The sequence below is a fragment of the Variovorax sp. J31P207 genome, assembly GCF_030316965.1.
Taxonomy (GTDB): Bacteria; Pseudomonadota; Gammaproteobacteria; order Burkholderiales; family Burkholderiaceae_C; genus Variovorax; species Variovorax ginsengisoli_B.
Genome location: NZ_JASZYN010000003.1, coordinates 436,682 through 489,706, shown reverse-complemented (window position 1 = coordinate 489,706; position 53,025 = coordinate 436,682). Strand labels below are relative to the sequence as shown.

The following is a 53,025-nucleotide window of genomic DNA, read 5'->3' as shown; positions in this document are numbered from 1 at the left end:
GCGGCTCTCCTGGAGCAGCTCGCGGCTCACGTTGAGCGGCAGGTCGGCCGAGTCGATCACGCCCTTGACGAAGCGCAGGTAGCTCGGCAGCAGCGCCTCGGCGTCGTCCATGATGAACACGCGCTTGACGTACAGCTTGACACCAGCGCCCTTGTCGCGGTTCCACAGGTCCATCGGCGCCTTGGCCGGGATGTAGAGCAGCTGGGTGTACTCGGTGTTGCCCTCGACCCGGTTGTGGCTCCAGGCCAGCGGCGCCTCGAAGTCGTGGCTGATGTTCTTGTAGAAGTCGACGTACTGCTCTTCGCTGATGTCCTTCTTGGCCCGGCTCCAGAGCGCGTTGGCCTTGTTGACCGGCTCCCATTCGCCGGTCTTGACCATCGCGCCGCCCTTGTTGTCCTCGCCTTCCTTCCACTCCTCCTTCTCCATGAGGATCGGCAGCGAGATGTGGTCGGAGTACTTGCCGATGATCGACTTGAGCTTCCAGGCGTTGAGGTATTCCTCGGCGTCGTCGCGCAGGTGCAGGGTGACGCTGGTGCCGCGTTCGGCGCGGCTGATGCTGTCGACCTCGAAGTCGCCGGCGCCGCTGCTGACCCAGCGCACGCCCTCTTCGGCCGGCAGTCCGGCGCGGCGCGATTCGACCGTGATCTTGTCGGCCACGATGAAGCCGGAGTAGAAGCCGACGCCGAACTGGCCGATCAGCTGCGCGTCGGCCTTCTGGTCGCCCGACAACCGGCTCATGAATTCCTTGGTACCGCTCTTGGCGATGGTGCCGAGGTTGTCGATGGCTTCCTGCTGGCTCAGGCCGATGCCGGTGTCGGTGATGGTCAGGGTCTTGGCTTCGGCATCGAAGGCGACCCGCACGTCGAGCCGGGGCTGGTCTTCGAACAGCGCAGGCTGGTCGATGGCTTCGAAACGCAGCTTGTCGCAGGCGTCGGACGCATTCGAGATCAGTTCGCGCAGGAAGATTTCCTTGTTCGAGTAGAGCGAATGCGTGACCAGGTGCAGCAGCTGGGCGACTTCGGCCTGGAACGGGAGTTTGGTCTTGGAGAGGGTCATGGCGCGAGAACAATCAAAGGAAAAAACGGTTCGCCGACGGCGAACGTTCAACTTTACAAGACCTGGGGCTGGCCGGCCCGATCGCAAGGGCCGGCGGTTTCAAAGCCTTACGAGGCTCAGCGCGGCTGCGACTCGACCTCGCGCGTCCAGCGGTCGATCAGCCGCTTGCGCTCCGCCGCCTGGCCGTACTTCTCGAAGTCGTACTTGATGAGCTTGACGCCGTCCATCGACGGGATGCGCGGATCGGGCTTGAAGGTCCGGTTGGCCGGCGACTGCAGGCTGCCGGCCTGGGCGCCGATGGCCTGGCCGGCCGGGCTCATGAGCCAGTCGTAGTAGCGCTGGGCGTTGGCCTTGTTGCGCGCGCCCTTGACCAGCGCGATGCCGCCGATCTCGTAGCCGGTGCCTTCGCAGGGCGCCGCGCTCTTGACCGGGTACTTGTCCTGGCGCCATTTGTCGAAGCCGAAAATGAAGCTGATGCCGACCGCCACCTCGCCCTTGGCCACATTGGGCGCCTGGGCCTGGCCGCTGCGGGTGTAGGTGGTGGTGTTGCGGTGCAGCTTCTTCAGGTAGTCGAAGGCGGCGTCCTCGCCCATCAGCTGCACCAGCCCGGCGACGATGGTGTAGCCGGTGCCGCTGGTGGCGGGGTGCGACATCTCGATCTCGCCCTTGTATTCGGGCTTGACCAGGTCGGCCCAGCAGCGCGGCTCCGGCAGGTGCTTCTTCTTGAGCACCTCGGTGTTGAAGCCGAAGCCCATGGCACTGGTGTAGAAGCCGCCGACCCGGTTCCCCGACATCGCGTACTGCCGCACCGACCAGTCGTACAGGTCGTTGATGTAGGCCGGGCGGTAGGGCTCGAGCAGGCCTTCCTCGGCCGCCTGCAGGAAGGGGTCGCCGGTGCCGCCCCACCAGATGTCGGTCTTCGGATTGGCGGCCTCGGCCCGCAGCTGGGCACCGATCTCGCCGGTGCCCTTGTGCGCCTGCAGCACGCGGATGCCGGTGGCCCGGCTGAACTCGGCCGCCGCCGCCTCGCACCAGCCGGCGTCGGTGCTGCACAGGGCATTGACCGTGCCCTGGGCCTGCGCCGCCAGGGCGGTGGCGGTCAGGACGAGGGCGGCGAGGGCTGGGGCAACGAAACGGCGCATGAAGTCTCCCGGGTTCACGAACGAGACGCGCAGGATAGCGCCCCCGGGAGCGGCGGCTTCAGGAAGCGATCGGCGGCAGATGGACCCGCGCCACCAGGCCGCTGCGGTCGCTCCGGTTGGCCAGCACGATGCGCAGCCCGTTGCGCAGCGCCGCCGCCTGCGCGATCGCCAGCCCCAGCCCGCTGCCGCCGGCCGGCGCGCCGGCGACGCGGTAGAAGCGGTCGAAGACGCGCTCGAGCTGGTCGCCCGGGATGCCGGGGCCGTCGTCCACCACCTCGACCACCGGCTGGCCGTCGACCGCATGCAGCCGGACGTCGACCACGCCGCCCTCGGCCGCATAGCGCACCGCGTTGTCGATCAGGTTGTCGAACACGCTGCGCAGATCGGCCGCTGGCGCACTGACCCACGGCGTGACGAGGCCTTCGAAGCCGACATCGACCCGGCGCTGGTCGGCCAGCACCATCAGCTGGCCGACGCTGTCGCGCAACAGCATCGCGAGGTCCACCGGGCCGCGGGCGCCCGCGGCCGGCGCGTCCTGGCGCGACAGGCGCAGCAGCTGCTCGATCAGGTGCTGGGCGCGCCGGACGCCGCCCTCGAGCTGGGCGAAGCGCTCGGCCGCGTCGCCGTGCGGCACATGGCCGCGCAAGTTCTCGATCTGCAGGCCGATCGCCGCCATCGGCGTGCGCAGCTCGTGCGCTGCGTCCTGCATGAAGCGGCGCTGGGTCGACAGCGCGCCCCGCAGCCGGCCCAGCAGGCTGTTGAAGGCCGCCACCAGCGGCGCGATCTCCTCCGGCACCCGGGCCACCGGCACGCCGTCGGGGCTGGCCTCGTCCTGCGCCGCCAGGTCGCGGGCGACGATGCGCAGCGAGCGCGAGGCGGCCGAGACGATGGCCCACAGCAGGCCGAGCGTGATCGGCAGCAGGAGCAGGATCGGCAGGCTCTCGAGCAGCGCCCGGCGCACGATCCGGTGGCGCCGGAAGCCGTCGTTCTGCACCACCTGCACCCGCGGCGAGCCGTCGGGCGGCTCGGCGGCCAGCGTGTAGACCCGCCATCCGCCCGTGTCGCCAGGGCCGAGGCGGACATCGCCGAAGCCCGGCTGCGACTGCAGCGGCAGCGCCAGGCCGGCCCACGAGGTGGCCTGCAAGGTGCTGCCGTCGGCGCTCCACACCTGGACCACGAAGGCGCCGCGCTGGACGACGTCGTCGCTGCTCACCGGCTGCAGCGTGGGCAACCGGTGGTGGGTCGCATGCGACTCGGCCACCAGCCGCATCTGGTCGTCCATGAAGTTGTTCACCAGCCGGCCGTAGGCGACGTAGGAAAGCCACACGGTGGCCGCGATCGCCAGCAGGTGCAGCGCCACCAGCCAGGCCAGCAGCCGGGCGCGCAGCGAGCGCGGGCGCCAGCCCCAGCCCGCGTTCACGCCGGTGCGACCCGCCAGCCGAGCCCGCGCACGTTGCGGATCGCCTCGGCACCGAGCTTGCGCCGCATGCCGTGGATCAGCACGTCGATCGCGTTGCTCGTGACCTCGTCGCCCCAGCCGTAGATGCGGTCTTCGAGCTGCTCGCGCGACAGGATGGCACCAGGCCGCTCCAGCAGCGCATGCAGCAGCGCGAATTCGCGCGCGGTGAGCGCCTCCCGCACGCCGTTGGCGAGCACGTCGCGGGTCGTGAGGTCGAGTTGCAGCGCCGCGGTGCCGATGACCGAATGCGCGGCGCCGTCGCGGCGCCGCACCACGGCGCGCATCCGCGCCAGCAGTTCACGCAGGGCGAAGGGCTTCAGCAGGTAGTCGTCGGCGCCCAGGTCGAGCGTCTGGATCCGGTCGTCGAGCCCGTCGCGGGCGGTCAGCACCAGCACCGGGGTGGCGTCGCCGCGGGTGCGGGCGCGCCGCAGCACCTCGGTGCCGTCCTGCTTCGGCAGCCCGAGATCGAGCAGCACGCAGGTGTAGCCGCCATCGGCGAGCGCGCTGTTCGCCAGCAGGCCGTCGCGGACCCAGTCGACCGACCAGCCGGCGCGGTCGAGCGCATGCATCAGGCTCGCGCCGATCATTTCGTCGTCTTCGACCAGCAATGCGCGCACGGAATCTCCTTGGAACAGGTTCGACGGCGAGGCTACGCCCGGATTATTAGCGCCGCATGAGCGGACGATGCTCCGATCGGTCAGCTGGCGTTCAGACCGCAGGCGGACGATGGTTGTTCCCCATTTCACCGCCCGAGGAGGCGTCCGGATGAATTTTTCCCCCAAGACCTTGCTGGCCGCAGCGGGCCTGCTGGCCGTGCTCGGCGCCCAGGCCCAGCAACTGCCGGCCGGCGCGCCTGCCGGCACCACGGTGCAATGCAAGGACGGCAGCTTTGCGTCGCCCGACACCAAGTCGGGCGCCTGCCGCGGACACAAGGGCATCCAGACCTGGTACGGCAAGGCCGACGCGAAACCTGCAGCGGCACCTGCGGTGGCAGCCGCACCGGCCGCCGCCGCACCGGCCGCGGCCGCGGCGGCCGCCAAGCCGGCGCGACCCGATCCGGCGACGATGGCCGCCGCACCCGGCGGCGGGGCCGGCAAGGTCTGGGCCAACGACGAGACCAAGGTCTACCACTGCATGGGCGACCGCTACTACGGCAAGACCAAGAAGGGCGAGTACCTGAGCGAAGCCGAGGCCAAGGCCAAGGGGATGCACGCCTCGCACAACAAGGCCTGTACGGGCTGAGGCTGCTCGCGCCTGCCCCCCGTGGCTCAGAACCGTTCGTCGGCGCCCAGGTAGCGCCACTGGCCGACCGGCAGGTTGCCCAGCACCACCCGGCCGATGCGAATGCGCTTGAGCCCCACGACCTTGAGCCCAACCAGCTCGCACATGCGGCGGATCTGGCGCTTCTTGCCCTCGGTCAGCACGAAGCGCAGCTGCTCGGGGTTCTGCCAGTCGACCTTGGCCGGCTTCAGCGGCTGGCCGTCGAGGCTCAGGCCGTGGCGCAGCTTCGCGAGCAGTTCGCGCGGAAAGGCGGCCTGCGAGTTCTGCGCCACCGGGCCGTAGGCCACCCGCACCAGGTATTCCTTTTCGATGCCGGAATCCTCGCCGATCAACTGCCGCGCCACGCGGCCATCCTGCGTCAGCACCAGCAAGCCGACCGAGTCGATGTCGAGCCGGCCGGCCGGCGCCAGGCCGCGCAGCTGCGGCGGCGAAAAGCGGTTGCGGCTGGGATCCTCGCGCCAGTGGGTGCGCGGATTGATCAGCACCACCGCGGGCTCGTGACCGTCCTCGGCCTGCCCGCTGACATAGCCCATCGGCTTGTGCAGCAGGATCGTCACCTGCTGCTGCTGCTGGTTCTGCGCCTTGCGGTCGACCTCGATGCGGTCGGAGGGCATCACCTTGACGCCCATCTCGGCCACCTGGCCGTTGACCTTGACCCAGCCCTGCGCGATCCAGTCGTCGGCCTCGCGGCGCGAGCACAGGCCCAGCTCGGCCATGCGCTTGTTGAGGCGGGAGGGGGCGGGCGTCTCGGACATCGCGCCCATTGTCCGCGATCCGCGGCGTGCGTTTTTCACGCAAGCGCCGCCTGTTGCAATCGCGTGGGCCGCCGCGTGATTTCGTTGCTTTGCGGGCGTGCGGGGCATGCGTACAACCGATCCATGGGCTGAACAAGGAACTGCACATGGACATCCATGCGATCTCGCTGATCGTCGACGAACCGATCGCCGGTCACTTCTACTGGGTGCTGCAGAAGCAGGAGGGCAGCGACTGCCGCCCGATCGACGCCGCTGCCGGGCCGATGCCGACCTACGGCGCGGCGATGATGGCCGGCATCGAGGCACTGCAGCGGCGCACCGAGGCGCACGGCGACGCCGGGCCGCCCACGATGCATTGACGCCGGCGACCGCAGTCGCGATCCGAGACCTCGGCCATCGCCAATCGCGAGCGCTGTGGCCGGCGGGTTGGGGCACACTTCCGGCGCATGGCGCCGCATCTTCGCGGCGCCCCAACGACGAGACACCCCATGATCCGAAAGCTGCTCACCCTCGCCGCCCTGGCGCTGGCATTCACCGCCGCGCAGGCCCAGCCCTATCCCGCCAAGCCGATCCGCATGATCGTGCCGTTCCCGCCCGGCGGCGGCACCGACATCCTGTCGCGGCTGGTCGCCAACAAGCTGACCGAGGTCAGCAAGTGGACCGTGGTGCCCGACAACCGCGCCGGTGCCGGCGGCACCATCGGCATCGCCGAGGCGGTGCGGGCGGCGCCCTCGGGCTACGAGATGGTGATGGGCCAGAAGGACAACATGGTCGTCGCGCCCTGGCTCTACAAGAACCTGAGCTACGACCCGACCAAGGACCTGGTGGCGGTGGCGCATGTCGCCTACACGCCGGTGGTGATCGTCACCCGCAGCGATTCCAAGTTCAAGACGCTGGCCGATGTCGTCGCGGCGGCGCGCGCGACGCCCGACTCGATCACCTACGGCTCGCCCGGCAACGGCACCACCATCCACCTGGCCGGCGAGATCTTCAAGAGCGCCGCCAACATCAAGATGCGCCACGTGCCCTACAAGGGCTCGAACGCCGCGATGATGGACGTGCTGGCCGGCAACGTCGACCTCATGGTGTCGTCGCTGCCCTCGGCCATGAGCCAGATCCAGGGCGGCAAGCTGCGCCCCCTGGCCGTGACCTCGGCGCGCCGCAGCAGCTCGCTGCCGGACGTCCCCACGGTGGCCGAACTGGGCTACAAGGGCTTCGACGTCAGCACCTGGTATGGCCTCTTCATGCCGGCCGGCACGCCCAAGGACGTGGTCGTGACTGTCAACGCCGAAGTCAACAAGCTGCTGGCCACGCCCGAGATGAAGGCCGCGATCATCGCCCAGGGCGCCGAGCCGCAGGCCATGACGCCGCAGGAACTCGAGACCCTGCTGAAGACCGACTACCAGAAGTGGAAGTCGATCGTGCAGGCCTCCGGCGCAACGATCGAGTAACCCTTCAGGTCAGTCGCGGATATCGGCGACCGGGTTGGCGCCGAAATCCGGACGCGCCAGGTACTTCAGGATCTTGGCGGCGGCCGACGCCGGGCTGTCGAGCAGGCCGTCGGCCTTGAACTTCTCGAAGCGCACACGGTCCGGGAACATGTCGGCTTCGGCGCCCCGCAGCGCCACCTGCATGTCGGTGTCGATGATGCCGGGGGCCAGCGAGACGATCCGCGCGCCGTTGGCGGCCGCCTTTTCTTCCAGCGCCACGGCGCGCGAGAAATGGTCCATGCCGGCCTTGGCGGCACAGTAAGGCGCCTGGCTGCCCATCGCATTGCGCCCCAGGCCGGAGGAGATGTTGAGCACCTTGCGCTCGGCGCGCCAGCCCTTGGTGGCCCCGAGAAAGGCCGAGGCCAGCAGCATCGGCGCCTCGAGTCCGACCCGCAGCGCCTGCGCCAGCTCGCTCGCCACCGCTTCGGACAAGGGGCGCGGACGGCCGACCATGCCGGCGTTGTTGATCAGGGTCGCGCTGTCGAAGGCGTCGGCGTCGAGCCCCTGCAGCCACGCCGCAAGCCGCGCTGCGCCCGGCACCGGATCGGACAGGTCCAGCTGCCACTGTTCCAGCTCGGCACCGGCCTCGCGGGCACGGGCGGCGAGCTGCTCGTCGGCCTGGCGGGAGATGCACAGCAGGCGTTGGCCGGGTTGCAGCAACTGCTCGGCCATGGCGCGGCCCAGGCCGCGGGAAGCGCCGGTGATGATGGTGAGGCGGGAAGAAGTCATGGAGTTTTGGGGAGTTTTCGTGAGCTATGGCGCGCCGGCGCCGCTTGCGCGCAGGCCGACCCTTCCTATGGTATCGGCGGCTGACTAGAATCCGCCAGCTTTCACATCGTCCTGGCCATGCCCACCCACTACCAAGCAGCGAGCGAGCCCCTTCACTTCGCCCAGCGCTTCGGTCTGGCCTTCCGCCCGGAGGCGTCGATCGTGCGGCCGGGCGAGCAAGGCCTGTTCGTGCGGCGACCCCGCGCCGACGACACGGCCCAGGATTCACTGGCCCGCTTCCAGATCGCCCCCGGGCGCTGGGGCCTGATCCCGCTGTTCAGCAAGGACGGCCAGGACCTCCACACTCACGAGGCGCGCGGCGAGACCGCCTTTGCCGAGCGCAACTTCTACCAGCCCTGGAAGCGCGGCCATCGCTGCGTGATCCTCGCCGATGCCGTGTTCCAGGACGCCGACAGCGAGGGCCAGACCGTGCGCGTCTCGCGCACCGACGGCCAGCCGCTCGCCCTGGCCGGCCTCTGGAACGGCTGGCGATCGCCCGCCGGCGAATGCGTCGAGAGCTTCGCGCTGCTGACTTTCGGCGCCCCGGGCCAGCCGGAGCAGCGCCGCACCGCGATCCTGCGCGACGCCTGGATCGACGACTGGCTGCATTGCCCGGTGGAGGAAACCGCGGCCTACCTGCGGCCCTATGCCGACGACAAGCTGGCACGGCACACGCTGCCGACCGCGTCGGTAAGCGCGGCCTAGCGTGGCCTAGTCGGCCAGTCGCAGGGCCTCGATCAACCCGGCGATGTTGCCGACCCCGAGCTTCTCGTAGATCACCTGGATCTGGTTGCGCACGGTGGCCGGCGAGCGGGTCAGCGTCTGCGCGATCTCCTTGTGGGTGTCGCCCTTGGCGATCAGCTTGGCGATCGTGAACTCGCGCGCCGTCAGGCCGTCGGCGCGGCAGCGCGGCCGGGCCTTGAGGAACAGCAGCTGCTGCTCGACGCGGGCGTCGACCACCACGGCGCGGCCGCGAAAGCGCTCGCCGTCGCCCTGGAAGTGGCTCGCGAGCGCAGCCGGCAGCCGGCGCTCCTGCCAGTCGTCCCACTCCTCGCCGGCCAGCGCGGCGAAGCGCGCATCCGAGTGGTAGACCACGCCGCGCATGTCGGCGATGGCACTGCCGCGGGGCACCGCGTCCTGCTCGGCCGGCCCGAGCCGCTCCAGGTGCATCTTGCGGTTGATCGCCAGCGCCTCCATCACGTGCGGTGCAAGCAGCGCCAGCAGGCCGGTCTCCTCGGGCGTGTAGCCGGCATCGCGCTCGGCGCGGTAGAGCAGGATCCAGTGGGCGAAGCGGGTCGCGGGATCGATCACGGTGGTGGCCAGCATGTTCTCGATCTCGAAGCGTCGCATCATGTCGCGGATCTCCTGCTGGCGCGGGTCGGAGAACCAGCTCTCGAGGTGGAAGCCGCGCGTCGCCCGGGGCTCGGCGAACATGCCCGCCACCGCCGTGTCCAGGTGCTTGACCGACTCGTAGGCCGGCAGCATCTCGGGCGACTTGTTGTGCAGGTGGACGGTGTGGATGTCGGCGCCGCCGGCCGAGGGCGCGGCCGTGCCCCACAGCGACGAGTCGAACGGGAGCACCCCCTTGACCAGCCCGAGCGCGGCGTCCTGGAATTCGGTGATCGGCAGGTCCTGGGCCATGCGGTAGAGCCGCAGGAGCAGTTGGCTGTAGCGTTGCAGTTCGTCGAGTGGGTGCATCGGGGAATGTCGTTGTCGTGGCCGGAGATGCCGCGCCAGCATTCTGCATGCCCGAGCGCGGCCCGCCCCCGCCCTTGCCCCCGCTACGCAGCGCCCTTGCCCGCCGTCACGCTGGCGCGCAGCGCTGCCAGGTCGATCACGCGCAGGCCGCCGTACTCGACCCGGATCGCGCCCTGCGCCTGCAGCGCGCGCAGGGCCTCGTTGACCCGCTGGCGCGACAGCCCGATCAGGTAGGCCAGCTCCTGCTGCGTGATCCGCAGCAGCTCGCCGACTCCCGGGAACAGCACCGGGTTGAACAGCGCCGCGAGATTGCGCGCCACGCGCACGTCGGGGTCGTTGAGCCGGTCGGTCTCGCGCGCCGCGATGAACTGCGCCAGGCGCTCGTTCAGCTGGTTCATCACGAAGCGGTTGAAGCCGATCGAGTGATCGAGCAGCCAATGGAAGTCGTCCGCCGGCAATCCCCCCACCACGCTGTGGCGCAAGGCCTGGACGTTGTAGCGGTAGGGCTCGCGCTTGAGCACCGTGCCCTCGCCGAACCAGCCACCCGGCGGCAGACCGCTGTAGGTCATCGAGGTGCCGTCGGCGTTGTCGTTGCTCATCTTGAGCAGGCCGGCGACGACGCCGAACCAGTAGGTCGGCGGCCGGCCGATGCGGCAGACCAAGTCGCCCGGCTCGGCCTCGCCGACCACCACCGCGGCCTCGGCGCGGCGCCGTTCGGCGGGCGTCAGCGCGTCCAGCCATGGAATGCTGGCGAGCTCTTCGGCACTGGCCGGTCGCACGCGGTCGCGGATCGTGGAGGTGCCAAGGTCGGTGCCGAGCATCGGGAAACTCCGGGGAGTGTTGTCCCTAGGATTGTCGTTCAAACGACAAGTTGGCGTCAAAGTTGGTCCTACAGTCCGCCCATCGTGCAGACCATCCCTCCTACTTTTCCTCGCCTGTTGCTGGGCCATGCGCAGCATCAGCCCGATGCCCCCGCGGTGCGCGAGAAGGATCTCGGCATCTGGCAGAGCTGGTCCTGGGCGGACGTCGCGCGCGAAGTGCGTGATTTCGCCTGCGGCCTGGCGAGCCTGGGCTTCAAGGCCGGCGACAACCTGGCCATCGTCGGCGCCAACCGGCCGCACCTCTACATGGCGGTGATCGCGGCGCAGTGCCTGCGCGGCGTGCCGGTGCCGCTCTACCAGGACGCGGTGGCGGGCGAGATGGTCTTCATGCTCGAGGACGCCGCGGTCGAGTTCGTGGTCGCCGAGGACCAGGAGCAGGTCGACAAGCTGCTCGAATGCCGCGAGATGCGGCCTGCGATCCGCCATATCGTCTACGACGACCCGCGCGGACTGCGCCACTACGACCAGCCCGGCCTGCTCGGCTACGACAAGCTGTGCGAACTCGGCCGCGCCTGGGACGCCGCCCACCCCGGATTTTTCGACCAGAGCGTCGCCGCCGGCGAAGCCTCCGACGTGGCCGTGATCCTCTACACCTCGGGCACCACCGGGCGCCCCAAGGGCGTCTGCCAGACGCACGCGAGTTTCATCGCGGCCGGCCGCGGCGGCGTCGAGACCGACCGGCTCGGCCCCGGCGACAACATCATGAGCTACCTGCCGATGGCCTGGGTCGGCGACCATCTGTTCTCGGTCGCGCAGTGGCTGGTGGGCGGCTTCACGCTCAACTGCCCCGAGTCGGCCGAGACCGTGATGAACGACATGCGCGAGATCGGCCCGAGCTATTACTTCGGCCCGCCGCGCACCTTCGAGGGCCTGCTCACCGCCGTGTCGATCCGCATGGAGGACGCGGCCGCGCCCAAGCGCTGGCTGTATGCGAAATTCATGGCACTGGCGCGGCGCGTAGGCGCCGACATCCTCAACGGCGCCCCGGTCGGCGCCAGGGACCGCCTGCTGTACGCCCTCGGCGACTTGGCTGTCTACGGGCCGCTGCGCAACGTGCTGGGCATGAGCCGCATCCGCGTGGCCTACACGGCAGGTGCGGCGATCGGGCCCGACCTGTTCCGCTTCTACCGCTCGATCGGCGTCAACCTCAAGCAGTTCTACGGCCAGACCGAGACCTGCGCCTATGTCTGCCTGCAGCAGGACGGCAAGGTCAAGCTGCAAACCGTGGGCAGCGCGGCGCCCGGCATCGAGCTCAAGATCGCCGACGACGGCGAGGTGCTGGTGCGCGGCGTGTCGGTGCTGCAGGGCTACTACAAGCGGCCCGACGCCACCGCCGAGGTGCTCGACGCCGACGGCTACTTCCACACCGGCGATGCCGGCGTGCTCGATGCCGAAGGCCACCTGCGCATCATCGACCGGGCCAAGGACGTCGGCCGCATGCAGGGCGGCGCGATGTTCGCGCCCAACTACATCGAGAACAAGCTCAAGTTCTTTCCCCAGATCAAGGAAGCCGTGTGCTTCGGCGACGGCCGCGACGAGGTCTGCGCCTTCGTCAACATCGATTTCGAGGCCGTCGGCAACTGGGCCGAACGGCGCGGCCTGGCCTATGGCGGCTATGTCGACCTGGCGGCCAAGCCCGAGGTGCTGGGACTGGTGGCCGATTGCATCGCCCAGGTCAACGCCGACCTGGCCACCGAGGAAGGCATGGGCGACACCCAGATCGCGCGCTTCCTGGTGCTGCACAAGGAGCTCGACCCCGACGACGACGAACTCACGCGCACGCGCAAGGTGCGGCGCGGCTTCATCGCCGGCAAGTACGCGGTGCTGATCGAGGCGCTGTACGGCGGCAAGACGGAGCAGTTCATCGAGACCCAGGTCAAGTTCGAGGACGGCCGCACGGGCGCGGTCAGCGCGACACTGAAGATCGTCGATGCCAAACGTTTCCCAGCGCTGAAAGCAGCCGCATGAGCAGCAGGAAGACCGGCGACGTCATCCTGGACGTGCAGAACATCTCCCTCAGCTTCGGCGGCGTCAAGGCGCTGACCGACATCAGCTTCGATGTCCGCGAGCACGAGGTGCGCGCGATCATCGGCCCCAACGGCGCCGGCAAGAGCTCGATGCTCAACTGCATCAACGGCGTCTACCAGCCGCAGCAGGGCCAGATCACTTTCCGCGGCCAGCACTTCAGGCACATGAACTCGCGCCAGGTGGCCGAGATGGGCGTGGCGCGCACCTTCCAGAACCTGGCGCTGTTCAAGGGCATGAGCGTGCTCGACAACATCATGACCGGGCGCAACCTCAAGATGAAGAGCGGCATCCTCGCGCAGGCGCTGCGCTGGGGGCCGGCCGCGCGCGAGGAAATCGCGCAGCGCGAATTCGTCGAGCGCATCATCGACTTCCTCGAGATCCAGCTGCACCGCAAGACGCCCGTGGGCCGCCTGCCCTACGGCCTGCAGAAGCGGGTCGACCTCGGCCGGGCGCTGGCGATGGAGCCGCAGGTGCTTCTGCTCGACGAGCCGATGGCCGGCATGAACGTCGAAGAGAAGCAGGACATGAGCCGCTTCATCCTCGACGTCAACGACGAGTTCGGCACCACGATCGTGCTGATCGAGCACGACATGGGCGTGGTGATGGACATCTCCGACCGCGTGGTGGTGCTCGACTACGGCAAGAAGATCGGCGACGGCACGCCCGACGAGGTACGCAACAACGAGGACGTGATCCGGGCTTACCTGGGGACGGAACACTGATGGGCTTTTTCCTCGAAACCCTGTTCGGCGGCCTGATGGCCGGCATGCTCTACGCGCTGGTCGCGATCGGCTTCGTGCTGATCTTCAAGGCCTCGGGCGTCTTCAACTTCGCGCAGGGCGCGATGGTGCTGTTCGCGGCGCTGACGATGGCGCGCTTCGCCGAATGGATCCCGCGCTGGACCGGCCTCGACAACATGCTGCTGGTCAACCTGCTGGCGGCCTGCGTGGCGGCCGCGGCGATGGTGGTCGTCGCCTGGCTGGTCGAGCGGCTGGTGCTGCGCCACCTGGTCAACCAGGAAGGCATCACGCTGCTGATGGCGACCCTGGGCATCAGCTACTTCCTCGACGGCGCCGGCCAGCTGCTGTTCGGCAGCAGCACCTACAAGATCGACGTCGGCATGCCGAAGGACCCGATGATCGTGCTGGAGAACACCTTCCAGGGCGGCCTGCTGCTGAGCAAGGAAGACCTCTACGCCGCGGCGATGGCCGCCCTGCTGGTGGTGCTGCTGTCGCTGTTCTTCCAGAAGACCAAGACCGGCCGGGCGCTGCGCGCGGTGGCCGACGACCACCAGGCGGCACAGTCGATCGGCATTCCGCTGGCCCGCATCTGGGTCATCGTCTGGTCGGTCGGCGGCCTGGTCGCGCTGGTGGCCGGGGTCATCTGGGGCTCCAAGCTCGGCGTGCAGTACTCGATCTCGCTGGTGGCGCTCAAGGCCTTCCCGGTGGTGATCCTCGGCGGCCTGACCTCGGTGCCCGGTGCGATCCTCGGCGGCCTGATCATCGGCGTCGGCGAGAAGCTGTCGGAAATCTACCTCGGGCCGATGGTCGGCGGCGGCATCGAGAACTGGTTCGCCTACGTGCTGGCGCTCGCCTTCCTGCTGGTCCGCCCGCAGGGCTTGTTCGGCGACAAGATCATCGACCGCGTCTAGGGCTTCGACAACACCATGTTCTACCGCGAAAACGGCCAGTTCAAGACCAGCTACCAGAGCGACCTGCAGATCTTCCCGATCGCGCAGGACCGCATCGCACTCGCGCTGTTCGCGCTGGTGGCCTTCGTCGCCGTGCCGATGCTGGCCAGCGACTACCTCTTCCGCGCCGTGCTGGTGCCCTTCCTGATCCTGTCGCTGGCGGCCATCGGGCTCAACGTGCTGGTCGGCTACTGCGGCCAGATCTCGCTCGGCACCGGCGCCTTCATGGCGGTCGGGGCCTATGCGGCCTACAACCTGAACGCGCGCATCGAGGGCATGCCGCTGCTGCTGTCGCTGATCGGCGGCGGATTCTGCGCGATGGTCTTCGGCATCCTGTTCGGCATTCCGAGCCTGCGCATCCGCGGCCTCTACCTGGCGGTGGCGACGCTGGCGGCGCAGTTCTTCACCGACTGGTTCACCAACCGGGTGGCCTGGGTCACGAACGGCTCCTCGTCGGGCTCGGTCAGCGTGTCGGCGCTGCAGTTCTTCGGCCTCGCGCTGGACACCCCGGCGCGCAAGTACCTGCTGTGCCTGTCCCTGCTGGTGCTGCTGGGGCTGGCGGCCAAGAACCTGGTGCGCGGCGCGATCGGCCGCGAATGGATGGCGATGCGCGACATGGACGTGGCGGCCGCGGTGATCGGCATCCGGCCGGTCTACGCCAAGCTCAGCGCCTTCGCGGTCAGCTCCTTCATCGTCGGCGTCGCCGGCGCGCTGTGGGGCTTCGTGCACCTGGGGGCCTGGGAGCCGGCCGCCTTCGGCATCGACAAGTCCTTCCAGCTGCTGTTCATGGTGATCATCGGCGGCCTCGGCTCGATCGTCGGCGCGGTGTTCGGCGCCGCCTTCATCGTGCTGCTGCCGCTGTTCCTGAACCTGGTGCCGCACTGGCTCGGGCTGGCGATCTCGACCGGCACCGCGAGCTTCCTCGAACACATGATCTTCGGCGCGCTGATCGTGTTCTTCCTGATCGTCGAGCCGCACGGCCTCGCCGCCCTGTGGGCCACGGCCCGGCAGAAGCTGCGGCTGTGGCCCTTCCCTCACTGACCCGTCCATTCAACAACAGGAGACACAGCATGAAGTTCCAGTCCATCGCTCTCGCGGCGGCCATCGCGGCGGCCGGGCTTTCGTCGGCGATGCTGCCGGTGCCGGCCCGGGCGCAGGCCGCCGGCGAGCAGTTCATCCCGCTCTTGGTCTACCGCACCGGACAGTTCGCGCCGCTCGGCATCCCATGGGCCGATGGCAAGCAGGACTACCTCAAGCTGGTGAACGCGCGCGACGGTGGCGTCAACGGCGTCAAGCTGGCGTACGAGGAATGCGAGACCGCCTACGACGCCGCCAAGGGCGTCGAATGCTACGACCGCCTGAAGGCCAAGGGCAGCGGCGCCTCGGGCTTCGACCCGCAGTCGACCGGCATCACCTTCGCGGTGACCGACAAGGCCTTCAACGACAAGGTCTCGATCGAGACCATGGGCTACGGCCTGTCGCAGTCGGTCGACGGCACGGTGTTCGAATGGAACTTCCCGCTGCTGGGCACCTACTGGACCGCCACCGACGTGATCCTGCAGGACATCGCCAAGAAGGAGAAGGGCAGCCTCAAGGGCAAGAAGATCGCGCTGGTCTACCACGACTCGCCCTACGGCAAGGAGCCGATCCTGCTGCTGCAGAAGCTGGCGGCGCAGGACGGCTTCGAGCTGGCGCTGTTCCCGGTCACGCCGCCCGGCGTCGAGCAGAAGTCGACCTGGCTGCAGATCCGCCAGCAGAAGCCCGACTACGTGCTGTTCTGGAGCGCCGGCGTGATGACGCCGGCCGGCATCCGCGAAGCCCAGGCCAGCGGCTTCCCGCGCGAGAAGATGTACTCGGTCTGGTGGGCCGGATCGGACCACGACGTGAAGGACATCGGCGCCGGCGCCAAGGGCTACAACACGGTCACGATCCACAACAGCGCCTCGCGCGACAAGGTGCACGACGACCTGAAGAAGCTCGTCTACGACAAGGGCCAGGGCACGGCCGCCAACGCCGACGAGATCGGCGTCATGGCGCACACCCGCGGCATGATGATCGCGATGCTGCAGGTGGAAGCCATCCGCGCCGCGCAGGAGAAGTTCGGCAAGGGCAAGACGCTGACGCCCGAGCAGGTGCGCTGGGGCTACGAGAACCTCGACCTCTCGGCCGACAAGCTCAAGGCGCTGGGCTTCGGCGAGATCATGCGGCCGATCAAGACCTCGTGCAGCAACCACATGGGCACCGACTGGGCGCGCATCGCGCAGTGGGACGGAGCCAAGTGGCAGGTGCAGCCCGACTGGTACCAGGCGCGCAAGGCCAACCTCGACCCGCTGGTCGCGGAGTACTCGGCCAAGTACGCGAAAGACAAGAACATCAAGCCGCGCTCCTGCAGCTGAACGGCCCGACGCAGCACGCCATGGTCAACGTATCCGCGCCCGCGCCGGCAGCCCCGCTGCTGGAAGTCAACGGCATCGAGGTCATCTACAACCACGTGATCCTGGTGCTGAAGGGCGTCTCGCTCACGGTGCCGGAGGGCGGCATCGTGGCGCTGCTGGGCGGCAACGGCGCCGGCAAGACGACCACGCTGCGCGCCGTGTCGAACCTGCTGGCGGGCGAGCGCGGCGCGGTGACCAAGGGCACGATCGAGCTGCGCGGCGAGCGCATCGAGGCCCTGTCGCCCGCGGCGCTGGTGAAGCGCGGCCTGATCCAGGTGATGGAGGGCCGCCACTGCTTCGCCCACCTGTCGATCGAGGACAACCTCATGACCGGCGCCTACACCCGCACCGACGGCAAGGCCGCGATCGCGCAGACGCTCGAGAAGGTCTACGCCTACTTCCCGCGCCTGAAGACCCGGCGCGGCTCGCAAGCCGCCTACACGTCAGGCGGCGAGCAGCAGATGTGCGCCATCGGCCGGGCGTTGATGGCCAACCCCAACATGGTGCTGCTCGACGAGCCCTCGATGGGGCTGGCGCCGCAGATCGTCGACGAGGTGTTCGGCATCGTGCGCGACCTGAACGAGAAGGAAGGCGTGACCTTCCTGCTGGCCGAGCAGAACACCAACATGGCGCTGCGCTACGCCGACTACGGCTACATCCTGGAGAACGGCCGCATCGTGATGGACGGCGAGGCGAAGAGCCTGCGCGAGAACGAGGACGTCAAGGAGTTCTACCTCGGCGTCGGCGGCGCCGACCGCAAGAGCTTCCGCGACGTGAAGAGCTACAAGCGACGCAAACGGTGGTTGGCATGACGGATTTCTACGATGCGCTCGAGGTCCGCGACCCGGCCGAGCGCGAGCGCGACCTGCTGGCGGCGCTGCCGAGGCAGGTCCTGCAGGCCCAGTCCGCGACCGCGGCCTTCGACCACATCCTCGACGGCGTGAAGCCGGCCGAGATCACGAGCCGCCCGGCGCTGGCGAAGCTGCCCGTCACGCGCAAGTCCGAACTGCTGGCGCTGCAGAAGGCGCGCCGCGCCAGCGACCCCTTCGGCGGCTTCTCGGCGCTGCGCTTCGGGCCCCGCATGCCGCGCGTCTTCGCGAGTCCCGGCACGATCTACGAGCCCGAAGGCGAGGCGAGCGACTATTGGCGCACGGCGCGCGCGCTGTTCGCGGCGGGCTTCCGCGGCGGCGAACTGGTGCACAACTGCTTCAGCTACCACATGACGCCGGCCGGATCGATCATGGACAGCGGCGCCCGCGCGCTCGGCTGCACCGTGTTCGCCGGCGGCACCGGCCAGACCGAGCAGCAGGTCGAGGCCATCGCCGAATTGCGGCCGGCGGGCTACATCGGCACGCCGAGCTTCCTCCGAATCCTGATCGAGAAGGCGGCCGAGAAGAACATTGCGCTCGCCTCGTTGACCAAGGCGCTGGTGTCGGGCGAAGCCTTTCCGCCCAGTCTGCGCGACTGGATGACCGAGCGCGGCGTGGCCGGCATGCAGTGCTACGCCACCGCGGACCTCGGGCTGATCGCCTACGAGACCTCGGCCCGCGAAGGCCTGGTGCTCGACGAGGGCGTGATCGTCGAGATCGTGCGCCCGGGCACCGGCGATCCGGTGCCCGAAGGCGAGGTCGGCGAGGTCGTCGTCACCACCTTCAATCCCGACTATCCGCTGGTCCGCTTCGGCACCGGCGACCTGTCGGCCGTGCTGCCCGGGCACTGTCCCACGGGCCGCACCAACACGCGCATCAGGGGCTGGCTCGGCCGCGCCGACCAGACCACCAAGGTGCGCGGCATGTTCGTGCATCCAAGCCAGGTGGCGGAGATAGCGCGGCGCTTTCCCGAGGTGCAGCGGGCGCGGCTGGTGGTCGAGGGCGAGATGGCCGACGACCGCATGACGCTCCGGCTCGAATGCCCGGCGGCGCCCGAGGGCCTGGCCGAGCGCGTCGCCGAGGCGATCCGCGACGTCACCAAGCTGCGCGGCGCGGTGGAGCTGGTGGCGCTCGGCAGCCTGCCCAACGATGGCAAGGTCATAGAAGACGCACGCAGCTATAAATAAGATGGAAGATGGCGGCCGCGAACAGGAGCTTTAGAGATGACCATCCATGACCTCTACCAACAGAAGCTGCAGCCGGCCGCCGAGGCCGTGCGCCAGGTGCGCGACGGTGACCTGATCATCGTGCCGACCGGGGTCGGCGAGCCGCCCGCGCTGCTCACCGCGCTGTCGGTGCAGCGGCGCGATTTCAGGGACGTGAAGGTGTCGCAGATCCTGGCGATGCGCAAGTACGCCTACATCGACCCCGAGACCACGCAGCACGTGCGCCACGTCGCCCTGTTCTTCGGCGGCGCGACCCGAGCCGGCGGACAAGAGGGCTGGATCGACTTCATCCCCAACTACTTCTCCGAGATCCCGGCGCAGATCGAGCGCGGCCAGATCCCGGCCGACGTGGTGTTCAGCATGGCCTCGCCGATGGACGCCCACGGCTATTTCGCGCTCAGCCTGGGGGCCGACTACACGATGGCGGCGGTGGCCCGGGCCCGCGCGGTGGTTCTCGAGGTGAACCCCAACGTGCCCTTCGCCAACGGCAACTGCCACGTGCATGTCTCGCAGGTCGCGGCCCTGGTCGAAAGCAGCGACCCGGTGCTCGAGGTCGGACTGCCGAAGATCGGCCCGGTGCAGCAGGCCATCGGCAAGCATGTCGCCGAGCTGATCGAGGACGGCTCGACCTTGCAGATCGGCTATGGCGGCATTCCCGACGCTGTCGTGATGCAGCTCACGGACAAGCGCGACCTGGGCATCCACACCGAGATGCTCGGCGACGGCATCCTGACCTTGATCGAGGCCGGCGTGGTCACCAACCGGCGCAAGAACTACCTGCCCGGCAAGACGGTCGCGACCTTCGCACTCGGCTCGAACAAGCTGTACCGCTTCATGGACCGCAACCCGGCGGTGGAGATCCACCCCGTCAACTTCACCAACGACCCGGCGCTGGCGGGCCTGAACGACAACCTGGTCGCGATCAACGCGACCCTGCAGATCGATCTGCTGGGCCAGTGCGGCTCGGAGAGCCTGGGCCATGCGCCCTTCTCGGGCACCGGCGGCCAGTCCGACTTCGTGCGCGCCGCCAACCGCTCGCGCGGCGGCAAGGCCTTCATCGTGCTGCCCTCCACCGCCAAGGGCGACACGATCTCGCGGATCGTGCCCTCGCTGTCGCCGGGCACGCATGTCAGCACCAGCAAGAACGACATCAACTACGTGGTCACCGAACACGGCGTGGCCCAGCTGCGCGGCAAGTCGGCCAAACAGCGGGCACAGGAACTGATCGCGATCGCGCACCCGGATTTCCGTGCCGAGCTGACCGAGCAGGCGAAGCGCGCGAAGCTGCTCTGACGACAGCGCGCCGGGTTCCGATCAGCCCTGGGCGGTCCGCCGGTCGCGCGCATCGAGCCCGCGCTCCCAGGCGCGCAGACCCCGGTTCCAGGCCCGCAGGCGCTCGTCCGGCGCCGTGGCGCCATGGCCGGATGACGATGCGATGAGCTGGTCGAGCAAGATCTCCTGGTCGGCGCTGAGCTGCTCGGGAAACACCGGCTGCACCGTGACCACCTGGTCGCCGCGCGCACCGCCGCGCCCCGTCGGATAGCCCTCGCCCTGCAGGCGATAGGTCAGCCGGTCGCGGCGCAAGGCCAGGGAGCGCAGGCCCGCGAGGGTGGGCAGCTGGACCGTCCGGTTGGCGATCCAGGCGAAGCCGTCGACCGGCATCTCGCAGCGCAGCGTGCCGTCCTCGTCGAGTTCGAAGAAGGGGTGGGCCAGCAGCTCGACGCGAAGCTCCAAGTCGGCCGGCGGCGGATTGGCACGCGCGCGCCGGCCGTCGACGTGCAGCAGGTCGCCATGACGCACCCCGGGCGGGATGCGGACCTTGACCTGGTAGGCGCGTGTCTGCGTGCCGGCGCCCTCGCAGTCCGGACAGCTTCGCTGGGCGATGCCGCCGCCGTGGCAGGCGACGCACTCGCTCATGCCGCCGGGCCAGCCGAAGAAGGAGCGCTTCGCCACCGCGCCCGAGCCGCCGCACTGGGCGCAGTTGCCGCCGAGCACCTGGTGGCCGGCCCCGTCGCAGGTGGCGCAGGCGTGTGTCATCTTGCCGCGCAGCGACTTGATGCTGCCGGCCGCCGCCTCCTCCAGCGTGAGCTTGACCTTGCGATGGATGGGCCGGCGCCGGGGTTCGGCGGCGTCCTCGGCAGGGGCCGGAGCGGGCTCGGCATCGTCGGCCGGCGCCGGGCGTGCGGGGAAGCCGGCATTGCGGATTTCCTCGAAGGCCTGGTTGATCCGCTGCATCCTGGCGACGGCGTCGGCGCTGCTGTTGCGGTCGGGGTGCCACTGCGACGCCAGGCGGCGCCAGGCGGCCTTGACCTCGCGCTCGGTGGCGTCGGAGGCCAGTCCCAGTTCGGCGAAAGCGTTGTCGGTGCCCATCGGCGCGAATTATCCACGAGCATGCGCGTGGACGGGCATGCTCCTTGCGGAAGCCAGAGCGAAAGAACCGATCCCATTCCCGCCGATGACCCATTCCTTCTTCCAGCCGCCCCGCGCTTCGCGCCATGCCCTGCGCAACCTGCGCGCCCCCCGCTGCCTGGTGCAGCCCGCGCTGCCGGGAGATATCGCCGATGACCTGGTCGCCATCGACCTGCTCATCGACGACGGCCGCATCGCCGCCATCGACCTGGCCGGCCGCATGCCCGCCGAATGGGGCCCCGACCTCGACGCCTCGATGGTGCTGCCGGGCCTGGTCGACTGCCACACGCACCTCGACAAGGGCCACATCTGGCCGCGCCAGGCCAATCCGACCGGCGACGGCGCGGGCGCCTCGGCGGCGACGCTGCGCGACCGGCAGGCGAACTGGAACGCCGAGGACGTGCGGCGGCGGATGGAGTTCGGCCTCGCCACCGCCTATGCCAAGGGCGTGGTGGCGATCAGCACGCACCTCGACTCGCTCGCGCCGCAAGCGTCGATCTCGTTTCCGGTGCTGCGCGAGGTGCGCGAGCGCTGGGCCGGGCGCATCGACCTCCAGGTGTCGTCGATCGCGCCGCTCGACATCTTCCTCACCGACGAGGGCCGCCGGCTGGCCGACATCGTGGCCGAGAGCGGCGGCAAGCTGGGCTGCGTGACCCGATCGGCGGCCTTTCCAGCCGAAACGATGCCGCCGGACCTCGACGAGGCGCTGGTGCGCGTGTTCACGCTGGCCGGCGAGCGGGGACTCGACCTCGACCTGCATGTCGACGAATCGACCGACCCGCGCGCACGGGCGCTGATCCGGGTCGCCCGCCATGCCGTGGCCCAGGGCTTCAAGGGCCGCATCCTGTGCGGCCACGTGACCTCGCTGGCCCTGCAGACCGACGAGTTCATCGAGGAGACCATCGCCGCCTGCCGCGACGCCGGCATCGACATCGTGAGCCTGCCGACCGTCAACATGTACCTGCAGGACCGCAGCCCAGGGGCGCGCACGCCGCGCTGGCGCGGTGTGACCGTGCTGCACGAGATGAAGGCGCGCGGGCTGCGCGTGGCGGTGGCCGGCGACAACTGCCGCGATCCCTTCCATGCCTACGGCGACCACGACATGCTCGACACCTTCACCCAGGCGGTGAAGATCCTGCACCTGGACCATCCGCTCAGCGACTGGATCCGCGCCGCGACCGAGACGCCGGCGGCCATCATGGGCATCGACCGCGGCGTGCTGAAGCCAGGGGCGCCCGCCGACCTTCTGGTGCTCAAGGCCCGCAACTATTCGGAGATGCTCTCGCGCACGCAGTTCGACCGCACCGTGCTGCGCGGCGGGCGGGCGATCGACACCACGCTGCCGGACTACCGGCTGCTGGATGATCTGATGCAGGTCTGAAGGACCGTCGAAAACGTGGGGTCAGGCCGGCGCCGGGCCGCCCCAAGTGCGCCTGCGGCCCCCTCGGGGGGCAGCGACCCACACGCAGTGGGGGAGCGTGGGGGCCACACTCAGCCAGCGATGTAGTGCTGCAGCTGCTCGATGATGAAGGTCTGCTCGGACATGATGCCCTTGACCAGGTCGCCGATCGAGATCAGGCCGACCAGCTTGCCGTCCTGCATCACCGGCAGGTGGCGGATCCGGCTCTGGGTCATCAGCGCCATGCAGTCCTCGGTGGTCTGGTCCGGCCGCACGTAGATCACGGCCGGCGTCATGACATCGCGCAGGGGCGTGTCCTTCGACGATCGCGCCAGCAGCACGACTTTGCGCGCGTAGTCTCGCTCGGTCATCATGCCGACGATCTTCTCGCCCTCCATGACGAGCAGCGCGCCGACGTTCTTCTCGGCCATCAGCGCAAGCGCTTCGTACACCGTTGCCGAAGGCTCGATCGAATACACGACCGAATCGCCCTTCGCCTTGAGGATTTCTGCCACAGTTTTCATGCGTTCTATTCTGCGCGGCGCGTGGGCCCTCCACAAGCGCAAGCCAACGGTGGCGACGAAGGGTTTCAGTGCCGTGCGAGCGCCGCTGCTGCGCCGCCGTGGTGCGCGACGCGCGCCGCTGAGTCGACGTCGCGACCTTTTCCAGCTTCGAGACCGGCGATTTGCACACTTTCGTGTCAATCAACGCGCCAGGTCGTTTTGGTGCGCGCCGAAGACTGGATTTGTCGCCCCTGTAACCGATCGACACAACAACATGAGAATTCGCTCGCAGCTTCAGCTTCGCGCAGCCGCGCCGCCGATGCCGTCGACCAGGAGCGGCAGCAGTTCCTCGGCCTTGCCGCGCAGCACCGCGGTCGCCGAATGGTCGAGCGCCAGCGGTTCGGCATTGAGGGTGATGAGCTGCCCGCCATTGGCGAGCGCCAACTGGGGCAGGTCCGCGGCCGGATAGACGACCGCGGTGCTGCCGACCAGCACGAAGACGTCGGACTCCTCCGCCGCCACCTGGGCATCGAGCAGCACGCCCTTGTTGAGCATCTCGCCGAACATCACGACGTCCGGCCGCGCCCGCCGGCCGCAGCGGATGCAGCGCTGAAACAGCCAGGGCCCGCGGCGGTTGCCGCAGTGGTCGCAGCGCCAGCGCTGCAGGGCGCCGTGAAGTTCGAGCACGTCGACGGCGCCGGCGCGGGTCAGCAGGCCGTCGACGTTCTGCGTCACCAGCCGCGTCGCCGGACGCAGCCGCTGCAACCGGGCCAGCGCGAGATGCGCCGGATTTGGCGCGGCCGCCTCGACCACGCGCAGGCGCTCGGCCCAGAATTTCGTGAACCCGGCCGGGTCGCGCGCCAGGTCCTCGGCGTGCGAGAAGCGCAGCGCGGCCTGGTTCATCCACAGGCCGTCGGCATCGCGGTAGGTCGGAATGCCCGAGGCCCTGGACAACCCCGCCCCGGAAAAGACCACGATGCGCCGGGCCGCGCGCAGCAGCTCGACGGCGAGATCGAGAGCGATGCCTTCGCTCATCCGGCCAGGATTCCGTTCATTGGCCGAGCCCCGCCAGGCAGACATACTTGATCTCCAGGAATTCGTCGAGCCCGTATCTGGAACCCTCGCGCCCCAGGCCCGACTGCTTGACGCCGCCGAACGGCGCCTCGGCGGTCGAGATCAGGCCGGTGTTGACGCCGACGATGCCGTATTCGAGCGCCTCGGCGACGCGCATGACGCGGCCGATGTCGCGGCTGTAGAAGTACGAGGCCAGTCCGAACTCGGTGGCGTTGGCCTGCGCGATCGCCTCGTCCTCGGCGTCGAAGGCGAAGATCGGCGCCAGCGGCCCGAAGGTTTCCTCGCGCGCCACCAGCATGTCGGCCGTGGCGCCGCCGATCACGGTCGGCTCGTAGAAGCGCCCGCCCAGCGCGTGGCGCTTGCCCCCGGCCAGCACCCGGCCACCCTTGGCCAGCGCGTCGGCGACATGCTCCTCGATCTTCGCCACCGCCTTGTCGTCGATCAGCGGCCCCTGCGTGACGCCCGCCTCGGTGCCCTCGCCGACCTTGAGCGCATTCACCTTCGCGACCAGCTTCTGCGTAAAGGCCTCGAGCACGCCGCGCTGGACGTAGATGCGGTTGGCGCAGACGCAGGTCTGGCCGGTGTTGCGGTACTTGGAGACCATGGCGCCCTCGACCGCCGCATCGATGTCGGCGTCGTCGAAGACGATGAAGGGCGCGTTGCCGCCGAGTTCGAGCGACAGCTTCTTGATCGTGTCGGCCGACTGCTTCATCAGCGTGCGGCCGACCTCGGTGGAGCCGGTGAAGGTGAGCTTGCGCACGATCGGGCTGCGCGTCATCTCGCCGCCGATCTTCGAGGCCGAGCCGGTCAGCACCGACAAGAGCCCCTTGGGCAGGCCCGCGCGATCGGCCAGCTCGGCGAAGGCCAGCGCCGAGAACGGCGTCTGGCTCGCCGGCTTGACCACCATCGCGCAGCCGGCCGCCAGCGCCGGGCCGGCCTTGCGGGTCAGCATGGCGGTCGGGAAGTTCCAGGGCGTGATCGCCGCCGTGACCCCGACCGGCTGCTTGAGCGCCAGGATGCGGCGGTCGGACTGCGGCGCCGGGATGGTGTCGCCGTAGACCCGGCGCGCCTCCTCGGCGAACCACTCGATGAACGAGGCCGCATAGGCGATCTCGCCCTTGCTCTCCGCCAGCGGCTTGCCCTGCTCGGTGGTCATGATGAGCGCCAGGTCGTCCTGGTTGGCGAGCATCAAGTCGTTGAGCTTGCGCAGGATGGCCGAGCGCTCCTTGGCCGGCCGCCTGGCCCAGGCGCGCTGGGCGACTTCGGCGGCCGCGATGGCGCGCACGGTCTCGGCGCTGCCGCACAGGGGCACGCTGCCGATCGGCTGGCCGCTGGCCGGATTGGCGACCGGGAGGGTCTCGCGGTCGTCCGCATCGGCCCATTCGCCGGCAATGAAGGCCTGCTGGCGCAGCAGGGTCGGGTCCTTGAGTTTCAGCATTGCGTCTCGCTCCATGGGTCTCGAAATACAGGAAGGCACGATACCCGCGACAGCGTCCCGGCGCCGGTCCGGGTCCGCAATTCCGGCCTTCGCTCCCAAACCTTGACCTGAACCAAGGACTTGGGGGAAAACAGCGATGGTCAGCTGCTGGTCAGACTATAAGATCGCTGCCTTTTCTACTCGGAGACCGCATGAAGACACTGCTCGCAATCACCGCGCTGGCCGCCCTCGCGGCAGGCGCGCACGCCCAGGACTTCCCGGGCAGCAAGCCCATCAGCATCGTGGTGCCTTTCGCCGCCGGTGGCCCGACCGACCGGGTCGCGCGCGACCTCGCGGAGGCCTTGCGCAAGCCCCTGGGCGGCGGCAGCATCGTGATCGACAACGTCCCCGGCGCCGGCAGCTCGATCGGCGCCGCCAAGGTGGCGCGCGCCAACCCGGACGGCTACACCCTGCTGCTCAACCACATCGGCATGTCGACGATTCCGACCCTGGTGCGCAACGTGCCGTTCAAGGTCGAGACCGATTTCGAATACCTCGGCATCGTCAACGACGTGCCGATGACCTTGATCGCCAAGCCCCAGATGGCGGCCAACAACTACAAGGAACTGAGCGCCTGGATCGCCGCCAACAAGGGCAAGATCAACCTCGGCAATGCCGGCATCGGCTCGGCCTCGCACCTGTGCGGCCTGCTCTACCAGACCGCCACGAAGACCGAGATGACCCCGGTGCCCTACAAGGGCACCGCACCCGCCATCACCGACCTGATCGGCGGCCAGATCGACCTGCTGTGCGACCAGACCACCAACACCTCGCCGCAGATCGAGGCCAAGAAGGTCAAGGCCTATGCCGTGACCACGTCCCAGCGCCTGACGACGCCGCTGCTGAAGAACCTGCCGACACTCCAGGAAGAGGGCCTGAAGGGCTTCGAGGTCACGATCTGGCACGGCTTCTACGCCCCGAAGGGCACGCCGCCGGCCATCACCAAGAAGCTCAACGACGCGCTCAAGGTGGCCCTGAAGGACCCCGAGTTCATCAAGAAGCAGGAAGGCCTGGGCGCGGTGGTCGCGACCGACGGCCGCATCGAGCCCGAAGGCCACAAGAAATTCGTGGCGGCCGAGATCGCCAAGTGGAGCCCGATCATCAAGGCGGCGGGCGTCTACGCGGACTGATCCCCGCCCCTGAAAGAAAGAGAAAGCCGCCGGAGCGAAAGCCCGGCGGCTTTTGTCATTGCGCGATCACTTCGGCCGGATGGCGGCGCTGGCGCGAAGGCACAATCGATCCATGAGCGTCCAGGCCCTGCGATCCACCTTCGGTCACAACTGCCATTGGTGCGGCCTGCCCATGGTTTTCGGCGAGCCCCGCAGCGACCCCGATTCCGCCACCATCGAGCACCTCAACGACGCCACCCTCGGCGGCGTCCGCAAGCAGCAGCACCGGCGACTCTCGCATGCGATCTGCAACCAGACCCGCAACGAATTCAAGCTCCAGGCCGAACGGCAGTTCCAGCGCTGGATCGAGGCGCGCCGGGCGGCCGCGGCCGGCGGCGACTGAGGCGCGCCGACGTCTCGCGTCAACCCTGGGCCGGCAGGCGCCGCGCCTCCGAGCTCGGATGCAGCGGACGCAGATACTCGTGCAGCGCCAGCGCGGCGGCCCCCACGGCGGGGGCCCACTGGCCGTAGCGCGCGGGCCGCACCACCGGCGCAGGCAGGCCGGCGCTGTCGGCGTAGCGTTGCACGGTCGCGATGGCGCCGCGCAGGAAGTCCGGATGCGCATCGCATGACTTGCCGCCGACCACGATCGCCCGCGGCTCGAAAGTGACCCACAGGTTCTGCAGCAGCACGCCCAGGTAGCCCGCGGCCCTGGCCGGCCCGTCCGCACTGCGGTCGAGCACCCGCGCCCCCAGGAAGACTTCGGCGCAGCCGTTGCGGCCGCAGGAGCAGCGCGGCCCGTCGATCTGCAGCACGGTGTGGCCGATCTCGCCGGCCATGCCGCCGGCGCCGGTGAACAGGCGGTCGTTGAGCACCACGCCGGCACCGACCCCGACGTCGCAGCTCACGAAGATCAGCGGGTCTTCGCCCTCGCCGTCCGAGAACTCGAACTCGCCGAGCACCCCGGCATCGGCGTCGTTCTGCAGCTGCACCGCGATGCCCGCCAGCCCTTCGCGCGCCAGGGCCTCGCCGAGCAGCGGCAGGAAGTCGAGGTTGCGCCAGCCGAGATTGGGCGCGAAGCGCACCATGCCCGTGGCGTCGTCGAGCGCCCCCGGCACGCCGACGCCGATGCCCGACAGCCGCAGGCCGGCGGCGACCAGGTGGGCGTGCGCCGCCGCCGCCATCCGCGCCACCTGCGCACACGCCACCCGCGGCGCGCGTTCGGCCAGCGGCTGCGAATCGGAATACAGCACCTCGCCCCGGAGCGAGACGCAGACCACGCGCACCGTCTCGACCGCGATCTCGACCCCGACCAGCGCGCGCACGCCGACGTTGATGGACAGCGGCGTCGACGGCCGCCCCAGTCCGTCGGCGACCGGCGTGCCGGCCTCGTCGAGCCAGCCGTCGTCGAGCAGCTCGCGCACCAGCAGGCTCACGGTCGACTTGGTGAGGCCGCTCTCGACCGCCAGGCGCGCGCGCGACAGGCCGGGCTGCGCCCGCAGCAGCCGCAGCAGCACGCTGCGGTTGATGCGCTTGACGAGCTGCTGGTCGCCCGTGGTCTTCATCCGGCGTGTTCGGCCTGCGGCTTTCCCTCGGGCCGCTTGCCCGCGATGATCATCCCGAGCACCTCGTCCTCGGTGACGTCGGCGGTGCGGTAGGTGCCGACCAGCCGGCCGTTCTTCATCACCGCCAGGCGGTCGCTGAGGCCGAACACGTCGGGCATGTCGTGGGTGATCAGGAAGATGCCCACGCCGTCGGCCTTGAGCTGCTTCACCAGCGCGCCGACCATCGCGGTCTCCTCGGGCCCGAGCGCCGCGCAGGGCTCGTCCATGATCAGGATGCGGGCGTTGAAGTACAGCGCCCGCGAGATCGCCACCACCTGCCGCTGGCCGCCCGACAGGCGCCGCACCGGCACCCGGATGTTGGTGAAGTTCTTGTTGAGGCGATGGAATACCTTGCGCGCCTGGCCTTCCATGAAATGGTCGTCGAGCGTGCGCCAGGGCGTGAGCTTCTCGCGGCCGAGGAACAGGTTGGCGACCGAGTCGAGGTTGTCGGCCAGCGCCAGGGTCTGGTAGATGGTCTCGATGCCCTGGGCCTGGGCTTCGGAGGGCGTGCGGATGTTGACCTTCTCGCCGGCGATCAGCGTGTCGCCGGAGTCGATCGGATAGGCGCCCGCCAGCATCTTCATCAAGGTCGACTTGCCGGCGCCGTTGTGGCCCAGCAGCGCGACCACTTCGCCGGGATAGAGGTTGACGCTGACGCCGTCGACCGCCTTCACGCCGCCGAAGGCCTTGCGGATCTCGCGCAGTTCGACCAGGGGTGGATTGGCGCTCATCTAGTTCTCTCCGAACTTCTTGCGGTACAGCACATCGAACACCACCGCCACGATCAGCACTTGGCCGATGATCACCATCCGCTTGCCGATCGGCACGTCGAGCAGCAGCATGCCGCTGTCGAGCGACTGCATGATCAGCGCCCCCAGGACCGAGCCGAAGATCGAGCCGCTGCCGCCGGCCAGCGCCGTGCCGCCGATCACGGCCGCCGCGATCACATAGAGCTCCATGCCGGTGCCGAGCGAATTGGTGCCGGCGTTGAGCCGCGCGATCGAGACGATCGCGGCGATCGTCACCAGCACCGCCAGCAGCGCGAACAGCATCAGCGTCACGCGCTTGACCGGGATGCCGACCAGCGCCGCCGCGTCCGGATTGCCGCCCATCGCGAACACGTAGCGCCCGAAGCGGGTGCGGTGCACGATGAACGACAGCACCACCGCCACCACCGCCCAGATCAGCACCGGGATCGGGATGCCCTGGGCCTCGGTCTTCGACGAGATCTGGTAGTTGTTCATGGTGGCGGCAAAGGCGAACACCACCGCCGCGGGCAGCGCGGCCAGCAGCAGGTCCAGCCACAAGGGCTCGACCGGCATCTCGTGGCGCTGCCGGGCGCTGCGCTTCTGCAGCATGCGCGCGAAGATCACGACCGCCACCAGCGCCGCCAGCCCCCAGGACGCCGTGGTGCCGATGCCGCCGTCGTAGCCGCCGCCCAGGCGCTGGAAGAATTCGTCGTTGACCGGCTGCGTCTTGCCGTCGGCCACCAGGAAGGCGGCGCCCCGGAACGACATCAGCCCGCCCAGCGTGACCACGAACGACGGCACGCCGAGCACCGCGGTCAGCCCGCCCTGGTAGAGCGACACCAGCAGCGCCACCGCCAGCCCGGCCAGGCTCGCCGCCGGCCAGGACCAGCCGGCCGAGTACTGCAGGTAGGCGACCAGCACGCCGACGAAGCCCATCACGGAGCCCACCGACAGGTCGATGTGGCGGGCCACGATGATCAGCACCATCACGGTCGAGACGATGCCGACCACCGCGGTCTGCTGCGCGATGTTGTAGAGGTTCTCGGGCGACAGGAAGACGCCGCCCGACAGGACGTGGAAGACGATCGCCATCACCACCAGCAGCACGCTCATGAGCAGCAGCCGGAGATCGACGCCGCTGCGGCGCCACAGACCGGGGGCGGAGCTCATGCGCTTACTTGCAGGCCGAAGGGGCCTTGTCGCCGCTGACACCCTTGCAGAGTTCGTCCTTCTTGATCCAGCCGGCCTTGACCACCACGTCGAGGTTGTCGCGCGTGATCGGCACCGGCGTCAGGAAGCGCGATGAGATCGCCACCTTCTTCTCGCCGCCGCTCCAGTCGGCCGCCTTGTCGGCCGGCTTGCCGGCGGCCAGCGCCACGGCCGCCGAGGCCGCCTCGCGTCCCAGTTCGCGCGAATCCTTCCACACCGACACGGTCTGGGTGCCGAGCGCGATCCGGTTGAGCGCCGCGAAGTCGGCGTCCTGGCCCGACACCGGGATGCCGCGGATGCCCTTGGCCGTGAGCGCCGCCACCGCGCCGCCCGCGGTGCCGTCGTTCGAGGCCACCACCGCATCGACCTTGTTGCCGGCCTTGGTGAGGATCTGCTCCATGTTCTTCTGCGCCACCTCGGGCTTCCAGCCGTCGGTGAATTCGTCGCCGACGATCTTGATGTCGCCCTTCTTGACCGCATCGGCGATCACCTCCTGCTGGCCGGCACGCAGGAAGTTGGCGTTCGGGTCGGTCGGCGAGCCCTTGATCATCACGTAGTTGCCCTTGGGCTGGAGCTTGTAGACCGCGCGCGCCTGCATCCGGCCGACCTCGGTGTTGTCGAAGGTGATGTAGAACACGCCGGGCGTCTCGATCAGCCGGTCGTAGGCCACCACCGGCACCTTCTGCTTCAGCGCCTTGTTGACCGCCGGCAGGATCGCGTCCTTGTCCATCGCGAGCACGATCAGCGCCTTGGCACCCTTCGACATCAGGCCCTCGATGTCGCCCAGCTGCTTCTCGGGCGAGCCGCCGGCGTCGGCGCTGATGTACTTGGCGCCGAGCTTCTCGAGCTGGGCCTTGATCGCGGCCTCATCGGTCTTCCAGCGCTCTTCCTGGAAATTGGACCAGCTCACGCCGACCACGGTCTGGGCGCAAGCGCCGAGCGCGGTCAGTCCGAGGGCCAGGGCGGTCAGTGTCGGGGCGAACTTCATGGTCGGGTCTCCAGGTTTGAATTAGTTTGAGCGACGAACTATGTCAGCAGGCCTGGGTATCGGCATTGGGACATTCCCTGCGGGTAAATGCGCTGCGCCTGATTAGTCACGATCGATACGATTTCGCGAAGAACACAAGCTGTGCATGAGCTGGAGACAAGATGGACCCTGAGATTTCAGCCCCAGAGCGCCTGGCGCTCTACCGCACGATGGTGCGCATCCGCACCTTCGAGAACGCCGCCGAGGCCGCCAGCCAGGGCGGCGTCAGCGCCTACGGCCAGGAGGCGGCGGGCGGCGCCAAGGTGCGCGGCCCGCTGCACCTGTCGACCGGCCAGGAGGCGGTGCCGGCCGGCGTCTGCGCCCATCTGAGCCGCGCCGACTACCTGACCTCGACCCATCGCGGCCACGGCCACACGCTGGCCAAGGGCGCCGACCTCGGCCGCATGATGGCCGAGCTCTTCGGCAAGGCGAGCGGCTTCAACGGCGGCAAGGGCGGCTCGATGCACATCGCCGACTTCTCGGTCGGCATGCTCGGCGCCAACGGCGTGGTGGCGGCCGGCCTGCCGATCGCGGTCGGCGCGGCCCATGCGCAGAAACTCCAGAAGAAGGACGCAATCACGGTCTGCTTCTTCGGCGACGGCGCGATCAACCGCGGCCCCTTCCTCGAGTCGCTGAACTGGGCCCGGGTCTACCAGCTGCCGGTGCTGTTCGTCTGCGAGGACAACCGCTGGAGCGCCACCACCGCCAGCGGCCCGATGACCGCGGGCGACGGCGCCTCGGCCCGCGCCGAGTCCATGGACATCGCCGCCACCCAGGTCGACGGCAACGAGGTGTTCGAGGTCCACGCGGCGGCCCGCCGCCTGGTCGCCGAGGTGCGCGCCGGCCGCGGACCGCGCCTGCTGCACGCCCTGACCTACCGGGTCAAGGGCCATGTCTCGGTCGATCCGGCCGCCTACCGCGACCCGGCCGAACTGGCCGCGGCGCTCGAGACCGACCCGATCGCACGGGCCCGCGCCCGGCTGGCCGCCAGCGGCGTCGCCGCCGCAGCGCTGGCCGCGATCGAGAACGAAGCCCATGCCGAGGTCGAGGCCGCGCTCGCCGCCGCCGACGCCGCACCGTGGCCCGAGGCCGGCGCGGCTTTCACCGACGTGCAGACCACCGGAGCCGGCCAATGGACATGACCCACGAACCGGCCGCCGCCGTGCTTCAGCTCGGCTATGCCGAAGCCGCCGTGCTGGCGGTCCAGCGCGAAATGGAAGCCGACCCGCGCGTGGTGGTGCTCGGCGAGGACGTCGGCCGCGGCGGCATCTTCGGCCAGTACAAGGGCCTGCAGCAGCGCTTCGGCGCCGAGCGCGTGATCGACACGCCGATCTCCGAGGCCGCGATCATGGGCGCCGGCGTCGGCATGGCGCTGGCCGGGCTGCGCCCGGTGGTCGAGATGCGGGTGGTCGACTTCGCGCTCTGCGGCATGGACGAGCTGGTCAACCAGGCCGCCAAGAACCGCTTCATGTTCGGCGGCCAGGGCCGCGTGCCGTTGGTCGCGCGCATGCCCGGCGGCATCTGGGACGCGTCGGCGGCGCAGCATTCGCAATCGCTCGAGGCCTGGTTCGCGCACCTGCCCGGCGTGGTGGTGGTCTGCCCGTCGACGCCGCAGGACAACTATTCGCTGCTGCGCGCGGCGCTGCAATGCGGCGATCCGGTGGTCTACATCGAACACAAGACGCTCTGGGGCGCACGCGGGCCGGTCGACGAAAGCCTGCCCGTGGCGCTCGGCAAGGCGGCCCGGCGGCGCCGCGGCGATGCCCTGACCCTGGTCAGCTGGGGCCGGCAAATGCAGGTCTGCGACGCCGCCTGCGACACGCTGGCGGCCGAGGGCATCGACGTCGACCTGATCGACCTGCGCACCTTGTGGCCCTGGGACCGCGAGGCCGTGCTGGCCTCCTGCGGCCGCACCGGCCGGCTGCTGGTGGCCCACGAGGCGGTGCAGGCGGCGGGCTTCGGCGCCGAGATCGCCGCCAGCGCGGCCGAGGCGACCGGCTGCCGGGTGGCGCGGCTCGGCGCGCCGCGCATCCCGGTGGGGTACGCGCCGGTGCTGGAAGCCCAGTCACGGGTCGGTGCCGGGCAGATCGCGAGCGCCGCACGGAAACTGCTCGGATGAACCACGACGACCCCGCATCGACCGTGGAAGACACGGTCTTCCTCAAGCTGGTGCGGGTCGTCAACCTGACGGCGCGGCCGTTCCAGCAGCGGGTCGGACGGCTGCACCAGCTGACGCTCAACGAGTGGCGCACGATGGCGCTGCTGGGCGCCCGCCCCGGCCTCACCGCCACCCAGCTCACCGACCTCACCGGGCTCGACAAGATGGCGGTGAGCCGCGCCCTCGCGGGCCTACAGCGGGCCGGCCGGCTGCATCGCCACGAAGACCCGACGGACCAGCGCCGCAGCCGGCTCTACCTGAGCAGCGCCGGCAAGGCCGTGCACGCGGCGGTGGCGGTGCAGGCGCGCGAGCGCGAGGCCGAACTGTTCGCCGGCGTCGCGGCCCCCGAGCTGCAGCAGCTCAACGCCACGCTCGACAAGCTGATCGCCTCGGTGGCCTGCTGCAGCGCCAGTGCGGCGCCCGGGGTTTCCACCCGCGACGCCGAGGCGGCTTAGCCGGTAAAACAGGCCCATGACCTTCTCTCCTTCTCATTCGCGCCGCGGCGCCCTGGCGCTGGCCGCGAGCGCCGCGCTCGCCCTCCTGGCCGGGCCCGCCGCAGCCCAGTCCACCTGGCCGACCAAGCCGGTGCGCATCGTCGTGCCCTTTGCCCCCGGCGGCACCACCGACATCCTGGCGCGCGCCGTCGCGCCCGAGTTGTCGAGGGCCTTCGGCCAGCAGTTCATCGTCGACAACCGCGCCGGCGCCGGCGGCAACGTGGGCGCCGAGATCGTCGCCCGGGCCCCGAACGACGGCTACACGCTGCTCATGGGCACGGTCGGCACCCACGGCATCAACCGGGCGCTCTACCCCAAGCTGCCCTACGACCCGATCAAGGACTTCGTGCCGATCACGCTGGTCGCTGCGGTGCCGAACGTGATGGAAATGAACGTCGACAAGGCGAAGGCCCTGAACATCAACAACGTGGCCGACTTCGTCAAGTACGCCAAGGCCAACCCCGGCAAGCTCAACATGGCGTCGAGCGGCAGCGGCACCTCGATCCACCTGGCGGGCGAGTTGTTCAAGAGCATGACCGGCAGCTACATGACCCACATCCCGTACCGCGGCTCGGGTCCGGCGCTGATGGACATGGTCGGCGGCAACGCCGACGTGATGTTCGACAACCTGCCCTCCTCGATGCAGCAGATCAAGGGCGGCAAGCTCAAGGCGCTGGCCGTGACCAGCGCCCAGCGCTCGCCGGCCCTGCCCGACGTGCCCACCGTCGAGGAAGCCGGCGGCCCCGCGCTCAAGGGCTACGAGGCCAGCTCCTGGTTCGGCCTGCTGGCGCCGGCCGGCACGCCGCCGGACATCGTCAACCGCGTCCAGCAGGAAGTGGCCAAGGCGCTGAACTCCCCGGCCGTCAAAGAAAAGCTGGTCGCCCAGGGCGCGATCCCGAGCGGCAATTCACCGGCCGATTTCGCCAAGCTGATCGACGCCGAGCACGTCAAGTGGGCGAAGGTCGTCAAGGCCTCCGGGGCGAAAGTGGACTGACCCCCAGGCGAGCTAAACCTCCCAGATCACGTCTTTTCCGTCAGCGAGGGAGTCCTTGAGCATGTGAAGCAGGGGCGTCGCCCGCTGGCGCAGGCCGACGTGCTGCTTTTCGGCCTCGTTGTCGTGCCCTTCCACCGCGTAGGCGTCGGCGTTGTGGAGGTTTTCGCCTTCGCGCGCCATGGCGGCCTCGAGTGCCGCGATGGCGGCCGGCATCTGGTCGGTCGTGATCACGCCCTTCGGGGCCGGCGCCCGGCCGATGATCTCGAACAACTGACGCGCGTTCACCTCGAGCATCACGAAGGGGGGCGTGGCCCGCGATTGGAATCGATACAGCATGGAGCCTCTCTTTACTTGTTGTAGATGTAGTCGCGGGTGAAAGGGTACTCCGATTGCGCGCCGCGCAGCGACCGCGCGTCGACCTGGCCGTCGGGCCTGGTCGACAGCATCTGGTGCAGCGAGATCCAGCCCTGCTCGAAGCTCATCGCCGAACCGGCCAGGTAGAGCCGGTAGGCGCGCAGGATCCGCTCGGCATTCTCGGCCTGGCGGCCGCCGCTCTTCTGCAGCACCTGGCGCGCCTCGTCGAGCCGGCCCTCCAGCGTGTCGGACCAGGCCCACAGCGTGCGCGCGTAGTGCGGCCGCAGGTTCTCGGTGTCGACCATCTCGAGCCCAGCCGCCGCGGTCTCGCGCAGCACGTGGGTCACGTGCAGCAGTTCGCCGCCCGGGAAGATGTACTTCTCGATGAAGTCGCCCATGCCGGCGCCGAGCTGCTGGTAGTCGAGCTGGCCCGAGGTGATGCCGTGGTTCATCACCAGCCCGCCGGGCGCCAGCAGCGCATGCAGCTTGCGGAAATAGGTCCCCATGTTGGCGCTGCCCACATGCTCGAACATGCCCACCGAGGAGATCTTGTCGAAGGGCTGGGCGACGTCAAGCTGCCGGTAGTCGCGCAGCTCGACCCGAACCCGGCCCCCCAGCCCCTTCTCGTCGATCAGGCGCTGCACATGGGCGTGCTGGTTCTTCGACAGCGTGATGCCGGTGGCATCCACCCCGTAGTGCTCGGCCGCCCACATGAGCAGCGCGCCCCAGCCCGAGCCGATGTCCAGGTAGCGCTCGCCCGGCCTCAGCATCAGCTTGCGGCAGATGTGGTCGAGCTTGGCCTCCTGGGCCTGGGCCAGCGTCATGTCCGTGTCACGGAAGTAGGCGCACGAATAGACCCGCCGCGGATCGAGCCACAGGGCGTAGAAATCGTCCGAGACGTCGTAGTGGAATTCGATCTGGGCCGCGTCCTTGCCCAGCGAATGCGAGCCGCGCGACTTGGCGCGGCGCTGCAGGCGGCTCCACCACCCGGTGTTGGTCTCGGCCGGATTGCCGGGCAGCAGCCCGACCGCGGCATCGATCAGGTCGCGCATGGCGCCCTCGATCTGGACCCGGCCCTCCACATAGGCCTCGCCGATGGCGCCGATCTGGCGGCGCCCCAGCTTGGCCAGTTCGGACCAGTCCTTGAAGGCCAGGGTGACCCGGGCGCCGGCCTGGGCGACCTGCCGGCCATCGGGGAGCTGCAGCGCGATGGGAACGGACAGCGAGGAAAGCTGGGACTCGATCTTCGGGATCAGGCTTTGCATACAGAACATTCTTGCCAGTGGAAACGGCCTCGTCAACCGCAGGGGCATGGAACTTCGGGCTTCCCATGGTTGACACGAGATCGTTTATGTCTAAACTATTTATCCATGAATAGCTTTACCCCGAATCTTCGCCGCGTGCTGTGCATCGGCGGTGGCCCCGCAGGGCTCTACTTCGCGCTGCTGATGAAGGCCCGCCAGCCTTCTCTGGAGATCACGGTGATCGAGCGAAACCGCCCGTTCGACACCTTCGGCTGGGGCGTGGTGCTGAGCGACCAGACGCTGGCCAACCTGGCCGCGGCCGACGCGCCGACCGCCACGCTGATCGGTAACGAGTTCCATCACTGGGATGACATCCAGGTCTTCTTCAAGGGCCGGCAGGTGCGCTCGGGCGGCCACGGCTTCTGCGGCATCGGCCGCAAGCGGCTGCTCAACATCCTGCAGGAGCGCTGCCTCGAGCTCGGCGTCAACCTGGTGTTCGAGACCGACGCCACCGACGACCAGGCCCTGGCGGCGCAATACAAGGCCGACCTCGTGATCGCCAGCGACGGGCTCAACAGCCGCATCCGCCAGCGCTACGCCGAGGTCTACCAGCCCGACATCGACCTGCGCAAGTGCCGCTTCGTCTGGCTCGGCACCCACCAGACCTTCGACGCCTTCACCTTCGCCTTCGAACAGACCGAGCACGGCTGGTTCCAGGCCCACGCCTACCAGTTCGACGACAAGACCTCGACCTTCATCGTCGAGACGCCCGAGGCGGTCTGGCAGGCCCACGGGCTCGACAAGATGGAGCAGCCCGAGGCCATCGCCTTCTGCGAGAAGCTGTTCGCCAAGTACCTGGGCGGCCACGCGCTGATCAGCAACGCCACCCACCTGCGCGGCTCGGCCAACTGGATCCGCTTCCCGCGCGTGGTCTGCAACCACTGGACGCACCGGATCGAGGTCGACGGCCGGACGGTGCCGGTGGTGCTGATGGGCGACGCCGCCCACACCGCGCACTTCTCGATCGGCTCCGGCACCAAGCTGGCGCTCGAAGACGCGATCGACCTCGCCAACGAGTTCGAAACCGGCGGCGACATCGACCCGGTGCTCGAAGCCTACGAGGCCCGCCGCAGCGTCGAGGTACTCAAGATCCAGAACGCGGCGCGCAACTCCACCGAATGGTTCGAGAACGTGCCGCGCTACACCGGCATGGAGATCGAGCAGTTCGCCTATTCGCTGCTCACGCGCTCGCAGCGCATCAGCCACGAAAACCTGCGGCTGCGCGACACGCAGTGGCTGGGCGGCTACGAGCAGTGGCTGTCGGGCGGCAAGCCGATCGCACCGATGCTGATGCCGCTCAAGGTGCGCGGCCTCGAGCTCAAGAACCGCATCGTCGTCTCGCCCATGGCCACCTACAGCGCGGTCGACGGCGTGCCGCAGGACTTCCTGCTGGTGCACCTGGGCGCCCGTGCGCTCGGCGGCGCCGCGATGGTGATGGTCGAGATGACCAGCCCGACGCCCGAAGGCCGCATCACGCCCGGCTGCACCGGGCTCTACAACGACGCCCAGCAGGCGGCCTTCCAGCGCATCGTCGACTTCGTCCATGCGCAGTCGAGCGCCAAGATCGGCATGCAGCTCGGCCACAGCGGTCCCAAGGGCTCGACCCAGCTCGGCTGGGAAGTCACCGACGAGCCGCTCGCCTCCGGCAACTGGCCGCTGCTGTCGGCCAGCGCGCTGGCCTACGGCGAGCAGAACCAGCTGCCGGCCGCGATGACCCGCGAGCAGATGGACCAGATGCGCGACCAGTTCGTTGCCTCCACCCGCCGCGCCGCCGAGATCGGCTTCGACTGGCTCGAACTGCACTGCGCCCACGGCTACCTGCTGTCGGCCTTCCTGAGCCCGCTGACCAATTTGCGCACTGACGACTACGGCGGCAGCCTCGAGAACCGCCTGCGCTACCCGCTCGAGGTGTTCCGCGCCATGCGCGCCGCCTGGCCGGCCGAGCGCCCGATGAGCGTGCGCATCTCGGCCCACGACTGGGCGCCGGGCGGCAACACCGACGCCGACGCGGTGGCCATGGCGCGCGCCTTCAAGGAAGCCGGCGCCGACTTCATCGACGTCTCCTCGGGCCAGACCACCCGGGCCGCCAAGCCGGTGTATGGCCGCATGTACCAGACGCCTTTCGCCGATCGGATCCGCAACGAAGTCGGCATCTCGACCATCGCGGTCGGCGCCATCACCGACGCCGACCAGGCCAACAGCATCATCGCGGCCGGCCGTGCCGACCTCTGCGCGATCGCCCGGCCGCACCTGGCCGATCCGGCCTGGACCTTGCACGAGGCCGCCAAGCTGCAGAGCCGCGAGGTCGCCTGGCCGAAGCAGTACCTGAGCGGGCGCGACCAGATGTACCGCGAGATCGCCAAGCAGCAGCAGCTGGCGGCGGCGCTGGCGGCCGCTCCGCGCGCGGCCGAAGAGGAACAGTGATGGACCTCGAAGCACGCGCCCACAGCGAGCACCCGGACGAGCTCCGGCTCTGGCTGCGCCTGCTGACCTGCACTCAGCTGATCGAGAAGCAGGTGCGCAACGAGCTGCGCGAGCAGTTCGCCACCACGCTGCCGCGCTTCGACCTGATGTCGCAGCTCGAACGCGCGCCCGAGGGGCTCAAGATGAACGAGCTGTCGCGCCGCATGATGGTCACGGGCGGCAACGTCACCGGCATCACCGACCAGCTGGTCACCGAAGGCCTCGTCGAGCGCGTCGATGTCGCGGGCGACCGCCGGGCCTGGCGGGTGCGCCTCACGGCGCGCGGCCGCAAGCTCTTCAACGACATGGCGCAACAGCACGAGGCCTGGATCTGCGACGCCTTCGCGTCGCTGAGCCCGAAAGAAATCAACCAGCTCCACAAGCTGCTCGGCAAGGTCAAGCAGCACTCGCATCAACAAATGGCGGAGGCCCTATGAAGCACTACATCGGCGCGGCAAGTCCCATGCGCGCACAGTTCGAACCCAAGGCCGGCTACCAGGCCGAGCATTTCTCGTGGGCCTTCGAGGCCGGCGTCGGCACCATCACGCTGAACCGCCCCGAGCGCAAGAACCCGCTCACCTTCGACTCCTACGGCGAGCTGCGCGACCTGTTCCGGGCCCTGAACTACGCCACCGACGTCAAGGCGATCGTCGTCACGGGCGCCGGCGGCAATTTCTGCTCGGGCGGCGACGTCCACGAGATCATCGGCCCGCTGACCCGCATGACGATGCCCGAGCTGCTCGAGTTCACCCGCATGACCGGCGACCTCGTGAAGGCGATCCGCCACTGCCCGCAGCCGATCGTCGGCGCCATCGACGGCGTCTGCGCCGGCGCCGGCGCCATGATCGCGCTGGCCTGCGACCTGCGCTACGGCTCGCCCGCGACCAAGACCGCCTTCCTGTTCACGCGGGTCGGCCTGGCCGGCGCCGACATGGGCGCCTGCGCCCTGCTGCCGCGTGTGATCGGCCAGGGCCGCGCCTCCGAGCTGCTGTTCACCGGCCGCGCGATGACCGCGCAGGAGGGCCAGGCCTGGGGCTTCTTCAACGCCCTGCACGACAGCGACGCCCTGCTCGCCGCCGCCACCGCGGTCGCCCGCGACCTGGCCGAAGGCCCGAGCTTCGCCCACGGCATGACCAAGACCATGCTGTCGCAGGAATGGTCGATGACCATCGACCAGGCGATCGAATCCGAAGCCCAGGCCCAGGCGATCTGCATGCAGACTGAAGACTTCAAGCGTGCCTACGAGGCCTTCTCGGCCAAGCGCAAGCCCGCCTTCCAGGGAGACTGACCGCATGGCCGCATCCGCTGTAGATCCTTCGACGGCGCATCTCGCGCTGCCCTTCTTCGACGAGGCGCACCGCGCCCTCGCCCGCGAGCTGCTGCCCTGGGCCGCGGCCCAGGCGGTGGACGAGCGCGACGATCGCGCCGCCTGCCGCGACTGGGTGCGCCGGCTCGGCGACGGCGGCTGGCTGCGCTACTGCGTGCCCGCCGCCTCGGGCGGCGCGCTCGAGCGCCTCGACTCGCGCGCCCTGGTGCTGCTGCGCGAGACGCTGGCCTTCCACTCGCCGCTGGCCGATTTCGCCTTCGCGATGCAGGGGCTGGGCAGCGGCGCCATCACGCTCGCCGGCAGCGCCGCGCAGCAGGCCGGCTACCTGGAGCCGGTCGGGCGCGGCGACAAGATCGCCGCCTTCGCGCTCAGCGAGCCCGAGGCCGGCTCCGACGTCGGCGCGATGGCGATGCGCGCCGAGCCGACGGCCGACGGCTGGCGCCTCACGGGCGAGAAGACCTGGATCAGCAACGGCGGGATCGCCGACTTCTACTGCGTCTTCGCCAAGACCGATCCGGCCGCCGGCTCGCGCGGCATCACCGCCTTCATCGTCGACGCCAGCACGCCCGGTCTCGACACCTCGGCCCACATCGAGGTGATGGCGCCGCATCCGCTGGCAACCCTGCGCTTCGACGGCTGCACGGTGCCGCGCACGGCCCAGCTCGGCGAGCTCAACGGCGGCTTCAAGCTGGCGATGCGCACGCTCGACATCTTCCGCGCCTCGGTGGCGGGTGCGGCGCTCGGCATGGCGCGGCGAGCCCTCGCCGAAGCCATCCAGCACGCCCAGAAGCGCAAGATGTTCGGCCAGACCCTGGCCGACTTCCAGCTCACCCAAGCCAAGCTCGGCGAGATGGCGGCGCTGATCGACAGCGCCGCGCTGCTGACCTACCGCGCAGCCTGGATGCGCGACGACAGCGAGCGCCGCGGCGCACCCGCCGTCGGCGACCTGACTGCCGCCGCCGCGATGGCCAAGATGTGCGCCACCGAGAACGCCAGCCGCGTGATCGACATGGCGCTGCAGATGCACGGCGGCCTCGGCGTCAAGGTCGGAACCAAGGTCGAGAGCCTCTACCGCGACATCCGTTCGCTGCGCATCTACGAGGGCGCGACCGAAGTCCAGCAACTGATCATCGGCAAGGCCGTCTTGAGGCAAAAATGACCTACAGCGCGCAGACCGACCGTTTCGTGCATGACCGCCTGCCGCCGGCCGATCAATTGCCGATCTTCCGCTACGACCTGCCCGAGCTGCAGTTGCCCGACCGGCTGAACCTGGTCGAGGAACTGCTCGACAAGGCGCTCGACCGGGGCTTCGGCGACCGGCCGATGCTGCGCTCCCCGGGGCGCACCCTCAGCTATGCCGAGTCGGCGCTCGAGGTCAACCGGATCGCCCAGGTGCTGACCGATGACCTCGGTCTGGTGCCGGGCAACCGGGTGCTGCTGCGCGGCGGCAATTCGATCTCGATGGCGCTGGCGTGGCTGGCCGTGGTCAAGGCCGGCATGGTCGCGGTCGCAACCATGCCGCTCCTGCGCGCCAAGGAACTCGGCGAGATCATCGACAAGGCGCAGCCCACCGTCGCGCTGTGCGAGGGCAAGCTGCTCGACGAGCTGGAGGCCGCGCAGCGTGCGCATCCCGTGCTGCGCACCATCGTCGCCTTCAACCGGCTCGACGCACCCGACTCGCTGACCACCCGCGCGGCGGCCAAGAGCGGCGTCTTCCCGGCCTGTCCGACGGCGGCCGACGACATCGCCCTGCTGGCCTTCACCTCGGGCACCACCGGCAAGCCCAAGGCCCCGGTCACGACGCACCGCGACGTGCTGGCGATGTGCCAGACCTGGCCGCGCCACGTACTCAAGGCACGCAGCGACGACATCGTGATCGGCTCGCCGCCGCTGGCCTTCACCTTCGGGCTCGGCGGCCTGCTGGTGTTTCCGATGTGGGCCGGCGCCTCGGTGTACTTTCACGACAAGGGCTACACGCCCCAGAGCATGGTCGAGGTGATCCGCGCGATCGGCGCCACCATCTGCTACACGGCGCCCACTTTCTATCGCCAGATGGCCGCCTTCGCCAAGGCCGCGGGCGTGCCCAGCCTGCGGATCAGCGTGAGCGCCGGCGAGGCCCTGCCCGACGCCACCCGCCAGCAATGGAAGGAGGCCACCGGCCTCGAGATGGTCGACGGCATCGGCGGCACCGAGGTCTTCCACATCTACATCTCGGCCGCCGGCGACGAGGTCCGGCGCGGCGCGGTCGGCAAGGCGGTGCCGGGCTTCACGGCCCGGATCGTCGACGACGAAGGGCGCGAGGTACCGCGCGGCACGGTCGGCAAGCTGGCCATCATCGGGCCGGTCGGCTGCCGCTACCTCGACGACCCGCGCCAGGCGGACTACGTGCGCGACGGCTGGAACTACCCCGGCGACGCCTTCGTCGAAGACGAGGACGGCTATTTCTTCTACCAGTCGCGCGCCGACGACATGATCGTCACCGCCGGCTACAACGTCGGCGGCCCGGAAGTCGAAGATGCGCTGCTCAAGCATCCGGCTGTGGCCGAGTGCGGCGTGATCGGCAAGCCCGACGACGAGCGCGGCATGATCGTCAAGGCGTTCTGCGTGCTGAAGCCCGGACACACGGGCGACGCCGCACTGACCAAGGCGCTGCAGGAGCACGTCAAGGCCACCATCGCACCGTACAAATACCCGCGAGAAATCACCTTCGTGGCCAACCTGCCGCGCACCGAGACCGGAAAACTCCAGAGATTCAAATTGAGGCAAATGACATGATCAAGCACCTTCAACCTCCAGGCTGGCTGCCCCCCAAGGGCTATGCGAACGGCATCGCCGCGCGCGGCACGCAAATATTCGTCGGCGGCCAGATCGGCTGGAATTCGCAGCAGCAATTCGAGACCGATGATTTCATCGCGCAGACGGGCCAGGCGCTGCGCAATATCGTCGAGGTGTTGCGCGAAGCCGGCGCAGGTCCGGAGCACATGGTGCGCATGACCTGGTACATCACCGACCGCGACGAGTACAACAGCCGCCTCGGCGAGTTGGGGCCGGTCTACCGCGAGGCCGTGGGCCGCAATTTCCCGGCGATGACCTGCGTCCAGGTGGCCAAGCTGGTCGAGGCGCGGGCCAAGGTCGAGATCGAGGTCACGGCGGTCATCCCGGACTGACTCCGGGGGCGACACCTGCGGGCCGACGGAGCCGGTTCGCGGTGTTTCACGAAGGCCCCGCGGCATCGCAGGGCCGTGAATTCCAAAAACCCAAAAACAAAAAAGCCCACTTGAAAGTGGGCTTTTTTGCTTCGTCGACAACCTTTTTGGGGCTATCGGGAATTTGGTTGCGCGAGCAAGATTTGAACTTGCGACCTTTGGGTTATGAGCCCAACGAGCTACCAGGCTGCTCCATCGCGCGGCAAGATTGAATTATATACTATTCTGCGGCGTTTTGCGAGTCGTCCGAAGATTCTGTCACTTCGGGACGATCGACCAGTTCGACCAGGGCCATGGGCGCGTTGTCGCCGACGCGGAAACCCATTTTCAGGATGCGCGTGTAGCCGCCGGGACGTGCCTGGTAGCGGGGGCCGAGCTCGCCGAACAGCTTGACGACCATGTCGCGGTCGCGCAGGCGGTCGAAGGCGAGGCGCTTGTTGGCGACCGTCGGCTTCTTGGCCAGTGTGATCATCGGTTCGATGACGCGGCGCAGTTCCTTGGCCTTGGGGAGCGTGGTCTTGATGGCCTCATGCTCGATGAGCGAGTTCATCATGTTCTGCAGCATCGCGAGGCGGTGCGAGCTGGTGCGGTTGAGTTTGCGGAGTCCGTGACCGTGACGCATGGTGTGTTTTCCTTTACCTTTTAAATTCGTCCAGCCGTATCAGGTACTGAACGTTCACCTAAATCAGAAGTTCAAGGCCTCCGAAGGAGGCCTTGTTATCCTCAATTATCTCTTATCGAGACCGGCCGGCGGCCAGCTCTCGAGCTTCATGCCCAAGGTGAGGCCGCGCGAGGCGAGCACTTCCTTGATTTCGTTGAGCGACTTGCGACCCAGGTTCGGGGTCTTGAGCAGCTCGTTCTCGGTGCGCTGGATCAGGTCACCGATGTAGTAGATGTTCTCGGCCTTCAGGCAGTTGGCCGAACGCACCGTGAGTTCGAGCTCGTCGACCGGGCGCAGCAGGATCGGGTCGAACTGCTGGGCGCTGCGCGGTGCCGGCGCATCGAACGCAGCGAGTTCGCCGCCTTCGAGCTGGGCGAACACAGCCAGTTGTTCCACCAGGATCTTGGCCGAGGCGCGAACTGCGTCTTCAGCGGTGATCGCACCGTTGGTCTCGATTTCGACCAGCAGCTTGTCGAGGTCGGTGCGCTGTTCGACACGGGCGCTTTCGACCGTGTAGCTCACGCGCTTGACCGGCGAGAACGAAGCGTCCAGCACGATCCGGCCGATCGACTTGGTCGGCTCGTCGGCATAGCGGCGCATCGTGCCGGGCACGTAGCCGCGGCCCTTCTCGACCTTGATCTGCATGTCGAGCTTGCCGCCTTGCGACAGGTGGGCGATCACGTGGTCCGGGTTGATGATCTCGACGTCGTGCGGCGTCTGGATGTCCGAAGCGGTGACCGGGCCTTCGCCGTCCTTGCGCAGGCTCAGCGTGACTTCATCGCGGTTGTGGAGCTTGAACACCACGCCCTTGAGGTTCAACAGGATGTTGACGACGTCTTCCTGCACGCCATCGATCGACGAGTACTCGTGCAGCACGCCGGCGATCGTGACTTCGGTGGCCGAGTAGCCGACCATCGACGACAGCAGGACGCGACGCAGTGCATTGCCGAGCGTGTGGCCGTAGCCGCGCTCGAACGGCTCGAGCGTGACCTTCGCCTTGTTGGGCGCGAGTTGCTCGACCTGGATGGTCTTGGGTTTCAGCAGGGTTGTTTGCATGCAGACTTCCTCTCAATACCCCCGGCTCGTTACACCGGTAAGGCTGGTGAAGCGCCCGCGGGGCGCAGCCCCGGCGGGAACAAAAATGACAAGGACGAGGCGCGAAGCGCCTCGTTATCCTCTGTTTAGCGCGAGTAGAGTTCGACGATCAGCGATTCGTTGATGTCGGCAGCGAATTCGTCGCGATCGGGGACCTTCTTGAAGGTGCCTTCCGCCTTGTCGGCGTTGACATCGACCCACGCCGGCATGCCCACCTGGGCGGCCAGCTGCAGCGCTTCGGCCACGCGGGTCTGCTTCTTCGACTTGTCGCGGACGGCGATCACGTCGCCGGTCTTGACCAGGTACGACGGGATGTTGACCGACTGGCCGTTCACCGTGATCGCCTTGTGCGACACCAGCTGGCGTGCTTCGGCGCGCGTCGAGCCGAAGCCCATGCGGTAGACCACGTTGTCCAGGCGCGATTCGAGGATGAACAGCAGGTTCGCGCCGGTGTTGCCGCGGCGGCGATCGGCTTCCTCGAAGTAGCGGCGGAACTGCTTCTCGAGCACGCCGTACATGCGCTTGACCTTCTGCTTTTCACGCAGTTGCAGGCCGAAGTCGGAGGTGCGCTGACCCGAGGTGCGGCCGTGCTGGCCGGGCTTGGAGTCGAACTTCGACTTGTCCTGGATCGAGCGGCGGGCGCTCTTCAGGAACAGGTCGGTGCCTTCGCGGCGGGAGAGTTTGGCCTTGGGGCCGAGGTAGCGTGCCACGTGATTTCCTTCTATGTCATCTGCCGCAGCGGAACTGCGGGAGCCATCGGCGGCGTGCCGACGGCGGTGGGCTTCGATAAAAACAAAAAATGCGCAGCCGCCGTGAAGCAGGCTGCGCCGGGCGCTGTCGCCTTAGATGCGACGGCGCTTCTGCGGACGGCAGCCGTTGTGCGGCACCGGGGTCACGTCGGCAATGGAGTTGATCCGGATGCCGAGCGCGGCCAGCGCGCGCACCGACGATTCGCGACCGGGGCCCGGGCCCTTGATCTCGACGTCGAGGTTCTTGATGCCTTGCTCGACCGCGGCGCGGCCGGCGACTTCGGATGCGACCTGCGCAGCGAACGGAGTCGACTTGCGCGAGCCCTTGAAGCCCTGACCACCCGACGATGCCCACGACAGGGCGTTGCCCTGGCGATCGGTGATCGTGATGATCGTGTTGTTGAACGAGGCGTGCACGTGCGCAATGCCGTCCGCAACGTTCTTGCGAACCTTCTTGCGAACGCGTTGTGCCGCGTTGTTGGCAGGAGCTTTAGCCATGGTCTATCCTTATTTCTTCAGGGACTGCGCTGCCTTGCGCGGACCCTTGCGGGTACGGGCATTCGTGCGCGTGCGCTGGCCGCGCATCGGCAGGCCGCGACGGTGACGGAAGCCGCGATAGCAGCCGATGTCCATCAAACGCTTGATGTTCATCGTCGTTTCGCGACGCAGGTCACCTTCGATGGTGAAGAGAGCGATCTGGTCGCGGATCTTTTCGAGATCGGCGTCGGTCAGATCCTTGATCTTCTTCGCATAGTCGATGCCGCTCGCTTCGCAGATCTTGCGTGCGCGAGTGCGACCGATGCCGAAAATGGCGGTCAGGCCGATTTCAGCGTGCTTGTGCGGCGGAATGTTGATGCCAGCAATACGTGCCATGTGCGTCCTCTAAATCTCTAACAATCAACCCTGGCGCTGCTTGTGGCGCGGGTCGGTACAGATCACACGCACCACACCCTTGCGGCGGATGATCTTGCAATTACGGCAGATGGTTTTGACCGAAGCCGAAACTCTCATTTCATTCTCCTAAAACTCTTGTTCAACTCGGCGAACCATTCGCCTGAAAATTCGTTGCGCTCAAAGACCCGTGACTACGATGTCTTGAAGTTGGCTTTCTTCAGCAGCGACTCGTACTGCTGCGACATCATGTAGTTCTGCACCTGGGCCATGAAGTCCATCGTCACGACCACGATGATCAGCAAGGACGTGCCGCCGAAATAGAACGGCACGTTGTACTTGAGGATCAGGAACTCCGGCAGCAGGCAGACGAAGGTGATGTACACCGCGCCGGCCAACGTCAGTCGAACCAGGATCTTGTCGATATAGCGTGCGGTCTGGTCACCCGGGCGGATACCCGGAATGAACGCACCGCTCTTCTTCAGGTTGTCGGCGGTTTCGCGGCTGTTGAACACCAGCGCCGTGTAGAAGAAGCAGAAGAACACGATCGCGGTGGCGTACAGCAGCACGTAGATCGGTTGACCCGGCTGCAGCGCGCTCGCGATGTCCTTGATCCAGCGCATGCTCTCGCCGGTGCTGAACCAGCCCACCACCGTGGTCGGCAGCAGGATGATCGACGAAGCGAAGATCGGCGGGATCACGCCGGCCATGTTCAGCTTCAGCGGCAGGTGCGACGACTGGCCGCCGTAGACCTTGTTGCCGACCTGGCGCCGCGCATAGTTCACGAGGATCTTGCGCTGGCCGCGTTCGACGAACACCACGAAGTAGGTCACCAGGACCACCACCGCGATGATGAAGAGCGCAACGATCGGGTTCATCGCACCGGTGGTCACCAGCGAAGCCAGACCGCCGATGGCGTTCGGAAGCCCCGCCGCGATACCCGCGAAGATCAGGATCGAGATGCCGTTGCCCAGGCCCCGCTCGGTGATCTGCTCGCCGAGCCACATCAGGAACATCGAGCCGGCCGTGAGGCTGACCATGGCCGTGATGCGGAAGCCGAAGCCGGGTGCGATGACCAGGCCGGCCGAGGACTCGAGCGCGACAGCGATGCTGAAGGACTGGAACAGGGCCAGTGCCAGGGCACCGTAGCGGGTGTACTGCGTGATCTTGCGCCGGCCGGCTTCGCCTTCTTTCTTGAGCTGCTCGAAGGTCGGCACCACGTAGGTCATCAGTTGCATGATGATCGACGCGGAGATGTACGGCATGATGCCCAACGCGAACACGGTGAAGCGCGACAGCGCACCGCCCGAGAACATGTTGAACAGGCTCAGGATGCCGCCCTGCTGACCTTGGAACAGCTGCGCCAGTTGGTCCGGGTTGATGCCCGGCACCGGAATGTGAGCTCCGATGCGATAGACCACGAGCGCGAGCAGCAAAAAGACGAGCCGGCGACGGAGGTCACCGAACTTGCCTGTTTTTGCGAGCGTTGCCGCGTTGGTTGCCACGAAGAACTTCTTTCAGTCCAGGGTGTTCAGGCGATGCTGCCGCCGGCGGCTTCGATCGCGGCCTTGGCGCCCGCGGTCGCACCGATGCCCGTCAGCTTGACGGCCTTGGTCAGTTCGCCGGTCTTGATGACCTTGACGACCTTGGCGATCTGGCCCACGAGACCGGCTTGCTTCAGTGCCAGCAGGTCGACTTCGGCCAGGCCGAGCTGCTCGAGAGCGGTCAGCGTGACTTCAGCGTTGTACTTGAGCAGTTGCGACTTGAAGCCGCGCTTCGGCAGACGGCGCTGCAGAGGCATCTGACCGCCTTCGAAGCCCACCTTGTGGAAACCGCCCGCACGCGACTTCTGACCCTTGTGACCGCGGCCTGCGGTCTTGCCGATGCCCGAGCCGATGCCGCGACCGACACGGCGCTTTGCATGCTTGGCGCCGTCGGCCGGCTTGATGCCATTGAGTTCCATATGCGTCTCTCTCGGTGCCGGTTAGAGCACTTTGACCAGATAACTGATCTTGTTGATCATGCCGCGCACTGCGGGCGTGTCCTGCAGCTCGCTCACGCTGTTGAGCTTGCGCAGGCCCAGGCCGCGCACGGTGGCGCGATGCGATTCCTTGGTGCCGATCGGGCTCTTGACCAATTGCACCTTGACGGTTTGTTGTTGCGTCATGTTGCTGCTCCTCAGGCGAAGAGTTCTTCGACGGTCAGGCCGCGCTTGGCAGCGACTTCTGACGCGGTCGTCGAGTTCTTCAGGCCGTCCAGGGTGGCGCGGACCATGTTGTAGGGGTTCGACGAACCATGGCTCTTGGCCACGATGTCGGTGATGCCCATGACTTCGAACACGGCGCGCATCGGGCCGCCGGCGATGATGCCGGTACCCTTGGGAGCCGGGATCATGACCACCGAGGCGGCGCCGTGGTGGCCCGTCACGCGGTGATGCAGCGTGCCGTTCTTGATCGAAATCTTGGCCAGGTTGCGACGGGCTTCTTCCATTGCCTTCTGCACTGCAGCGGGCACTTCCTTGGACTTGCCCTTGCCCATGCCGACGCGGCCGTCGCCGTCACCGACCACGGTGAGTGCTGCGAAACCGAGGATACGACCACCCTTCACCACCTTGGTGACGCGGTTGATCGCGATCATCTTCTCGCGCAGACCGTCCTCGGGGCCTTCGTTCTGCGTTCTTGCCTGAATCTTTGCCATTTTGAATCTCGTGTCCGGTTAGAACTGCAGGCCGGCTTCGCGGGCCGCTTCGGCCAGCGCCTTGACGCGGCCGTGGTAGGCGAAACCTGCGCGGTCGAAGGCGACCTTCTCGACGCCGGCTGCCTTCGCCTTTTCAGCGATGCGCTTGCCGATGGCGGTGGCCGCGGCTGCGGTGGCACCCTTGCCCGAAGCGCCCAGTGCGGTGCGCATTTCGGCTTCGGCCGTCGATGCGCTGGCAATCACCTTGGAGCCGTCGTCGGAGATGACGGTGGCGTAGATGTGCAGGTTGGTGCGGTTCACCGTCAGGCGCGCCACGCCTTGCGTCGCAATGCGGATGCGGGTCTGGCGCGAGCGGCGAAGGCGCTGTGCTTTTTTGGTCAACATCATTTTGCTGCCCCTTACTTCTTCTTGGTCTCTTTGATCGTGATCTTCTCGTCCGCGTAGCGGATGCCCTTGCCCTTGTAGGGCTCTGGCGGACGAATGGCACGGATCTCAGCGGCGACCTGGCCGACGCGCTGGCGGTCGGCACCCTTGATGATGATTTCGGTCGGGGTCGGCGTTGCCACCGTGATGCCTTGCGGCATGTCCTTGTTGACCGGGTGCGAGTAACCGACCTGCAGGTTCAGCTTGGCGCCTTGCGCCGCGGCCTTGAAGCCGACGCCGACCAGGTTGAGCTTCTTCTCGAAGCCCTTGGTCACGCCGACGACCATGTTGTTCACCAGCTGGCGGATCGTGCCGCTCAGCGCATTCGCTTCACGCGAATCGTTGGCGGGCTCGAAGCTCAGCTTGCCGTCGTTGTTGGCGACTTTCACCAGGGCGTTGCGGGCCAGGCTGAGCGAACCGCCCGAACCCTTGACGCTGATCTGGTCTTCCTTGATCGACACATCCACGCCTGCGGGGATGGCGATCGGCATTTTTCCTACTCGGGACATTTCAGTGACTCCTCGATGTCTCGGTTAGGCGACGTAGCACAGGACTTCGCCACCGACACCGGTAGCGCGCGCCTTGCGGTCGGTCATCACGCCCTGGGGGGTCGTGACGATGGCGACGCCGAGGCCGTTCTGGACTTGCGGAATGGCTTGCGCTGCCTTGTAGACACGCAGGCCGGGGCGGCTCACACGCTCGATGCGCTCGATGACCGGACGGCCAGCGTAGTACTTCAGCGTGATGACGAGTTCGGACTTGCCGGCTTCGGTCTTGACCTGGAAGCCGTCGATGTAGCCTTCGTCCTTCAGGACTTGCGCGATCGCGGTCTTCACCTTGGAAGACGGGACCGACACAGTGGGCTTCGCCACCATCTGCGCGTTACGGATACGCGTCAGCAGGTCGGCAATGGGATCACTCATGCTCATGTTGTTTGCTCCTGCCTGGCTTACCAGCTGGCCTTGGTGACACCGGGGATGTCGCCGTTGAATGCCAGTTCGCGGATCTTGGCGCGGCCCAGACCGAATTGACGGAAGGTGCCACGCGGACGACCAGTGATTTCGCAACGGTTGCGCTGACGCGTGGGGTTCGCGTTGCGCGGCAGCTTCTGCAGGCCCAGGCGGGCAGCAGCGCGCTCTTCGTCGCTCTTCTTGAAGTCGTTGGCGATCGCCTTGAGTTCGGCGTGCTTCGCGGCGTACTTGGCGACCAGGTTGTCGCGCTTGAGTTCGCGTTGGATCAAAGATGCTTTAGCCACAGGTCGCCTCAGTTCTTGAACGGGAAACGGAAGCCAGCGAGAAGCGCCTTGGCTTCTTCGTCGGTCTTGGCCGTCGTCGTGATGCTGATATTGAGACCGCGCAGGGCATCGACCTTGTCGTATTCGATCTCGGGGAAAATGATCTGCTCTTTGACGCCGATGTTGTAGTTGCCGCGGCCGTCGAAGGCACGACCCGAAATACCGCGGAAGTCACGCACGCGCGGCAGGGCCACGGTCACGAAACGATCGAGGAATTCGTACATCTGGACGCCGCGCAGCGTGACCATGCAGCCGATCGGCTGGTTTTCGCGGATCTTGAAACCGGCGATGGCCTTCTTCGACTTGGTGACCACGGGCTTCTGGCCGGCGATCTTGGTGAGGTCGGCAACGGCGTTGTCGAGCACCTTCTTGTCGGCGACCGCTTCGCCCACGCCCATGTTGAGCGTGATCTTGGTCAGGCGCGGAACCTGCATCGGCGAGGTGTAGCCGAACTTTTCGGTCAGGTCTTTCGCGACTTTTTCGCGATAGTGTTGTTGGAGGCGTGCCATGTGAGTGCTCCTTAGGCCAGCTTGATTTCTTCGCCGCTGGACTTGAAGACGCGCACGCGCTTGCCGTCCGTGACCTTGATGCCCACGCGATCGGCCTTGCCGGTCGCGGCATTGAAGATCGCCACGTTGGATTGATGAATCGGCATGGCCTTCTCGACGATGCCACCGGTCGTACCCTTGAGGGGGTTCGGCTTGGTGTGCTTCTTGACGAGGTTGATGCCTTCGATGATCAGATGGGAATCATCCTTGCGCAGCGACACAGTGCCGCGCTTGCCCTTGTCGCGCCCGGCCAACACGATGACCTGGTCGCCTTTGCGAATCTTGTTCATGGCGTAGTTGTCCTTACAGAACTTCGGGTGCCAGCGACACGATCTTCATGAACTTCTCGGTGCGCAGTTCGCGCGTGACCGGTCCGAAGATGCGGGTGCCGATGGGCTCCAGCTTGGCGTTGAGCAGCACGGCGGCATTGCCGTCGAACTTGACGAGCGAACCGTCGGCGCGACGGATGCCCTTGGCGGTGCGAACCACCACTGCACTGTAGATCTCGCCCTTCTTGACGCGACCGCGAGGAGCAGCTTCCTTGATGCTGACCTTGATGACGTCGCCCACGCTGGCATAACGCCGCTTGGAACCGCCGAGCACCTTGATACACAGGACGGATTTCGCGCCTGTGTTGTCGGCCACATCGAGCCGAGATTCTGTTTGGATCATGTCGTGATATTCCCAACTTGTACCGTTTGCTGGCTCGGACAATCCCGAATGGCAGCGCTGCGGTCAGTCTTGGGCCCGTCGTCCACACACCGAAACCACTCCGGCGCGCTTCCATTGGGCTGAAACTTGAAACTGCAAAATTTGCAGAAACACTCGTCGCCCCTAAAGTCAATCCTTTAAAAGCGAAGCCCGCGATTGTTGCATAGTCTTGGCGGGACGTCAACACCCTCCCTGCAACAAGGACGCGAGCCCGTAGACTCGCGGCGTGCCAGCCCGACCACCGACGCCCTTTTCCCGCCGCCGCCTGCTGCTGGCCGCGGTCGCCGCCGCCTTGGCGGCCTGCCGCAGCGGGGTGGC

At 67.9% G+C, this 53,025-nt stretch carries 61 protein-coding genes and 1 tRNA gene (2 of these 62 only partly in view); 26 read left to right on the top strand and 36 right to left on the bottom strand.

Translation table 11 applies throughout. The annotated features are described in order from the left end of the window. From htpG to QTI68_RS13610, 4 genes are all read right to left on the bottom strand, one after another. On the bottom strand, positions 1-1,056 hold the 5' portion of the coding sequence (gene htpG / locus QTI68_RS13625; protein WP_286522039.1) for a molecular chaperone HtpG. Its footprint begins 987 nt before the window's first position; 1,056 of the gene's 2,043 nt are visible here — the first part of the coding sequence; the start codon lies at positions 1,054-1,056; its stop codon lies off the left edge, out of view. Between the two features lie 116 nt (positions 1,057-1,172). After that, on the bottom strand, positions 1,173-2,198 hold the full coding sequence (locus QTI68_RS13620) for an ABC transporter substrate-binding protein (RefSeq protein ID WP_286522038.1): 1,026 nt from the start codon (positions 2,196-2,198) through the stop codon (positions 1,173-1,175). Positions 2,199-2,256: 58 nt separating this feature from the next. Next, positions 2,257-3,618, bottom strand: coding sequence for a sensor histidine kinase (locus QTI68_RS13615; protein ID WP_286522037.1), 1,362 nt, complete (start codon positions 3,616-3,618; stop codon positions 2,257-2,259). Beyond that, positions 3,615-4,274 carry a response regulator gene (locus QTI68_RS13610; RefSeq protein ID WP_286522036.1) on the bottom strand — a complete coding sequence of 220 codons (660 nt, stop codon included), beginning with the start codon at positions 4,272-4,274 and terminating at the stop codon, positions 3,615-3,617. The genes QTI68_RS13615 and QTI68_RS13610 overlap by 4 nt, the downstream gene beginning before the upstream one ends. Before the next feature lie 148 nt (positions 4,275-4,422). Here QTI68_RS13610 and QTI68_RS13605 point away from each other — a divergent pair, with 148 nt between their 5' ends. After that, positions 4,423-4,899: a DUF3761 domain-containing protein gene (locus QTI68_RS13605; RefSeq protein WP_286522035.1), complete on the top strand. Its 477-nt coding sequence runs from the start codon at positions 4,423-4,425 to the stop codon at positions 4,897-4,899. Positions 4,900-4,925: 26 nt separating this feature from the next. On the opposite strand, the gene QTI68_RS13600 is transcribed toward QTI68_RS13605, so the two are convergent. After that, on the bottom strand, positions 4,926-5,693 hold the full coding sequence (locus QTI68_RS13600) for a pseudouridine synthase (RefSeq protein WP_286522034.1): 768 nt from the start codon (positions 5,691-5,693) through the stop codon (positions 4,926-4,928). Between the two features lie 146 nt (positions 5,694-5,839). Between QTI68_RS13600 and QTI68_RS13595 the strand changes: the two genes are divergently transcribed. Together QTI68_RS13595 and QTI68_RS13590 are read left to right on the top strand one after the other, a co-directional pair. Next, positions 5,840-6,052 carry a hypothetical protein gene (locus QTI68_RS13595; protein WP_286522033.1) on the top strand — a complete coding sequence of 71 codons (213 nt, stop codon included), beginning with the start codon at positions 5,840-5,842 and terminating at the stop codon, positions 6,050-6,052. A gap of 129 nt (positions 6,053-6,181) precedes the next feature. Beyond that, the gene (locus tag QTI68_RS13590) at positions 6,182-7,144 is read left to right on the top strand and encodes a Bug family tripartite tricarboxylate transporter substrate binding protein (protein WP_286522032.1); all 963 of its coding nucleotides are present in this window, start codon (positions 6,182-6,184) and stop codon (positions 7,142-7,144) included. 9 nt (positions 7,145-7,153) lie between these two features. Here the strand turns inward: QTI68_RS13590 and QTI68_RS13585 are convergent, their stop codons facing one another. After that, positions 7,154-7,912, bottom strand: coding sequence for an SDR family NAD(P)-dependent oxidoreductase (locus QTI68_RS13585; protein WP_286522031.1), 759 nt, complete (start codon positions 7,910-7,912; stop codon positions 7,154-7,156). A gap of 117 nt (positions 7,913-8,029) precedes the next feature. Here QTI68_RS13585 and QTI68_RS13580 point away from each other — a divergent pair, with 117 nt between their 5' ends. Continuing rightward, positions 8,030-8,656 (top strand): SOS response-associated peptidase family protein, encoded by a 627-nt coding sequence (locus tag QTI68_RS13580; RefSeq protein WP_286522030.1) that lies wholly within the window; start codon positions 8,030-8,032, stop codon positions 8,654-8,656. Between the two features lie 6 nt (positions 8,657-8,662). On the opposite strand, the gene QTI68_RS13575 is transcribed toward QTI68_RS13580, so the two are convergent. Beyond that, positions 8,663-9,649 (bottom strand): helix-turn-helix transcriptional regulator, encoded by a 987-nt coding sequence (locus QTI68_RS13575; RefSeq protein WP_286522029.1) that lies wholly within the window; start codon positions 9,647-9,649, stop codon positions 8,663-8,665. Between the two features lie 83 nt (positions 9,650-9,732). Continuing rightward, a complete protein-coding gene (locus QTI68_RS13570; RefSeq protein ID WP_286522028.1) occupies positions 9,733-10,470 on the bottom strand; it encodes a Crp/Fnr family transcriptional regulator in 738 nt (245 codons plus the stop codon). A 93-nt stretch (positions 10,471-10,563) separates the two neighbouring features. On the opposite strand from QTI68_RS13570, the gene QTI68_RS13565 reads away from it, so the two are divergent. From QTI68_RS13565 to QTI68_RS13530, 8 genes are read left to right on the top strand one after another with little or no spacing between them, the layout of a single operon-like run. After that, a complete protein-coding gene (locus QTI68_RS13565) occupies positions 10,564-12,498 on the top strand; it encodes an AMP-dependent synthetase/ligase (protein WP_286522279.1) in 1,935 nt (644 codons plus the stop codon). Further along, positions 12,495-13,280 (top strand): ABC transporter ATP-binding protein, encoded by a 786-nt coding sequence (locus QTI68_RS13560; RefSeq protein WP_286522027.1) that lies wholly within the window; start codon positions 12,495-12,497, stop codon positions 13,278-13,280. Before QTI68_RS13565 ends, QTI68_RS13560 begins: the two co-directional genes overlap by 4 nt. Continuing rightward, on the top strand, positions 13,280-14,209 hold the full coding sequence (locus tag QTI68_RS13555) for a branched-chain amino acid ABC transporter permease (protein WP_286522026.1): 930 nt from the start codon (positions 13,280-13,282) through the stop codon (positions 14,207-14,209). Before QTI68_RS13560 ends, QTI68_RS13555 begins: the two co-directional genes overlap by 1 nt. Before the next feature lie 15 nt (positions 14,210-14,224). Beyond that, positions 14,225-15,289, top strand: a complete 1,065-nt coding sequence (locus QTI68_RS13550) for a branched-chain amino acid ABC transporter permease (RefSeq protein ID WP_286522025.1) — start codon at positions 14,225-14,227, stop codon at positions 15,287-15,289. Positions 15,290-15,318: 29 nt separating this feature from the next. Next, positions 15,319-16,644, top strand: a complete 1,326-nt coding sequence (locus tag QTI68_RS13545; RefSeq protein WP_286522024.1) for an ABC transporter substrate-binding protein — start codon at positions 15,319-15,321, stop codon at positions 16,642-16,644. 20 nt (positions 16,645-16,664) lie between these two features. Then, a complete protein-coding gene (locus QTI68_RS13540) occupies positions 16,665-17,495 on the top strand; it encodes an ABC transporter ATP-binding protein (RefSeq protein ID WP_286522023.1) in 831 nt (276 codons plus the stop codon). Next, complete coding sequence (locus QTI68_RS13535; RefSeq protein WP_286522022.1) at positions 17,492-18,739, top strand: phenylacetate--CoA ligase family protein; 1,248 nt, start codon at positions 17,492-17,494, stop codon at positions 18,737-18,739. Before QTI68_RS13540 ends, QTI68_RS13535 begins: the two co-directional genes overlap by 4 nt. A gap of 36 nt (positions 18,740-18,775) precedes the next feature. Continuing rightward, a complete protein-coding gene (locus tag QTI68_RS13530) occupies positions 18,776-20,071 on the top strand; it encodes an acetyl-CoA hydrolase/transferase family protein (protein ID WP_286522021.1) in 1,296 nt (431 codons plus the stop codon). A 21-nt stretch (positions 20,072-20,092) separates the two neighbouring features. Here the strand turns inward: QTI68_RS13530 and QTI68_RS13525 are convergent, their stop codons facing one another. Beyond that, positions 20,093-21,148 carry a DnaJ C-terminal domain-containing protein gene (locus QTI68_RS13525; RefSeq protein ID WP_286522020.1) on the bottom strand — a complete coding sequence of 352 codons (1,056 nt, stop codon included), beginning with the start codon at positions 21,146-21,148 and terminating at the stop codon, positions 20,093-20,095. An 85-nt stretch (positions 21,149-21,233) separates the two neighbouring features. On the opposite strand from QTI68_RS13525, the gene QTI68_RS13520 reads away from it, so the two are divergent. Continuing rightward, positions 21,234-22,568, top strand: a complete 1,335-nt coding sequence (locus QTI68_RS13520; protein WP_286522019.1) for a cytosine deaminase — start codon at positions 21,234-21,236, stop codon at positions 22,566-22,568. 110 nt (positions 22,569-22,678) lie between these two features. Here the strand turns inward: QTI68_RS13520 and QTI68_RS13515 are convergent, their stop codons facing one another. The 3 genes from QTI68_RS13515 to QTI68_RS13505 all read right to left on the bottom strand — a co-directional run bounded on the left by QTI68_RS13515 (position 22,679) and on the right by QTI68_RS13505 (position 25,601). Then, positions 22,679-23,110 (bottom strand): CBS domain-containing protein, encoded by a 432-nt coding sequence (locus QTI68_RS13515; RefSeq protein WP_286522018.1) that lies wholly within the window; start codon positions 23,108-23,110, stop codon positions 22,679-22,681. A 273-nt stretch (positions 23,111-23,383) separates the two neighbouring features. Further along, a complete protein-coding gene (locus tag QTI68_RS13510; protein ID WP_286522017.1) occupies positions 23,384-24,124 on the bottom strand; it encodes an SIR2 family NAD-dependent protein deacylase in 741 nt (246 codons plus the stop codon). A 16-nt stretch (positions 24,125-24,140) separates the two neighbouring features. After that, entirely contained in the window at positions 24,141-25,601 is a 1,461-nt protein-coding gene (locus tag QTI68_RS13505) for an NAD-dependent succinate-semialdehyde dehydrogenase (RefSeq protein WP_286522016.1), read from the bottom strand. Between the two features lie 191 nt (positions 25,602-25,792). On the opposite strand from QTI68_RS13505, the gene QTI68_RS13500 reads away from it, so the two are divergent. Together QTI68_RS13500 and QTI68_RS13495 are read left to right on the top strand one after the other, a co-directional pair. After that, positions 25,793-26,770: a tripartite tricarboxylate transporter substrate-binding protein gene (locus QTI68_RS13500; protein ID WP_286522015.1), complete on the top strand. Its 978-nt coding sequence runs from the start codon at positions 25,793-25,795 to the stop codon at positions 26,768-26,770. Positions 26,771-26,882: 112 nt separating this feature from the next. Further along, on the top strand, positions 26,883-27,152 hold the full coding sequence (locus QTI68_RS13495) for a hypothetical protein (RefSeq protein ID WP_286522014.1): 270 nt from the start codon (positions 26,883-26,885) through the stop codon (positions 27,150-27,152). A gap of 19 nt (positions 27,153-27,171) precedes the next feature. On the opposite strand, the gene QTI68_RS13490 is transcribed toward QTI68_RS13495, so the two are convergent. From QTI68_RS13490 to xylF, 4 genes are read right to left on the bottom strand one after another with little or no spacing between them, the layout of a single operon-like run. Next, positions 27,172-28,314, bottom strand: a complete 1,143-nt coding sequence (locus QTI68_RS13490; RefSeq protein ID WP_286522013.1) for an ROK family transcriptional regulator — start codon at positions 28,312-28,314, stop codon at positions 27,172-27,174. After that, positions 28,311-29,084, bottom strand: coding sequence for an ATP-binding cassette domain-containing protein (locus QTI68_RS13485; RefSeq protein ID WP_286522012.1), 774 nt, complete (start codon positions 29,082-29,084; stop codon positions 28,311-28,313). Before QTI68_RS13485 ends, QTI68_RS13490 begins: the two co-directional genes overlap by 4 nt. Next, complete coding sequence (locus tag QTI68_RS13480; protein WP_286522011.1) at positions 29,085-30,272, bottom strand: sugar ABC transporter permease; 1,188 nt, start codon at positions 30,270-30,272, stop codon at positions 29,085-29,087. 4 nt (positions 30,273-30,276) lie between these two features. Further along, a complete protein-coding gene (gene xylF / locus QTI68_RS13475; protein WP_286522010.1) occupies positions 30,277-31,299 on the bottom strand; it encodes a D-xylose ABC transporter substrate-binding protein in 1,023 nt (340 codons plus the stop codon). 161 nt (positions 31,300-31,460) lie between these two features. On the opposite strand from xylF, the gene QTI68_RS13470 reads away from it, so the two are divergent. From QTI68_RS13470 to QTI68_RS13455, 4 genes are read left to right on the top strand one after another with little or no spacing between them, the layout of a single operon-like run. Continuing rightward, positions 31,461-32,480, top strand: coding sequence for a thiamine pyrophosphate-dependent dehydrogenase E1 component subunit alpha (locus QTI68_RS13470; RefSeq protein ID WP_286522009.1), 1,020 nt, complete (start codon positions 31,461-31,463; stop codon positions 32,478-32,480). Further along, the gene (locus tag QTI68_RS13465; RefSeq protein ID WP_503011670.1) at positions 32,471-33,457 is read left to right on the top strand and encodes an alpha-ketoacid dehydrogenase subunit beta; all 987 of its coding nucleotides are present in this window, start codon (positions 32,471-32,473) and stop codon (positions 33,455-33,457) included. Before QTI68_RS13470 ends, QTI68_RS13465 begins: the two co-directional genes overlap by 10 nt. Then, positions 33,454-33,951, top strand: a complete 498-nt coding sequence (locus QTI68_RS13460; protein ID WP_286522008.1) for a MarR family winged helix-turn-helix transcriptional regulator — start codon at positions 33,454-33,456, stop codon at positions 33,949-33,951. Before QTI68_RS13465 ends, QTI68_RS13460 begins: the two co-directional genes overlap by 4 nt. A gap of 16 nt (positions 33,952-33,967) precedes the next feature. Continuing rightward, positions 33,968-34,984, top strand: a complete 1,017-nt coding sequence (locus QTI68_RS13455; protein WP_286522007.1) for a Bug family tripartite tricarboxylate transporter substrate binding protein — start codon at positions 33,968-33,970, stop codon at positions 34,982-34,984. 12 nt (positions 34,985-34,996) lie between these two features. Here QTI68_RS13455 and QTI68_RS13450 read toward each other — a convergent pair whose 3' ends face one another. After that, positions 34,997-35,320, bottom strand: a complete 324-nt coding sequence (locus QTI68_RS13450; protein ID WP_286522006.1) for a DUF1840 domain-containing protein — start codon at positions 35,318-35,320, stop codon at positions 34,997-34,999. An 11-nt stretch (positions 35,321-35,331) separates the two neighbouring features. Next, complete coding sequence (locus QTI68_RS13445; protein WP_286522005.1) at positions 35,332-36,603, bottom strand: class I SAM-dependent methyltransferase; 1,272 nt, start codon at positions 36,601-36,603, stop codon at positions 35,332-35,334. 105 nt (positions 36,604-36,708) lie between these two features. Between QTI68_RS13445 and QTI68_RS13440 the strand changes: the two genes are divergently transcribed. Genes QTI68_RS13440 through QTI68_RS13415 form a run of 6 tightly spaced genes read left to right on the top strand, consistent with a single transcriptional unit; the run spans position 36,709 to position 43,599 of the window. Next, a complete protein-coding gene (locus QTI68_RS13440) occupies positions 36,709-39,066 on the top strand; it encodes a bifunctional salicylyl-CoA 5-hydroxylase/oxidoreductase (protein ID WP_286522004.1) in 2,358 nt (785 codons plus the stop codon). Beyond that, positions 39,066-39,542: a MarR family winged helix-turn-helix transcriptional regulator gene (locus tag QTI68_RS13435; RefSeq protein ID WP_286522003.1), complete on the top strand. Its 477-nt coding sequence runs from the start codon at positions 39,066-39,068 to the stop codon at positions 39,540-39,542. The genes QTI68_RS13440 and QTI68_RS13435 overlap by 1 nt, the downstream gene beginning before the upstream one ends. Further along, positions 39,539-40,393: an enoyl-CoA hydratase family protein gene (locus tag QTI68_RS13430; RefSeq protein ID WP_286522002.1), complete on the top strand. Its 855-nt coding sequence runs from the start codon at positions 39,539-39,541 to the stop codon at positions 40,391-40,393. The genes QTI68_RS13435 and QTI68_RS13430 overlap by 4 nt, the downstream gene beginning before the upstream one ends. A gap of 4 nt (positions 40,394-40,397) precedes the next feature. After that, positions 40,398-41,591, top strand: a complete 1,194-nt coding sequence (locus QTI68_RS13425; RefSeq protein WP_286522001.1) for an acyl-CoA dehydrogenase family protein — start codon at positions 40,398-40,400, stop codon at positions 41,589-41,591. Further along, positions 41,588-43,207, top strand: coding sequence for an AMP-binding protein (locus QTI68_RS13420; protein ID WP_286522000.1), 1,620 nt, complete (start codon positions 41,588-41,590; stop codon positions 43,205-43,207). The genes QTI68_RS13425 and QTI68_RS13420 overlap by 4 nt, the downstream gene beginning before the upstream one ends. Next, positions 43,204-43,599: a RidA family protein gene (locus tag QTI68_RS13415; RefSeq protein ID WP_286521999.1), complete on the top strand. Its 396-nt coding sequence runs from the start codon at positions 43,204-43,206 to the stop codon at positions 43,597-43,599. Before QTI68_RS13420 ends, QTI68_RS13415 begins: the two co-directional genes overlap by 4 nt. A gap of 164 nt (positions 43,600-43,763) precedes the next feature. On the opposite strand, the gene QTI68_RS13410 is transcribed toward QTI68_RS13415, so the two are convergent. The 18 genes from QTI68_RS13410 to rplN all read right to left on the bottom strand — a co-directional run bounded on the left by QTI68_RS13410 (position 43,764) and on the right by rplN (position 52,668). Beyond that, a tRNA-Met gene (locus QTI68_RS13410) sits at positions 43,764-43,840 on the bottom strand. A gap of 18 nt (positions 43,841-43,858) precedes the next feature. Further along, positions 43,859-44,260, bottom strand: coding sequence for a 50S ribosomal protein L17 (gene rplQ, locus QTI68_RS13405; RefSeq protein ID WP_286521998.1), 402 nt, complete (start codon positions 44,258-44,260; stop codon positions 43,859-43,861). A gap of 105 nt (positions 44,261-44,365) precedes the next feature. After that, a complete protein-coding gene (locus QTI68_RS13400) occupies positions 44,366-45,355 on the bottom strand; it encodes a DNA-directed RNA polymerase subunit alpha (protein WP_093382585.1) in 990 nt (329 codons plus the stop codon). Between the two features lie 125 nt (positions 45,356-45,480). Continuing rightward, a complete protein-coding gene (gene rpsD / locus QTI68_RS13395) occupies positions 45,481-46,104 on the bottom strand; it encodes a 30S ribosomal protein S4 (RefSeq protein WP_286521997.1) in 624 nt (207 codons plus the stop codon). Positions 46,105-46,236: 132 nt separating this feature from the next. After that, complete coding sequence (rpsK, locus tag QTI68_RS13390; protein WP_009124825.1) at positions 46,237-46,641, bottom strand: 30S ribosomal protein S11; 405 nt, start codon at positions 46,639-46,641, stop codon at positions 46,237-46,239. A 9-nt stretch (positions 46,642-46,650) separates the two neighbouring features. Continuing rightward, positions 46,651-47,016 (bottom strand): 30S ribosomal protein S13, encoded by a 366-nt coding sequence (rpsM, locus tag QTI68_RS13385; protein WP_286371094.1) that lies wholly within the window; start codon positions 47,014-47,016, stop codon positions 46,651-46,653. 24 nt (positions 47,017-47,040) lie between these two features. Next, positions 47,041-47,154 carry a 50S ribosomal protein L36 gene (gene rpmJ, locus QTI68_RS13380; protein WP_038201958.1) on the bottom strand — a complete coding sequence of 38 codons (114 nt, stop codon included), beginning with the start codon at positions 47,152-47,154 and terminating at the stop codon, positions 47,041-47,043. Between the two features lie 74 nt (positions 47,155-47,228). Further along, positions 47,229-48,539, bottom strand: coding sequence for a preprotein translocase subunit SecY (gene secY, locus QTI68_RS13375; RefSeq protein ID WP_286506520.1), 1,311 nt, complete (start codon positions 48,537-48,539; stop codon positions 47,229-47,231). A 26-nt stretch (positions 48,540-48,565) separates the two neighbouring features. Next, the gene (gene rplO, locus QTI68_RS13370; RefSeq protein ID WP_286506519.1) at positions 48,566-48,997 is read right to left on the bottom strand and encodes a 50S ribosomal protein L15; all 432 of its coding nucleotides are present in this window, start codon (positions 48,995-48,997) and stop codon (positions 48,566-48,568) included. A 21-nt stretch (positions 48,998-49,018) separates the two neighbouring features. After that, positions 49,019-49,201, bottom strand: a complete 183-nt coding sequence (gene rpmD, locus QTI68_RS13365) for a 50S ribosomal protein L30 (RefSeq protein WP_286371091.1) — start codon at positions 49,199-49,201, stop codon at positions 49,019-49,021. An 11-nt stretch (positions 49,202-49,212) separates the two neighbouring features. Next, positions 49,213-49,731: a 30S ribosomal protein S5 gene (gene rpsE / locus QTI68_RS13360; protein ID WP_028250822.1), complete on the bottom strand. Its 519-nt coding sequence runs from the start codon at positions 49,729-49,731 to the stop codon at positions 49,213-49,215. Positions 49,732-49,749: 18 nt separating this feature from the next. After that, a complete protein-coding gene (rplR, locus tag QTI68_RS13355) occupies positions 49,750-50,115 on the bottom strand; it encodes a 50S ribosomal protein L18 (RefSeq protein WP_286522277.1) in 366 nt (121 codons plus the stop codon). A 14-nt stretch (positions 50,116-50,129) separates the two neighbouring features. Next, positions 50,130-50,663, bottom strand: coding sequence for a 50S ribosomal protein L6 (rplF, locus tag QTI68_RS13350; protein WP_286521996.1), 534 nt, complete (start codon positions 50,661-50,663; stop codon positions 50,130-50,132). A gap of 24 nt (positions 50,664-50,687) precedes the next feature. Continuing rightward, positions 50,688-51,083 carry a 30S ribosomal protein S8 gene (gene rpsH / locus QTI68_RS13345; protein WP_286521995.1) on the bottom strand — a complete coding sequence of 132 codons (396 nt, stop codon included), beginning with the start codon at positions 51,081-51,083 and terminating at the stop codon, positions 50,688-50,690. A gap of 20 nt (positions 51,084-51,103) precedes the next feature. Then, entirely contained in the window at positions 51,104-51,409 is a 306-nt protein-coding gene (rpsN, locus tag QTI68_RS13340) for a 30S ribosomal protein S14 (protein ID WP_286371088.1), read from the bottom strand. Between the two features lie 8 nt (positions 51,410-51,417). Further along, complete coding sequence (rplE, locus tag QTI68_RS13335; RefSeq protein WP_028250827.1) at positions 51,418-51,957, bottom strand: 50S ribosomal protein L5; 540 nt, start codon at positions 51,955-51,957, stop codon at positions 51,418-51,420. Positions 51,958-51,968: 11 nt separating this feature from the next. Further along, on the bottom strand, positions 51,969-52,286 hold the full coding sequence (gene rplX, locus QTI68_RS13330; RefSeq protein WP_286521994.1) for a 50S ribosomal protein L24: 318 nt from the start codon (positions 52,284-52,286) through the stop codon (positions 51,969-51,971). Positions 52,287-52,299: 13 nt separating this feature from the next. Further along, complete coding sequence (gene rplN / locus QTI68_RS13325; RefSeq protein WP_068674584.1) at positions 52,300-52,668, bottom strand: 50S ribosomal protein L14; 369 nt, start codon at positions 52,666-52,668, stop codon at positions 52,300-52,302. 265 nt (positions 52,669-52,933) lie between these two features. Here rplN and QTI68_RS13320 point away from each other — a divergent pair, with 265 nt between their 5' ends. Next, positions 52,934-53,025: the start of an esterase-like activity of phytase family protein gene (locus tag QTI68_RS13320; protein ID WP_286521993.1), read on the top strand. The gene runs 1,066 nt beyond the window's last position; 92 of the gene's 1,158 nt are visible here — the first part of the coding sequence; its start codon is at positions 52,934-52,936; its stop codon lies off the right edge, out of view.

What these genes read in the sequence shown, in the direction of transcription:
- QTI68_RS13485 (WP_286522012.1), bottom strand. Translation starts at nt 29,084, where the DNA reads ATGAGCGCCAATCCACCCCTGGTCGAACTGCGCGAGATCCGCAAGGCC.
- QTI68_RS13520 (WP_286522019.1), top strand. Translation starts at nt 21,234, where the DNA reads ATGACCCATTCCTTCTTCCAGCCGCCCCGCGCTTCGCGCCATGCCCTG.
- QTI68_RS13490 (WP_286522013.1), bottom strand. Translation starts at nt 28,314, where the DNA reads ATGAAGACCACGGGCGACCAGCAGCTCGTCAAGCGCATCAACCGCAGC.
- xylF (WP_286522010.1), bottom strand. Translation starts at nt 31,299, where the DNA reads ATGAAGTTCGCCCCGACACTGACCGCCCTGGCCCTCGGACTGACCGCG.
- rpsH (WP_286521995.1), bottom strand. Translation starts at nt 51,083, where the DNA reads ATGAGCATGAGTGATCCCATTGCCGACCTGCTGACGCGTATCCGTAAC.
- QTI68_RS13465 (WP_503011670.1), top strand. Translation starts at nt 32,471, where the DNA reads ATGGACATGACCCACGAACCGGCCGCCGCCGTGCTTCAGCTCGGCTAT.
- rplF (WP_286521996.1), bottom strand. Translation starts at nt 50,663, where the DNA reads ATGTCCCGAGTAGGAAAAATGCCGATCGCCATCCCCGCAGGCGTGGAT.
- QTI68_RS13510 (WP_286522017.1), bottom strand. Translation starts at nt 24,124, where the DNA reads ATGAGCGAAGGCATCGCTCTCGATCTCGCCGTCGAGCTGCTGCGCGCG.
- rplO (WP_286506519.1), bottom strand. Translation starts at nt 48,997, where the DNA reads ATGGAACTCAATGGCATCAAGCCGGCCGACGGCGCCAAGCATGCAAAG.
- rpsM (WP_286371094.1), bottom strand. Translation starts at nt 47,016, where the DNA reads ATGGCACGTATTGCTGGCATCAACATTCCGCCGCACAAGCACGCTGAA.
- QTI68_RS13450 (WP_286522006.1), bottom strand. Translation starts at nt 35,320, where the DNA reads ATGCTGTATCGATTCCAATCGCGGGCCACGCCCCCCTTCGTGATGCTC.
- QTI68_RS13545 (WP_286522024.1), top strand. Translation starts at nt 15,319, where the DNA reads ATGAAGTTCCAGTCCATCGCTCTCGCGGCGGCCATCGCGGCGGCCGGG.
- QTI68_RS13505 (WP_286522016.1), bottom strand. Translation starts at nt 25,601, where the DNA reads ATGCTGAAACTCAAGGACCCGACCCTGCTGCGCCAGCAGGCCTTCATT.
- QTI68_RS13530 (WP_286522021.1), top strand. Translation starts at nt 18,776, where the DNA reads ATGACCATCCATGACCTCTACCAACAGAAGCTGCAGCCGGCCGCCGAG.
- QTI68_RS13440 (WP_286522004.1), top strand. Translation starts at nt 36,709, where the DNA reads ATGAATAGCTTTACCCCGAATCTTCGCCGCGTGCTGTGCATCGGCGGT.
- QTI68_RS13535 (WP_286522022.1), top strand. Translation starts at nt 17,492, where the DNA reads ATGACGGATTTCTACGATGCGCTCGAGGTCCGCGACCCGGCCGAGCGC.
- QTI68_RS13495 (WP_286522014.1), top strand. Translation starts at nt 26,883, where the DNA reads ATGAGCGTCCAGGCCCTGCGATCCACCTTCGGTCACAACTGCCATTGG.
- QTI68_RS13455 (WP_286522007.1), top strand. Translation starts at nt 33,968, where the DNA reads ATGACCTTCTCTCCTTCTCATTCGCGCCGCGGCGCCCTGGCGCTGGCC.
- QTI68_RS13430 (WP_286522002.1), top strand. Translation starts at nt 39,539, where the DNA reads ATGAAGCACTACATCGGCGCGGCAAGTCCCATGCGCGCACAGTTCGAA.
- QTI68_RS13590 (WP_286522032.1), top strand. Translation starts at nt 6,182, where the DNA reads ATGATCCGAAAGCTGCTCACCCTCGCCGCCCTGGCGCTGGCATTCACC.
- QTI68_RS13415 (WP_286521999.1), top strand. Translation starts at nt 43,204, where the DNA reads ATGATCAAGCACCTTCAACCTCCAGGCTGGCTGCCCCCCAAGGGCTAT.
- QTI68_RS13550 (WP_286522025.1), top strand. Translation starts at nt 14,225, where the DNA reads ATGTTCTACCGCGAAAACGGCCAGTTCAAGACCAGCTACCAGAGCGAC.
- QTI68_RS13480 (WP_286522011.1), bottom strand. Translation starts at nt 30,272, where the DNA reads ATGAGCTCCGCCCCCGGTCTGTGGCGCCGCAGCGGCGTCGATCTCCGG.
- QTI68_RS13555 (WP_286522026.1), top strand. Translation starts at nt 13,280, where the DNA reads ATGGGCTTTTTCCTCGAAACCCTGTTCGGCGGCCTGATGGCCGGCATG.
- QTI68_RS13515 (WP_286522018.1), bottom strand. Translation starts at nt 23,110, where the DNA reads ATGAAAACTGTGGCAGAAATCCTCAAGGCGAAGGGCGATTCGGTCGTG.
- QTI68_RS13435 (WP_286522003.1), top strand. Translation starts at nt 39,066, where the DNA reads ATGGACCTCGAAGCACGCGCCCACAGCGAGCACCCGGACGAGCTCCGG.
- rplN (WP_068674584.1), bottom strand. Translation starts at nt 52,668, where the DNA reads ATGATCCAAACAGAATCTCGGCTCGATGTGGCCGACAACACAGGCGCG.
- rpmJ (WP_038201958.1), bottom strand. Translation starts at nt 47,154, where the DNA reads ATGAGAGTTTCGGCTTCGGTCAAAACCATCTGCCGTAATTGCAAGATC.
- QTI68_RS13400 (WP_093382585.1), bottom strand. Translation starts at nt 45,355, where the DNA reads ATGCAAACAACCCTGCTGAAACCCAAGACCATCCAGGTCGAGCAACTC.
- QTI68_RS13560 (WP_286522027.1), top strand. Translation starts at nt 12,495, where the DNA reads ATGAGCAGCAGGAAGACCGGCGACGTCATCCTGGACGTGCAGAACATC.
- rpmD (WP_286371091.1), bottom strand. Translation starts at nt 49,201, where the DNA reads ATGACGCAACAACAAACCGTCAAGGTGCAATTGGTCAAGAGCCCGATC.
- QTI68_RS13460 (WP_286522008.1), top strand. Translation starts at nt 33,454, where the DNA reads ATGAACCACGACGACCCCGCATCGACCGTGGAAGACACGGTCTTCCTC.
- rplQ (WP_286521998.1), bottom strand. Translation starts at nt 44,260, where the DNA reads ATGCGTCACGGTCACGGACTCCGCAAACTCAACCGCACCAGCTCGCAC.
- QTI68_RS13445 (WP_286522005.1), bottom strand. Translation starts at nt 36,603, where the DNA reads ATGCAAAGCCTGATCCCGAAGATCGAGTCCCAGCTTTCCTCGCTGTCC.
- rplX (WP_286521994.1), bottom strand. Translation starts at nt 52,286, where the DNA reads ATGAACAAGATTCGCAAAGGCGACCAGGTCATCGTGTTGGCCGGGCGC.
- QTI68_RS13500 (WP_286522015.1), top strand. Translation starts at nt 25,793, where the DNA reads ATGAAGACACTGCTCGCAATCACCGCGCTGGCCGCCCTCGCGGCAGGC.
- QTI68_RS13470 (WP_286522009.1), top strand. Translation starts at nt 31,461, where the DNA reads ATGGACCCTGAGATTTCAGCCCCAGAGCGCCTGGCGCTCTACCGCACG.
- QTI68_RS13585 (WP_286522031.1), bottom strand. Translation starts at nt 7,912, where the DNA reads ATGACTTCTTCCCGCCTCACCATCATCACCGGCGCTTCCCGCGGCCTG.
- QTI68_RS13425 (WP_286522001.1), top strand. Translation starts at nt 40,398, where the DNA reads ATGGCCGCATCCGCTGTAGATCCTTCGACGGCGCATCTCGCGCTGCCC.
- rpsK (WP_009124825.1), bottom strand. Translation starts at nt 46,641, where the DNA reads ATGGCTAAAGCTCCTGCCAACAACGCGGCACAACGCGTTCGCAAGAAG.
- rplE (WP_028250827.1), bottom strand. Translation starts at nt 51,957, where the DNA reads ATGGCACGCCTCCAACAACACTATCGCGAAAAAGTCGCGAAAGACCTG.
- QTI68_RS13575 (WP_286522029.1), bottom strand. Translation starts at nt 9,649, where the DNA reads ATGCACCCACTCGACGAACTGCAACGCTACAGCCAACTGCTCCTGCGG.
- rpsE (WP_028250822.1), bottom strand. Translation starts at nt 49,731, where the DNA reads ATGGCAAAGATTCAGGCAAGAACGCAGAACGAAGGCCCCGAGGACGGT.
- QTI68_RS13525 (WP_286522020.1), bottom strand. Translation starts at nt 21,148, where the DNA reads ATGGGCACCGACAACGCTTTCGCCGAACTGGGACTGGCCTCCGACGCC.
- QTI68_RS13595 (WP_286522033.1), top strand. Translation starts at nt 5,840, where the DNA reads ATGGACATCCATGCGATCTCGCTGATCGTCGACGAACCGATCGCCGGT.
- QTI68_RS13620 (WP_286522038.1), bottom strand. Translation starts at nt 2,198, where the DNA reads ATGCGCCGTTTCGTTGCCCCAGCCCTCGCCGCCCTCGTCCTGACCGCC.
- QTI68_RS13605 (WP_286522035.1), top strand. Translation starts at nt 4,423, where the DNA reads ATGAATTTTTCCCCCAAGACCTTGCTGGCCGCAGCGGGCCTGCTGGCC.
- QTI68_RS13570 (WP_286522028.1), bottom strand. Translation starts at nt 10,470, where the DNA reads ATGCTCGGCACCGACCTTGGCACCTCCACGATCCGCGACCGCGTGCGA.
- QTI68_RS13600 (WP_286522034.1), bottom strand. Translation starts at nt 5,693, where the DNA reads ATGTCCGAGACGCCCGCCCCCTCCCGCCTCAACAAGCGCATGGCCGAG.
- QTI68_RS13420 (WP_286522000.1), top strand. Translation starts at nt 41,588, where the DNA reads ATGACCTACAGCGCGCAGACCGACCGTTTCGTGCATGACCGCCTGCCG.
- rplR (WP_286522277.1), bottom strand. Translation starts at nt 50,115, where the DNA reads ATGTTGACCAAAAAAGCACAGCGCCTTCGCCGCTCGCGCCAGACCCGC.
- QTI68_RS13580 (WP_286522030.1), top strand. Translation starts at nt 8,030, where the DNA reads ATGCCCACCCACTACCAAGCAGCGAGCGAGCCCCTTCACTTCGCCCAG.
- QTI68_RS13540 (WP_286522023.1), top strand. Translation starts at nt 16,665, where the DNA reads ATGGTCAACGTATCCGCGCCCGCGCCGGCAGCCCCGCTGCTGGAAGTC.